This is a genomic window from Erythrobacter sp., from assembly GCF_035194505.1.
In the GTDB taxonomy this organism is placed as follows: Bacteria; Pseudomonadota; Alphaproteobacteria; order Sphingomonadales; family Sphingomonadaceae; genus Erythrobacter.
Genome location: NZ_CP136573.1, coordinates 2,650,818 through 2,708,488, shown reverse-complemented (window position 1 = coordinate 2,708,488; position 57,671 = coordinate 2,650,818). Strand labels below are relative to the sequence as shown.

Genomic DNA, 57,671 nt, shown 5'->3' with positions numbered 1-57,671 from the left:
ACCCAATCGGCGCCGATGTAGTTACGGATTTGTGCCGCGGTGTCTTCAAGCTTGGCGGTGCGCAGCTCGTCGGGCAGGCCCTGACGGCGGCGCGCGGTGCGATCGGTCAGCAGCCCGCGGCGGTCCATGCCGATGATCGGCGCGAACACGCTGTTGTTCACGAAGGTGCCGTTTTCGACCACGTCGGTCGCCGCCCCGCTGTTGGCAAAGCCGCGACGCCATGTCTCGGAGGTAAAATCGAGCCGCGTGCTCGCTCCCGGGGCGAGCGGCGTCGCGAAGCGGTAGATACGATAGGCAAAGCGCTTGTCATGGCTGGCAAGCTTTGCGCCTGCGATGTCGAGCCGGCTGAACGTGACGTTCTCGTCACCCTGCCGCACGTGCAGCTCGGTGATCGGCACCCCGCTGTCGTTGCGGAGCATGTAATTGCCCTTGGCGACCAGACGGCGCTCGGCAGGGAAGATTTCGACATCGAAGGCGACGTCGGTCACCACCGGGCGCGGCAGGTTCTCGTATTTGAGATAGGCGCGTTCGTAGGCAGCAAGGCGCTGCTCGCTCTCGTCTTCGGTTTCGTAGCGGTTGAGCACCTTGATGTTGTTGTGGACCACCACGCCGGTGCCGACCATGCCCGCCACCGCGGCGAGCGCGATACTGCCCGAGGCAAGGTTGATGCGCTTGCCCATGCCCTTGAGGCGCGGGAGCACCGCCACTACCGTGCCGCGCGGCCAGGCCCAGTGCGACAGCACCAGGAGCAGCACGCCGAAGCAGCCCCAGTAGCCACGCGCGATCAGCCCGCCGACCCAGAAGTCGCCGGTGCCGTTCATGTCACTCAGCGGCTCGCCCGGCCCGCCGCCGAACAGGTAGAGCATGTTGGAATAGCCGAGGTTCGACAGGAAGATGCGGCTCACGAACCACACCAGCATGATCCCCCAGCCGATATATTTGTTGGGGCTCAGAACCTGGAAGAACACCGCCAGCACAGCGATCAGCAGCAGATCGATGCTCTGCGGCAGGACGAAGGACACGAGGTAGAGACCGAAGTCGATATCCGGCGCGCCCTTGGCCAGCTGGTACAGCACCCCGGTGAACATCCCCGACAGCGACATGGCCAGCAGCACGGTGAAGATCGCGAGGATCTTGGGCACGAACATGGCCCATGCGGGAACCGGCGTGGCGCTGATGATCTCGCCGATCTTCACATCGCGCTCGCGCCACACCAGCTCGCCGCCATAGAACACCGCGACGATGAGGGTGAACAGGCTCATGGAGCCGATCACCGTGGTGATGACCCCGGCCGTGAGCGGATAGGACGCGGTGCCGTATGTCGTCTGCGAGAAGGCCAGGTTGAGGCCGGTGAAAGCGAGCGAAAGCAGCAGCAGCACGATGAGGCCGGGGCTCTTGAGCACCTGCAAAACCTCGGCCTTCAGACGCACGCCGAAGCTCGCCCAGGCATGGCCTGCGCCAAAGCTGCGCGCCACTGGCGCAGTGAGTGTGCGCGCCGGCACGCTGCCGGCCTTGGCTGTCTTGGCCGCCTGCTTGGCAAGACGGCGCAGGCGCCAGCGCGAGGGCGCACGCTCGGTCATGCTGAAGCGTGCCCAGGCGAAGGCCAGGAATACCGCCGAAAGGCCCAGCACGAAGATGCGGTTGAACAGCAGATTGCCTTCGAGCGGAATCGCCCGGCTGTTCATCTCCGCGGCCGTCCAATAGCGCGAAACCTCGCCGATCGCGCCCACGCCCAGCGGCTCGTAGCGCGCGACGGTGTCCTGCAACGAGGGATCGCTGGAGACAATGATGTTGATGGTGAGATAGCCCAGCACCAGCACCATCACCCCGATATAGCTCGCCAGCATCGAACGGGTCACCGTGGCAAGGCTGAACAGCAGCGCCGAGGAGAGGATGAGGTTGGGAACCGCGATCACCAGGAACGGCCAGGCGTAGGTCATGAAGCCGCCCGGCCCGACGGTTTCGGGATCGACCCACGGCATGGCCGATCCCACCGCAATCCCCAGCGGCACTGCGACATAGCCCAGAGTCGCGATCGCGAGGCCGCCGATGAACCGTCCGGCAAGGAAGTTCGTCCGTCCCACCGGGGTCGCCCGGATCATCGGGCCAAAGCCGGTGGCATCATCTCGCACCACAGCATTGGCGACGAAGGAGGTGATGACGAACAGGTAGAAGGTGGCGAACAGCCCCAGCGCGAAGGTCACCGTGAAGGGCGAATTCTCATGCACCGCCCCGGGCGAGCCGAAGCTGACATTGTCACTGGCGGCAAGGCCGAAGCCGAGCAGGAAGAAGATCGCGACGGACACCCAGAACACCGGGTTCCGCAATTGGTAGCGCAGCTCGAAGGCTGCGAGGCGAGCAGTCAGCATTGGCCCCTCCCCCTCAGGCTGCGGCTTGGGCGGGAACGGCGCGGCGGGTTTCGGCCAGCGTCGCGAAGTAGACGTCCTCCAGCCCGCCGCTGACCGGCGCGAATCCTTCGGGCTGGCTGTCGGCGAGCACGTGGACCACGATCTCGCCGGCAAAGAAGCGGTGCGAGATCACCTCGTATTGCGCCTGCATTTCGGCAAGCTGCGTGTGCGGCACGGTCTTCTGCCAGACGCGGCCCTTGGTCGAGGCGATGAGATCATGCGGCGCACCTTCAAGGCGTAGCTTGCCCCCCGCCAGCACTGCCATGCGCGGGCACAGATCGGCCACGTCATCGACGATGTGGGTGGACAGGATCACCACCACGTTCTCGCCAATGCCCGCCAGCAGGTTGAGGAAGCGGTTGCGCTCTTCCGGATCGAGGCCCGCGGTGGGTTCGTCGACGATGATCAGTTCGGGCTGGCCGATCAGCGCCTGCGCAATCCCGAAGCGCTGGCGCATCCCGCCCGAAAAGCCCGCGATCGCCTTGCCGCGCACGGCCCAAAGGTTGGTCTGGTTCAGCAGGTGCTCGACCATCGCCTTGCGCTCGGAGGCGTTCGACACGCCCTTGAGCACCGCCATGTGATCGAGCATCGCCTGCGCGGAGATGCGCGGATAGACCCCGAAATCCTGCGGCAGATAGCCCAGCGTGCGGCGCAGGCGATCAGGCTCGGCCAGCACGTCGATATCACCGAAGCGGATCGAGCCCGCCGTCGGCGCCTGCAGTGTGGCGATGGTGCGCATCAGCGTCGATTTGCCCGCGCCGTTGGGCCCCAGCAGGCCGAACATCCCTTTGGGGATCGACAAAGTCACATTGTCGAGCGCGTGGGTGCCGTTCGGATAGACATGGCTGACGCCGCTGAGTTCGAGCATGGTAATCCCCTGTTTTGACAGGCGCACACTAGCGGTTCCCGTCAGCAGGAAAAGCCACCTTCGGCGGCGCGGCCAAGCAGTTGATCGAGAGTGCCGCCGTTCGTCGATGCGAAACGGCGGTTGATGCTGTCAGACGAGCGCCTCGGCCAGCATCATAGCGCCGGTGATCCCCGCGTTCTCGCCCAGTGCCGGTGACTGCACGCGGTGGCGCGTGCCGCCGGGGAGATAGCCTGCCCCCAGCTGCGCCGTGCGGGCCGCGATCCGCTCGGCCAGCCCTGCGGTCTTGGCCACACCGCCGCCGATCACCACCCGCTCCACCGCGATAGTGGCGAAGAGTGTGTGGCAGGCCTGCGCGACATAGTCGGCGACAATCCCGTGGGCGGGGTGATCAGGCGCCAACTCGGAGAGCGACGCGCCCCAGCGGGCGATGATCGCAGGGCCGCTCGCCAGCCCTTCGAGGCAATCGCCATGATGCGGACAGATGCCGGCAAACTCGCGGGTCTCGGCAGCGCGGCGCGGGAAGATGTGGCCCATTTCGGGGTGAGCAATGCCGTGCACCGGCTGTCCGTCCAGCACCAGCCCGCCGCCGATCCCGGTGCCGATGGTGAGATAGGCCAGGCTGCGGCAGCCCTTGGGCGCTGCGGCGCGATACTCGGCGAGGGCTGCTGCATTGACGTCGGTATCGAAGCCCACCGGCACGCCCAGCGCCTTGCCGAAGAAGCCGGCGATGTCGCAGTCCGCCCAGCCGGCTTTCGGCGTGTTGGTGATGAAGCCCCAGCGGGGCGATGCGCGGTCTAGCTCCACCGGCCCGAAGCTGCCGATGCCGAGCGCGGTCAGTGTCCCTTGCGCGGCGAACCATTGCGCGGCCTCGGGCAGCGTCGTTTCCGGATCGCGGGTGGGAATGGTGTGGCGCACGGTGATTTCATGCGGCGACGGGCCGACTGCGAGCACGAACTTGGTGCCGCCTGCCTCGATCGCGCCCAGCATCAGGCTGCGCTCTCCGGCGCGCTAGCGCGGATGCTCGCCCGGTTGCCGTCAAGCTCCAGCTTGAGCAGCGGCGCGGGCACCCCGCCGAAGCTGCCATCGGGCAGCATGTCGACAAAGCTGCACACATTGAGATCGGCATCGACAAACCAGCTATAGGTCTGGAGCGGGCGATCGGCGGGATTGGCGAGCACCAGCCCGCTGCCGTTCAGAGGCTCCCACGGACCCTGCATCGATGTCGCCACCATCCCGTAAAGCCCCCCCGGCGCATGCCCGAGGCCTGGTGCGAAAGTGGCCGTCTGGGTCGACCAGAAGGCGTAGTAATGTTTCGCGTGAAACACCAGATGCGCGCGCTCAAGTTCGTTGTTAACCCCCTCTGCGTGGAGGCAAGGGGGGGTCAAGACCCAGTCTGGGCCGACCTTGCGCGCAAGGCCAAAGGCACCATTGAAAGCGCTCGCAGAGCCGGCAAGCGAGGCGGTGAAGGCGAGATGTTCGCTGCCATCGGCGGGATCGCGGAACCACGCCGGATCACGGAATGCCTTGATCTTTCCGGCCTCGCCCTCATGCGCATCGGCCGGCATATAGTAAGGCTCATAGCCTGCGATAAGCGCGCTAGGAGCCGACCAAGTGCCAGGCAAACCGTCCGATGAAACCGCTGCACTGGTCGCCCACAGCTCCTGCTGGTAGCCGCCTGCGCGCGCCGCAGTTCCGGCAGCGGTGAAAAACAGCGTCATCACCCCGTCGCGGTAGAGCGCCGAGCCGGCCCATTCGCGCTCGTAAGGCACCGCCATGTCAGGCAGCACCGGCCCGAGATCGAACCACGCGCCCGAACGCCGTTCGATCAGATGGATCTTGGCCTCGAAATGCCTGAGCGCCGGATCGCCGCGATCGGGCGCGGTCAGCGCCATCCACAATTCGCGCCCCCCCAGCGTCACGCCGTGGCCAGTCTCGTCCTGCACCGGCCACATGTCCCAATAGAGCCGTCCGGCATCGAGCTCGGACCGATCGGGCGAAATCACCGGCGGGATCAGGCTCCCCGCACCCGGCGACACCCGGCCCACGTGCTCGGCTCTCCAGACGCTTGTCATGACAGCAGTCGATCCCAGTTTGTGCGGCGTGAAAAAAGGCTGGCGGAAAAAATGGCTGGCCGCCGGGGGGAGTTGGCGGCCAGCCCTGATGTTCGGCAAGCGGTCCTTAGAAGTCGAACCGCACCGAAGCCAGCACCGTCCGGCCGGCAATCGAGCGCGCGCGCACGATGCCGTTGGCCGGGATCGAACCTTCTTCCGCCTCGGTGAAACCGGCGGCGTTGAACAGGTTCTGGGCGTTCAGCCCGACCTCGACCCGGTCGATAGGGCGGAACGCGAGGAAGGCGTTGACCTGCGCAAAGGCCGGCAGCTTCAGCTGGTTGCTGTCCTGGGTGAAGCTGTCGGTGGTGCCGACAATGTTGGCACCCAGCGTGAAGGCATCGGTGTCGTACTGCGCGGTCGCCTGATAGACGAGATCGGCCTGACGGCGCGGCTTGTTGCCGATGGTCGTCAGATCAAGCGCGTCCTTGATCTGCGCGTCGGTCCAGGTTGCCCCGCCCGAGAAGGTGAAGTTGCCGGTGCGATAGGCACCTTCAAGCTCGATCCCGAAAGCCTCGTACTCGGTGTCGAACAGCTCCAGCGGGGCGAGTTCGACATTGGTCTCGGCGGTCTTGGCGAAGAAGCCGGTGGCGTAGAGCGACAGGCCGTTCGACTGGTACTTCACGCCCGCTTCGAGCTGATCGACGCGCGCAACCACACCCGCATCGCCGCCCGGCAGGCTGCCGTCGGTGGTGCTGACGGCGGGCGAGAACAGGCTGCGGTCTGCCGTGTGGCGGCCGCCCTGGCTGTAACGCGCGAAGATGCCCAGATCATCGGTGAGGAGGTAGTTCGCACCCAGCGAGAAGCTGAAGTAATTGAACGAATAGTTCACCGGACGCGCCGAGCCGAGCGGCAGGACACCGGTTTGGGCTTCGGCGGTGCTGATCGTGCCGTTGTTGTTGAAGTCGAACCGGCCCACGCCGATGCCGAAGCCGCTGTCCGAACCGGTGATCGTGCCGCTGGCATCGCCGAAATCATAGCGGATGCTGGCGTCGAGCGTCAGGCGGTCAAGCTCGAAGGAGAGCGAGGCGAAGGGCGCATAGGTGCTGTAGGCCACATCATAGTTGCGGCGGCAGCAATTGCCGAAGAAGGTCGCGCCGAAGCCCACCGTGCCGTTCTGGGTGACCAGCTGGCCGGCCGCATTGCGGATATCCACCAGCACCGCCTGCCCGTCGCCCTGCACGGTCTGGACATGGCTGGTCCAAAGCCAGTCGGTGTTGATGTCCTGCCGCGACAGGTAGAAGCCGGTGGTGAAGTTGGCCGAACCGCCGCCCATGTCGAAGGTCTTGTTGACGCGGAAGTCGTTGGTGACGTTGTCGAGGCTGTTGAGGCGGGTGTTGAACACCACCACATTGGTCAGCAGGCCGTTGCCGCCGATGGTGGCCGCGTTGGCGGTCTGCCCGGCATTCGGGCCGCTGGCAAAGACGATGCTTGAACCCGCGCCGCCGATGCCGTTGGCGATGCCCTGCGCTGCGCCCGCGCTCGCCGGGAAGGGCGACTGGAAGCTGCCCGAATTGTCGGCAAAGCGGAAGCGGTTGGTCAGCGTCCAGCCGCTGCCGACGTCGATTTCGCTCTCGATCCCGAAGGCGAGGCTCTTGACCGAAAGGCCGTCACGGAAATCGTAGGAGGCCGGATTGTTGTTGCCGTCGAGCGTGACCTGCGGGGTCAGGAACGGGCTGTAAAGCGCGTCCGTGCGAGGGTTGAAGCCGGGGATGGCGTTGTAATCGGGGTTGGCGTTGGTGCCGCCCACGAACACCGGCTGGGGCAGGATCGTCGGGGTCTTGTCGTCGAGATACTTGGCCGACAGGCGCACATAGCCGCCATCGAAGCGCTTGGTGATGTTGGCCTTGATCTGGCCGCCGTCATAGCCGTTGTAGCCGATGTCGCGCGGGCCTTCGCCGGTGCGGTAGAAGCCGCCGATGTGGAAGCTGAGATCATCGCCGATCGGGGCGCCGTAATCGAAATCGAGGCGGTAGCTTTCGAAATCGAGGCCGACGCTGCCTTGGATGGCGCCGCCTTCGGTCTCGCCGGTCTTGGAGATGAAGTTGATCACCGCGCCCGGGGCGTTGGAGGCGAAGGTCGAGGCCGAACCGCCGCGCACCGCTTCGACGCGGGCGACCGAGCGATCGGCGCGCAGGAAGTTGTCGGCATTGCCGAAGATGATGTCGCCGAATTCGAGGATCGGCAGGCCGTCTTCCTGCAGCTGGATGTAGCGCGCGCCGCCGGTCGAGACGGGGATGCCGCGCACGGCGATGTTGGCGTTGCCTTCACCGCCCGATGCTTCCGAGCGGATGCCCGGGATCTGGCGGATGAGGTCGGCCGAGGACGGCGCGCCGAGATTGGTGATGGCGTCGGCCCCGATGGTGCTGACCGAAACCGAGCTTTCGATCCGGTTCTGGCCGCGGGCGACGGCGGTGACGATGATTTCGCTGCCTTCGGCCTCGGCCGCGGCGTCGGTTGCCACTTCATCCTGCGCCAGAGCCGGGCTTGCCAGGCTCCACAGGGCTACACTTGCGCAAAGCGCGGTCCGCAATTTCATGACTGACTCTCCCTCTAGGAATTCGCGCTTCTGTGGCGACGACGGGGCTTTGCGTAGCTTTCTTGCAAACGATTGCAACAGGAATCTTGCAATCGTTTGCAAATGGCGTGGAAACGTGTCACTTCTGCGCCACAGCATGGCTTAGACCATGATACGGGACAGGATTGCTGGAAGGGATAGCCCATGTCGCACAAGCCGCGACTTTCGCTGCTGCGAATCATCGAGATGAATATCGGCTTCTTCGGCCTGCAATTCTCCTTCGGATTGCAGCAGGCCAATATGGGGCCGATCTACGGCTTCCTCGGCGCGGACGAGGCGACCATGCCGCTCCTGTGGCTGGCCGGGCCGATGACGGGCCTCATCATCCAGCCGATCGTCGGCGCGATGAGTGATCGCACCAATACGAAGCTGGGCCGGCGCACCCCCTATTTCCTGATCGGCGCGGTGATCTGCACCCTCGCCTTATTCGCCATGCCCTATTCGAGCGCCCTGTGGATCGCCGCGAGCCTGCTGTGGATCCTCGATGCGGGCAACAACATCACGATGGAGCCCTACCGCGCCTATGTGGCGGACCGGCTCGCCCCCGAGCAGCGCTCGACCGGCTTTCTCACCCAGAGCGCCTTCACCGGCCTTGCGCAAACCCTGTCCTATCTCGCGCCCAGCCTGCTGACCGCTCTCGTCGCGCGCGATGCGCTGGATGCGAACGGCATTCCGGTGATCGTGCGGATTGCCTTCGTGATCGGCGCGATCCTGTCGATCTCCACCATCGTGTGGTCGGTGTGGCGGGTGCCGGAGCTGCCGCTGTCTGACGAGGAACAGGCCGAGCTCGCGGCAAAGCCGCTCACCGCGGCGGCGACCCTCGCCGAAATCAGCGCTGCGATCCGCGAGATGCCGCGCCCGATGAAGCAGCTCGCCGGCGCCATGCTGTGCCAGTGGTATGCGATGTTCGCCTATTGGCAGTACATCACCTATGCCGTGGGCCGCACGATGTACAACACCAGCGATGCGGGCAGCGCCGCCTTCCGCGCGGCGACCCTCACCACCCAGCAGGCGGGCGCGCTCTACAATTTCGTCGCCTTTCTGGGCGCGCTTGCGCTGATCCCGGTGGTGCGCCGCTTCGGCGCGCGCCAGACTCACGCGGTGTGCCTTGCCGCCTCGGGCATCGCCATGCTGCTGATCCCGGGCGCATCGACGCCTCTCGCGCTGTTCGCGCTGATGCTGGGGATCGGCATCGGCTGGGCGGGGATGATGGGCAACACCTATGTCATGCTCGCCGACTGCATTCCCCCGGCACGCAACGGCATCTACATGGGGATCTTCAACCTCTTCATCGTCATCCCGATGCTGATCCAGACGCTCACCATGCCGCTGATCTACCGCCCGCTGCTGGGCGGCGACCCGCGCCATGTGCTGATGCTGGGAGGTGTCTTGATGCTGGCGGGCGCTCTGGCTACGCTGATGGTGGACGCCGGACACAGGACACCGCGCGCCGAGGGGCTGGTGACGGGATAGCATGGCGACAGATGACGAGCGGACCACGCGCGGATCGGTGCGCACCATCACCGATCTGGCGCGGATTGCCGGCGTCTCGCCCGGCACGGTCAGCCGCGCGCTGGCGGGCAAGAGCCTCGTCAACACCAAGACCCGCGAGAAAATAGAGGCCATCGCCCGCGAACACGGCTTCCGTCCCAACCAGATGGCGAGCGGCCTGAGGCGCCAGAAGACCGGCGTCATCGGCATGGTCATCCCGCTCGGCCACGACGCGCGCCAGCAGATTTCCGACAGCTTCTTCATGACCCTGCTCGGCTTCCTTGCCGACGAGCTCACCAACGAAGGCTACGACCTGATGCTGCGCCGCGTGGTGCCGGAGGACGATGCCGACTGGCTCGACCGCTTCATCGGTTCGGGCATGATCGACGGGGTGATCGTGATCGGCCAGTCCGACCAGTTCGAACGGATCGAGGAGGTGGCCGACGGCTATCGCCCGATGGTGGTGTGGGGCAATCACACCGAAGGCCAGCGCCACTGCGTGGTCGGGACGGACAACCGCCTGGGCGGCCGCCTTGCCGCCGAGCGCCTGATCGCGGCGGGCGCCACCCGCCTTGCCTTCCTCGGCGATACCGGCCCGATGGAGTTTGCCGCGCGCTTTGCGGGGGCGCAGGATGTCGCCGTGCGCTTGGGCGTGCCGATCACTGCGCTGCCCACCCACCTTTCGCCAGACCGCGCCAGCGCCGAGATCGCGGGCCATCTTGGCCGGGTGGCGGGCAGCGTCGACGGGATCTTCGCCGCCACCGATACCCTCGCGGCCCTATGTCTCACCGAACTGCGCGCTCGCGGCCTCAGGGTGCCCGAGGACATCCGCCTCGTCGGCTTCGACGATCTGCCCATCGCCCGCCAGACCGTGCCCCCGCTCACCACTGTCCGGCAGGACATTGCCGGCGGCGCGCGCGGCCTCGTGCAACTGCTGCTGCGCCGGCTCGCAGGCGAGGAGACCGAGAGCCTTGTCATGCCCCCGCAACTGGTGATCCGCCACTCGGCCTGATCACTCCCCGATTGTTGCACCCTTTTCGCTTGTGCGCTGCGCGCCGCGCCCTCTAGGACAGGCGGTGATGAGAGCAACACAACAGGGGAGACGCTTCGTGATCCAAACGAAGTCGAAGGCGCAGTGGCTGACCAGCGTCGCCATTGCCGCCGCCATCGGGGGCACAGCCGTCCCCGCCGCCGCTCAGGAGCGTGCGATTGCCTTTACCGGCGCGCGCATCCTCACCATGGCGGGCGAGCCGATCGATAACGGCACGCTGGTGATCCAGAACGGCAAGATCCTCGCGGTCGGCAGCGATGTCGCCGTGCCCGCAGATGCGACACGGATCGAGGCCAAGGGCCGCGTGATCATGCCCGGCATCGTTGATACCCACTCGCATATCGGCCAGGTCGCAGGTGCGGACGGCTCCGGCCCGATCCAGCCCGAAGTGCGCGCGATGGATTCGATCGATCCGCTCGCCTCCAGCATCGGCAAGGCGCGCGCGGGCGGGGTCACTACGGTCAACATCATGCCGGGCTCCGGCCACCTGATGAGCGGGCAGACCTTCTACATGAAGCTGCGCCGCGGCCGCACGATCGAGGATATCGCCTTCGAGATGAAGAACGGCGCGGCGATCGGCGGCATGAAGATGGCCAACGGCACCAACCCGATGGGCCGCAGCGGCTTCCCCGGCACCCGCGCCAAATCGGCCTCGCTGGTGCGCGAGGTGTTCACCGAGGCCAAGGCCTATTGCGCGGGCGACAAGAAAAAGCGCGAGCTTTCCAAGGACGCGCTGTGCGAAGTGCTCTCGGGCGAGCGGCTGGTGCATTTCCACACCCACCGCGCCGACGACATCATGACGGTGCTGCGATTGAAGAAGGAGTTCGGCTTCGACGTGCTGATCCAGCACGGCACCGAGACCTACAAGGTCGCCGCCGAGCTCGCGGCGGCGGGCGTGCCGGTGTCCAACATCACGCTCGATGCACCCGGCGGCAAGCTGGAGACGATCGACCTGCGCATGGACAATGCCGGGATCCTCGAACGCGCGGGCGTGCTGGTGTCGATCCATTCCGACGACGCGATCGTCGATTCGCGCATGTTGCTGCGCGAGGCGGGGCTTGCCGTGCGCGGCGGGATGACCCGCGATGGAGCGCTGCGGGCGCTGACCATCAACGGGGCCAAGCAGCTGCGGCTCGACAAGCGGGTCGGCTCGCTCGAGGCAGGCAAGGATGCCGATTTCCTCGTGCTCGATGGCGATCCGCTGTCGGCCTATACCCATATTCTCGAAACCTGGGTCGAAGGCGACAAGCTGTTCGATCGCAGCCGCCCGGAAGACCTGATCATGGCGACCGGCGGCTATGGCGCCGGCAGCCCGATGGACGCCTCGCACCACCACTGGGAACTGGCCGAAGAAGAGGGGCTGGAATAATGCGCAAGACTGCAATGCTCCTCGCCGCCGCCAGCGCTGTTGTGCTTGGCTCCCCGGCCCACGCCCAGGACGTCGCGATCCGGGGCGAGACCGTGCACACCATGGCCGGCCCTGCCATCACCGACGGGGTGGTGGTGATCGACGATGGCAAGATCGTCGCGGTTGGCCCCGCCGCCAGCACGCCGATCCCGGCGGGCGTGACCGTGCTCACCGCCAAGGTGGTAACCCCGGGCCTGGTCGATGCGCGCAGCGTCGTCGGCCTTGCCGGCTACATGAACCAGCCGCACGATCAGGACCAGCTTGACGAAAGCGCGCCGGTCCAGCCGCAATTGCGCGCGATCGACGCCTACAACCCCAACGAGGTGCTGGTAGCGTGGCTGCGCGGCTTCGGGGTCACCACGATCCACACCGGGCATGGTCCGGGCGCGCTGGTTTCGGGCCAGACGCTGGTAGCCAAGACCGTCGGCACCACGGCCGAACAGGCGGTGATCGTGCCGCAGGCAATGGTCGCGGCCAATCTCGGTCCGGCAGCGCTGGCCGAGGGCGGCAAGGCCCCCGGCACCCGTGCCAAGCAGATGGCGATGCTGCGTCAGGCGCTGATCTCGGCCAAGGCGGAAGAGAAGCCGCCTGTGAAGAAGGGCGAGACTAAGGCCGGCCCCGACAAGCCGCCGAGCCTTGAAGTGCAGACCATGCGCGATGTGCTCGCGCGCAAGCTGCCGCTGATGATCACCGCCAACCACGCGCAGGACATCATGAGCGCGCTGCGGCTGGGGCAGGAATTCGGCATCGATCTGGTGCTCGACGGCGCGGCGGAAGCCTATCTCCTGACCGACCAGATCAAGGCGGCAGGCGTGAAGGTGATCCTCCACCCGCCGATGACGCGGCAATATGGCGAATATGAAAACGCCAGCTTCACCACCGGCGCGGTGCTGAAGGCGGCGGGGATTCCCTTCGCCTACCAGTCGGGCTTTGAAGGCTACGTCCCCAAGACCCGCGTGGTGCTGTTCGAGGCCGCCGTGGCCGCGGCCAACGGCCTTGCCTGGAACGACGCGCTCGCCAGCATCACCATCGATGCGGCCAAGGTGATCGGCATGGACAGCCGCGTCGGCTCGCTCGAAGTCGGCAAGGACGGGGATGTCGCGCTGTTTGACGGCGATCCCTTCGAATTTGCCTCGCACGCCGTGGGCGTGGTGATCGACGGCAAGCCGGTGAGCACCGCCGCGCAATAACAGGCCGAGCAAGGCGGCCCGGTTTTTTCCGCGAGGGTTTTGCGGAAAACCGGGCCAGGTTTGCGTATATGGACGTCATGGACCCGATGTTTCTGTCCCGTCGCCGGCTGATGCTCGGCGCTGGTGCCGCTTCGGCACTGGCGGCCATGCCCGCCTGGGCGCAGGGCCACAGCCTCCACCGCGGCCGCAAGCATGGTGGCGCGCCCATCCGCGCCGGTTTTGACGAGGTTTCGGGCGAGGTGATCGATCTCGTGGTCGGCGAAGGGCCGCGCGTCGTGCAGGGCCGCAAGAGCCACGGGATTGCGGTCAACGGCTCTGTGCCGGGGCCGCTGATCCGGCTGCGCCAGGGCCAGAACGTCCGCCTCAATGTCACCAACACCCTCGCCGAAGACACCTCGATCCACTGGCACGGGCTGCTACTGCCGTTCCACATGGACGGGGTGCCGGGGATCAGCTTTCCGGGCATCAAGCCGGGGCAGACCTTCGCTTACGAATTCCCGATCCGCCAGAGCGGCACCTATTGGTATCACTCGCATTCCGGCCTGCAGGAACAGCAGGGGCATTACGGCCCGCTGATTATCGAGCCCGATGGCCCCGAAGTGGCCGAATATGACCGCGACTATGTGCTGCTGCTGAGCGATTACACCCCGCTCCATCCGCACGCGATCATGAACCGGCTGCGCAAGGGCGAGGGCTACTTCAACTACCAGCAGACCAGCTGGAGCGATGATTACAAGCTGTCTGCCGCAGATCGCCGGATGTGGGCCGAAATGCGCATGCCCGCGACCGACATCGCTGATGTGACGGGCTCCACCTACACCTACCTCGCCAATGGACGCGGGCCGGAAGAGGGGCTGGAATTCCTGTTCCGCGCCGGCGAGCGCATCCGCCTGCGCATCATCAACGGCTCGGCGATGACCTTCTTCAACCTGCGCATCCCCGGCCTGCCGATGACGGTGATCGCGGCCGATGGGCAGAACGTGAAGCCGGTCGAAGTCGACGAATTCCAGATCGCGGCGGCCGAAATCTACGATGTGCTCGTAGAGCCGCGCGCCGAAGCGGCCTATGCCATCGTCGCGGAGAGCATGGACCGTTCCGGCATGGCGCTGGCGATGCTGGCGAGCGCGCCGGGCGCCCGCGCGCCTGTCCCCGCACTGCGCCCGCCACCGCTGCTCGACACGGGCGACATGGGGATGAACCACGGCGATGGCGGTCACGGCGGCCACAGCATGGACGGCATGAAGATGCGCGACACCCTGCTGCTGCCCCCAGACGTGACAACCGGCCCGGGCATCGACATGGTTTCGATGGCTCCGGTCGACAAGCTCGGCGATCCCGGCATCGGCCTGCGCGATGTGCCGCACCGCGTGCTGAATTACCGGATGCTCAGCGCGTTGGAGCCCAATGCCGACACCCGCAAGCCCTCGCGACTGCTGGAATTGCACCTCACCGGCAATATGGAACGCTACATGTGGTCGTTCGACGGCCAGATGTATTCCGCGGTTCATGACGTGCCGATCCGCTTTGCGTGGAACGAGCGGGTGCGCGTCAAGCTCGTCAACAACACCATGATGGCGCACCCGATCCATCTTCACGGGATGTTCTTCGAGCTGGTCAATGGCGAGGATGCCGCCCACCAGCCGCGCAAGAACGTGGTGATCGTGCAGCCGGGTGCGAGCGCACAGTTCGATCTCACCGCCAACGAGCCGGGCGACTGGGCCTTCCACTGCCACCTGCTCTATCACATGCACGGCGGGATGATGCAGACCGTGACGGTGATGGGGCCGGAGGCGGGCAAGTGAGGCACGCCATCGGCCTGATCGCGCTGCTGGCGGCATCGCAGGTCGCGGCGCAGAGCCACGAGGGGCACCAGCACCACGATCCCGCGCCGACGCAGGACCCGCACGCCGGACACACCATGCCCGCGCAGCCCAAGACGGATTCCCCCGGCCCGACCATGGAAACCCCGCCACCGCCACCGCCATCGGTCGGCAGCGGCCCGCCGCGCGCGGCAGACGCGATCTGGGGCGCCGAAGCCATGGCCGCCTCACGCGAGGACCTGCGCAAGACCCACGGCGATTTTCCGGTCTTCTGGTTTCAGGGCGACCGGATGGAGGCACAGGTGCGGCAGGGCACGGATGCCTATCTATGGGATATCCAGGGCTATTACGGCGGGCCGACCGAGCGCCTGTGGTTCAAGAGCGAGGGTGAAGGCGAATGGGGCGCTGCGCCCGACGACGCCGAGGTGCAGGCGCTCTATGCCAAGGCGTTTGCGCCCTTCTGGGACCTTCAGGTAGGCCTGCGTCACGATATCGCAGGGCCGGACACCACCCACCTCGCGCTCGGCGTGCAGGGCCTTGCGCCCTATATGTTCGAAGTCGACGCGGCCCTGTTCGTCTCGCACAGGGGCGATATCACCGCCCGTATCGAGGCCGAGGTCGACCAGCGCATCACCCAGCGCCTGATCCTCCAACCGCGCATCGAGGCCAATCTCTCGGCGCAGGACATCCCCCTGCTTGGCGTTGGCGCAGGGTTGGACCAGATCGAGGTGGGCGCACGCCTGCGCTACGAGTTGAAACGCGAATTCGCGCCCTATATCGGCGTCGAGCAATCATGGCGCACCGGCCAAGGCGCCACCTTCGCCCGCGCACGCGGCGAGGATCCTTCGGTGACGAGCTTCGTTGCCGGTGTGCGTTTCTGGTTCTGACACGGAGAGTTCTTCGCCCATGCGTATCCCTGCCCTGCTTGCCGCCGCCCTTCTTGCCCTTGGAGCGCCCGCCGCGCTTTCGGCGCATGTGTCGGTCGCGTCCTCGGCTCCGGCGGAAGGCAGCACCGTCAAGGCCCCAAAGACCGTCTCGATCGCTTTCAATACCCCGGTCGATCAGGCCAGCGCCGCCGTCAGCATCGTCATGACCGCGATGCCGGGCATGCCGAACCATGGCGAAATGCTGATGCGCAATTACACCACCAGCTGGTCGCAAGACCGGCAGACCATGACCCTGAAGCTCGCGGGCGCCCTGCCCAAAGGCACCTATGAAGTGCGCTGGAAGGCGACCGGTCAGGATGGCCACGCGGTGAGCGGCGTGGTCAATTTCAAGGTCGCCTGACCGCTCCCGCCTAGCCCTTGGCGGGCGCGGCGTTGACGATCATGTCGGCAGCCAAGGTACGGCCCGCCAGCAGATAGTGCAGCGCCGCCCAGCCATAGCCGCCGGCGAAGATCACGATCGACCATTGCAGCCCCTGCGCCTCGGCTCCGGCGCAGGCCTTGAGGCTCGCCAGCGCCTCTCCGGCAAGCGCCGCCTTGGCGTCAGGCGCGAGCGCCATCAGCGGCTTGCACGCCTCCAGCGTCAGGCCCAGCGCCATGTTTTCAAGGAACATCGCCTTCAGCACGGTCGAGAGGATGCCGATCACCAGCGGGCCAAGGCCGTATCCGAGCAGGTTCACCACGAACAGCGTGATCGCCACCGCGGTCGCGCGCATCCGGCTGTCGACCACCCCGCCCGAGACCGCATACATCGGCCCCAGATAGAAATAGTGGATCATCGCCGCGATCATCAGCGCAGGCATGGCGAGCCACAGGCTGTCTGCCAGAAAGCCGAAGGCATAAAGCGGCACCGAGGCCCCCATCCCCACTGCGGGCAGCCATGACAAGGCGCCCGGCCAGCGGCGCGACAGGCGATCCGACAGCCAGCCCGAGGCAAACACGCCGAGCGCTGCCATCACCCCCAGAATGATCCCGTTCAGCAGCGAAGCGTCACCAATGGCGAGCTTGTGGGTGCGCATCATGAAGGATGTGGTGAACTGGCCGATGCCGTAACCCGCAAAGGACGCGACTGTCGCGCCGATCACCACCTGGCGATAGGCAGGCTTGCGGATCAGCACGCCCAGTGCTTCGCCGAAACTTGCCCGCTCCAGCCCCTGCAATGCGGCCGGATCGGTGTAGCCGCGCGGCGGCTCGGCGATGGTGCGCCACACCAGCAGCCCCAGCAGCATCCCGGGTACGCCGACCACCACAAAGGCGACGCGCCAGCCTTCGACCGTGCTCCAGTCGAGACTGCCGAACATCCAGCCCAGCCCGATGCGGCCGAGCCATGCTCCGAAAGCCGCCCCGTCGAGGCCCGCCAGCTGCCCGCCGAAGACCGAAGCCAGCATCCCGCCCAAAGGCACGCCCAGCGCATAGATCGACACCGCGGTGGCGCGCTTTGAGGGCACGAAATAGTCCGAGATCAGCGATTGCGCAGGCGGCGTGCAGCCCGCCTCGCCGATGCTTACCCCGATGCGGAAGAGGAACAGCATGAGGAAGCTTGCCGCAAAGCCGCACAGCGCGGTGAACAGGCTCCACACGGCGACCGATCCCGCGATGATCAGCACGCGGTTGCGGCGCTCGGCCAGCCGCGCGATCGGGATGCCGAGGAAGGTGTAGAGCACCGCGAAGGCCGGCCCGCCAAGCAGGCCCATCTGCCAGTCCTCCAGCCCGAAGCTCTGCTTGATCGGTTCGGTCAGGATGTTGACGATGGTGCGGTCGATGAAATTGAACACATAGACGATCAGCAGCGCGCCCAGCACATAGGCGCGGTATCCGGGCGAGCCGAAGCCTGCGGCTGCCGCCGTATCGGTGTTTGTCATGTGATCCCTTCCCGTGGCTGCTTGCACAGCCTCCCGGTCTCTCAACTCTCTCTGGTGCGCATCATTGAGGCAAATCGCGCGGGCGTAAAGCCGCTGGCTGCAAAAGTAGGAGTTGCCCACTGCCCCGTTGCTGCGGCAGCCTTGGAGAAAGGGCCGCGTCACAAGGCCCGCGAGGGGATGGAATGGATCCGTATATCTATGTCGTGATCGTCAGCGCGCTGGCGCTGCTGGCCTATTACTTCACCCTGCTCAAGGCTGGCCTTGCGCGGATAAAGTTCAAGGTGCCCGCGCCCTCGCATGAAGGGCCGGAGGAATATATCCGCCACGTGCGCGCGCATCTCAACACGCTCGAACATCTGGTGCTGTTCCTGCCCGGCTTGTGGCTGTTCGCCTACGCGGTGAGCCCCTATTGGGCGGCGGGGATCGGCATCATCTGGCCACCGATGCGGGTGCTTTATGCACTCGGCTATTACAAGGCGGCCGACAAGCGGCGGCTCCCGCTCTATATCTCGATGCCGGTCATCTATATCTTCGTGCTCGGCTCGCTCATTGGCGGGATCGTGAAACTGGTTCAGGGAGCCTGAGGCATGGCGGCAGAATATGATCTGGTGATCCGCGGCGGCACGATTGCCGACGGCACGGGCGGCGATCTGATCGCGGGCGATGTTGCGATTGCCGGCGGCCGCATTGCGGCTATCGGCGCAGTCAGCGGTTCAGGCGCCGAGGAGATCGACGCCAAGGGCAAGATCGTCACCCCCGGCTTCATCGACGTGCACACCCATTATGATGGCCAGTGCATCTGGGCCGAGGAACTCTCCCCTTCCTCCTCGCACGGCGTCACGACGGCGGTGATGGGCAATTGCGGGGTCGGCTTTGCGCCGTGCCGCAAGAGCGATCACGAGATGCTGATCAACGTCATGGAAGGCGTGGAAGACATCCCCGGCGTGGTGATGACCGAGGGACTGGACTGGGACTGGGAGACCTTCCCCGAATATCTCGACAAGGTCGCCGCCGGAAAGCGCGACATCGACATTGCGGCCTATCTCCCGCACTCGCCCTTGCGGGTCTATGCCATGGGAGAACGCGGCGCGGCGCGCGAAGTCGCTACGCAAGATGATCTTGCGCTGATGCGCCGCCTCACGGCCGAGGCCATGCGGGCTGGCGCGCTGGGCTTTGCGACCTCGCGCCTGTCGATCCACAAGACGGCAGATGGCCAGGCGATCCCGACCTTCGACACCGACATTGCCGAATTGGAAGCGATAACCAGCGGCATGAAGGATGCGGGCGCGGGCACGTTCCAGGTGGTGCTCGATGCCTTCGTGGGGTGGGACAAGGAATATCAGGTAATCGAGCGGGTGATCGCCGCCTCCGGCCGCCCGGCGACCTTCACGCTAGCCTCCGGCAATGACGCGCCGCCGCGCTGGCGGCGGGTGCTGGAGATGCTGGAGCGCACAAATGCGAGCGGCGGCATCGCCAATGCGCAGGTCATGCCGCGCCCGATCGGCCTCATCGCCGGGCTGGAGCTGACAGTGCATCCCTTCGTGCTGTGCCCCTCGTGGAGCAAGATCGCCCACCTTTCGATTCCCGAACAAATCGCCGCGATGCGCGATCCGGCCCTGCGTGAAGCGCTCCTCACCGAGGATTTCACCCCGGGCCATCCCTTCAACGAGCTGGCGCGCAACTGGCGCTGGCTGTTCCCGCTCGACAATCCGCCCGATTACGCCCCGCCCGCGCACATGAGCATGGCAGGGCAAGCCGCCGCGCGCGGCTGCACGCCGCAGGAGGTCGCTTATGACCGGCTGCTGGCGACCGAGGGACGCGGGCTGTTCCTCGCCGCGCTCGGCAATTACGAGAACGCCACCCTCGACAGCGCGCATGAGATGCTGCGTCACCCCTATTGCGTCCCCGGCCTCGGCGATGGCGGGGCGCATTACGGAGCGATCTGCGATGCCAGCTATTCGACCTACCTCCTGACCCAGTTCGTCCAGAAGCAGGGCCCCTTGCAGCTCGGCCTGTCGGAGGCGGTGCACATGCTCGGCCAGAAGGCGGCGCGCGCGGTGGGCTTTGCCGATCGCGGGACGCTGACTGTGGGCGGGCGGGCCGATGTCAATGTGATCGACCTCGACAATCTCACCTTGCACCTGCCTGAAGTCGTGCACGATCTGCCCGCAGGCGGTCGCCGCTTGCACCAGCGCGCCAGCGGCTATGAGGCGACGATTGTGGCAGGCGAGGTGATCCGCCGCTTCGACCAGTCCACCGGAGCACGCCCCGGCAAGCTGGTGCGCGGGAGCGGGTATCGCGCTACGGCCTAGAAGGTCGAGGTGCCGATCCCGCCGTCGACCACCAGCGACTGCCCGGTGACGTAACTCGCTTGGGCCGAGCAGAACATCGCCACCAGCACGCCAAGGTCCTCGGCATCGCCGAAGCGCCCAGCGGGCAGGCGCACGGCCTTGACGAAGGCATCGACCTCCTCGTCATAGGTCCGGCCATTGGCTGCCGCGCGCGGGCCGAGCACATCCTCGATCCCCGGCGTGTGGTGCATCCCCGGCAGCACCGAATTGATCGTGACGTTGTGCGGGGCGAGTTCCTTGGAAATCGCGTGGCAATAGTTGGCGAGTGCGGCGCGCGGCGGGCCGGAAAGCACGCGCATCGCGGCGGGATATTTAGCCGCGCCGGTGCTGATATTGACGATCCTCCCCCACTTGCGCTCGACCATCGGGCCGGTCACCGCCTTGATGTAGTCGATCGGGCTCAGAAGCGCGGTCGCCACGGATTTCTCGAATTCCTCGCGCGATACTGTCCGGAAATCGCCGGTGAAGGGCGGCGGGGCGCAGGTGGCGACGAAGATGTCGGGATCAGGGATCGCCGAAAGGATCGCGGCGCGCCCTTCGTCCGAGGCGTGATCGGCCACGAGCGGGTGCACTTTCGCGCCGGTCTCGGCAGCGATGGCGCGGCAGGTTTCCTCCAGCCGCTGGCTCCCGCGCGCGGAGATGAACACCTCGCACCCCTCGCGCGCCAAGGCCAGCGCCGCGCCGCGCCCCATGCCCGCAGAGCCGCCATTGACCAGCGCCCGCCTGCCCCTGATGCCCAGATCCATCGCCAGCCTCCTCTTATCTGCCGCCGGTCACATAAAGGCACTGGCCCGTCACCCAGCTTGACGCGGGCGAGGCCATGAACACCACCGCGGCGGCAATATCCTCGGGCTCGCCATAGCGGCCCATCGGAATACCGATCATCGCCAGCAGCTTCTCGCGCTTCTCGTCGGTATCGGTGCCCATGCATTCGTCGAAATTCTCGGTCGGCACCGGGCCGGGAGCCACGGCATTGACGCGGATCTTCGGCGCGAGTTCGACCGAAAGCGTGCTCGTCAGGCTGTTTACCGCCGCCTTGGCCGCGCCATAGGGGCCGTTCTTGACCTGCGGGCCGAAAGCCGCGCGCGAGGAGATGTTGATGATCGCCCCGCCGCCCTCGCCCATGTGGCGCGAAGCGACGCTCGCCCCCATCCACACCGCCTTCAGATTGAGCGCGATCTGCGCGTCGAAATTGGCCTCGGGCGTGCGGGTGAGATAGCGCGGGGTGGCATCGGGAATGCCGCCCGCATTGTTGACCCAGATGCTGAGCTTCCCGAGCTGGCTGACGGTTTGCGCGGCCAGATATTCGAGCGCGTCAGGATCGGTCGCATCGGTCGCCAGCGGCAGGGCGCGGCGGCCCAGCGCGGTGATCTCGGCCGCGACCGCATCGAGATCGGCCTGCGTGCGGGACGCCAGCGCCACGTCCGCGCCTGCCTCGGCCAGCGCGATCGCGATCGCCCGCCCGATGCCCTTGCCCGCGCCTGTCACCACCGCCACTTCACCGTCGAGCCGGAACCGGTCGAGAATCCCCATCGCCTTGCCTCCATGGCCATCATGGCCCTGGCGCCAACCCTAGGGCGGCGAGGCGCGAGCGACACTGGCGCTTCCAATAGGCGTGATCAGCTTGCGGGCGTGATCCGGAAGAGCCTGCCGCTGCCGCTATTCGGCACCTCCACGAAGCCTTCGGGCACGGTGTAACGTTCGGGCCGGTAGCCGACGATCCAGACATGGGTGAAGGCATTGCGCGGCAGCTTGGTGAGGGTCTTGCTGACCGGAGGCAGCACCGATGGCCCGCAGGCATCGCTCAGCACCAGATGCGAGGGGTCCTTCACGAAGCGCCCGCCTTGCGCGTAGTGCACCCGCATCGGGTTGACCCCGGGCTGCTGCCACTGATCATTGACGAAGGCATTGCGCCGCGCCAGCGCCGCGCCGGCGGCATGATCGAGCACGGGAAGGGTCCAGCGCACCTGACACGGCTTGATCACGAAGAAGGCAACCCGCGCGCCCTTGGGCATATTGTCGAGCGCCGGCAGCGCGGCGGCGAAGGCGCGGTCCTGCACCACAAACCCCGCGCTGGTCACTGCCATGCGCACCCCGAAGAAGACGAGCGCGATCATGCCTGCAATCTTCAGTTCGCGCGCGCCCACTCGCGCGGTGCTGATCGCCACCAATCCCAGAGCGATGCCATAGGGCAGCAGGCGCATGTCGGCGAAGGCCGAGCCGAACACCCAGCTCGGCAGGATCAGGAAAAAGGCCCCACACAGTGCCGCCGCAATGCCGACCCCGGGATCGAACCGCGCCGTCTTGCTCAACCGCACCCAGTAAATCAGCCCCGCCACAATCGCGAGCGCGCCGATATCGAGCACCTTCCACACGCTGCGGAAGGGCGAATAGGCCCAGATCAGCTTGAATGGCAGCGACCAGCCCCCCAGCCCCGCGCCCGAGCTTTCCGCGCGCCAGATCACCATCGGCACCACCGGCAGCAGCAACGGGCAGCAAGCGCCCAGAATGCGGGCAACCGCGCGCACGGGATGCATCCTTGCCGCCCAGACCTCGGCCAGCATGGTCGATCCGGTCAGCAGGCCGAGGAAAGCCCAGCCATAGGTGTGGCACACCCATATCGCCGCGCCTGCCACCAGCAGCCACAGGCGCGCCAGTCCCTCGCGCCCCGTCCGGTGCATCCGCAGCCACGCGACATAGGCCAGCAGCGCGAGGCCCATCGACAGCGAGTAATTGATGAAGCCGTAGTTGAAGGGATAGCCGTAAAGCAGCGGGATCGCCGCCAGCGCAAAGGGCGTGACGCGGCCATGGATCTCGCGGCTCACCAGCATCAGCCCCAGCGCGCCGAGCAACTGGGTGAGGATCACCACCGCATGGACCGATCGCTCCAGCCCCAGCAAGGGGTGGAGCACCTCGACCAGGATGTCACCGCCCAGATTGCCGATCAGCTTCCACTCATAGGAATAGAACGGCTGGAGCTCGGGCCGCTGGGCCAGCTCGGTCTGCACCGCAAAGCGCCCCAAATGGCCGTAGAGATCAACCAGCGGCGGGAAATCGACCAGCAGCAGAGGCAGGATCGCGATGAGGCACACGACCAGCATCGCCGGCCAGCGATCGAGCCAGCCGAACGCCTGTGGCGTGCCACCGGAGGGCACGGGGGTGAAAAGGGCAGCGTTGGTCATTCCGGGGTGGAGGCTTTGAACACGAAGAGCTGCGAGAGGACGAAGAAGATCACGATATAGGCGGCCAGCGCCGGCAACTGCGCCAGCGGGCTATCCGCGCCCAGCACGGGCTGCACCGCCCTTAGCACCGCGACATTGGCCCCGTAAGCCACAGCAAAGGCAGCAAGGAACTTCGCCACCTCGCGCCCGCGCACCGCGCCGGTCACGCCGAACACGAAGCGGCGGTTTAGGGTGAAGGACAAGACCAGCCCCACCGCATAGCCCGCGGCATTGGCGGCCAGCCCGCTCATCCCCGCCCACAGCCCGCCGAAGATCACCGCCCAGCCCACGGCCGAATTGGCAAGGCCGGTCAGCCCGAAGCGGAACAGGCGTGCCAGCATCGGATCAGCGCGCGACGAGGCAGTATTGCGCGCCGAGCGGCAGCCAGCCGAGCGCACGCTCCAGCGGCCGCAGCGCGCTGAGGAAGCCAGGGAAGAACAGCATCCAGCGCAGGCTCACATCGGTAAAGCCCGCAGCACGGAACCGGCGCTGCATTTCGGGCGCGGAAATCAGCACGGCATTGGCATCAAACGGGCAGGTGCGCACCGCGTGCTGGGTCGCCGGGTTCCACGGATTGTGCTCGAACAGCATGAAGCGGCCTGCGGGCGTGAGTGTCCGGCGGATTTCCGAGAGCAGGCGGATGTGATCGGCTTCCGGAATGTGGTGGAACACGCAGGCCGTGAAGACGAGATCGAAGCTCGCGTCCGCAAACGGCAGGGTCTGCCCGTCGTAGCACACCGTCTCCAGCGGACGCACAGCGCGCGCGGCGCAGTGGGTGAGCGAGCGGGCTGATACGTCGAGCGCGGTGACCTGCGCCTCGGGGAACTCGGTTTGCAGGTGCGGGATGCAATTGCCCCGCCCCGCGCCGAAATCCATGATCCGCTGCGGCGCAAGCCCGCTCGCGGCCATCGCGCGGGCGGCTTCGCGGGCCTTGTAGGCGGCGAAGAAATCGGGGTCCTCGCCGCTCAGCTTTACCGAAGCTGCGTGCTGGGCATCATATTCATCGACATAGGCGTCGAACTCAGCTTGCGACACGGATCACCTCGCTCGGCTCGGCGGCAGCGGTGGCGACCGGATGGCGGCGCACTTCGGCGATGATGAACAGCGGGCGGTGCTTGCCCTCCATGTACATCCGGCCGAGATATTCGCCGAACACGCCCAGCACCAGCAGCTGGACCGAGCCCATGATCAGGATCAGCGCGGCAAGGCTCGCCCAGCCCTGAACCGTGCCGCCCTGCAGCCACACGGCCACGATCAGGCCGAGCGAAACCAGTCCGGCCAGCCCGAACAGCATGCCCAGGTGCGAGGCAAACCGCAGCGGCACCACCGAGAAGCTCGTCACCGCGTCGATTGCCAGGGCCACCATCTTGCGCAGCGGATAGTTGGTCTCTCCGGCAAAGCGCGCATCGCGCTCGTAGGGGTAAGGCACCTGGCTGAAGCCGATGAAGCTGACGAGACCGCGGATGAAGCGGTAACGCTCGGGCATGGCATTCAACTGCTCGACCACGCGGCGCGTCATCAAGCGGAAATCGCCGGTGTCGGGCGGAATGTGGGTGTCCACCATTTTGCCCAGCATGCGGTAGAACAGCGCCGCCGTGCCGCGCTTGAAGGCGGTCTCGCCATGGCGCTTGATGCGCTGGCCATAGACCACGTCATGCCCCTCCCGCAGTTTGGCGAGCATCGGGCCGAGCAGCTCGGGCGGGTCCTGCAAGTCGGCATCGAGCACGAAGATGAGCTCGCCGCGAACGTGATTGAGGCCGGCGGTCAGCGCCAGCTGGTGGCCGTGATTGCGCGCCAGATTGATCGCGACGATGCGCGGATCACGCTCGGCATGGGCACAGATCCGCGCCCAGCTGGCATCCTTCGAGCCGTCATTGACGAGGATGAATTCATAATCCTCGGCGAAGATTTCGCGCGCAGCCGCGCTCACCCGGGCGACCAGCGCGTCGAGCCCGGCATCCTCGTTATAGACCGGGATCACCACCGACAACGCGCACGAGCCGGATGCTGTCTGCACAAACTGCGACATTCTGCGCCTCCTGAAACCTCGCCAAATCGTAGCCAAGAATGGTCAATACCCGGTTACCGGGCGCCCCATGCCTGCCGCGCTTACCAGTGCGCGGCAAATGCTGCACCTGCGTTATTCGAACGGGCGGCGCTATCAACAGGAAAGATGCATCCGGCCCGGAAAACCCCCGGAATGTTCCACGTGAAACATTGCGCTCGGCCCGCCCATGGCGGGGTCATCTCGGGGTAATCGGCACCCCAAATGCAGCAATGGAGAGGCTGGCAACCCGCTCCGGGCGCCAGCCTCCCCCGTCATCCCGAAGTGGGGGGAAGGGATGACGGATTACGCGGGCACCGCTGCCACGGCCCAACCCTCGCCGATCCGCACGCTCCCAGCGCCGAGCATTGCGCCCAATGTGCGACGGGGGGACGCGGAGGCAGTCTGGCGGTTGCGCATCTGCATACGGCGCTTCTCGTTCTCGCGCTGGCGTTCGCGCTGGAGCCGCTCGACCTGATCGATCCGTCCGGCAAGGCCTGCGCCATTGATGTTCTGGATCTCCAGCCCCGGGAAAGCATTGCATTCGAGCACCTGCGCGCCGCGGGTGGCATCGATCACGATATCGACCCCGACATAGCCGAGGCCCAGCGCGCCCGAGCAGCGCCGCGCCGCGTCGACCGCTTCCTGCCAGTGCGGGATCCGCTCGCCGATCAGCGGCAGGCCGGTCGAGGGGTGCTCCCACACCTCTTCCTGCCCCGTCACCGCGCGGAAAATCGCGCCATCGCGGAAGTCGATCGCCGCGCCGACCGCGCCCTGGTGCAGGTTGGCGCGGCCGCGCGATTCCACCGTCGGCAGGCGGGTCATCGCCATCAGCGGCACGTCGCCCAGGCAGATGATGCGGATATCGGGCAGGCCATAGGGCACCAGCCGCGCAAAGCCCGCATGGGTGCGGATCAGCGGCTCGAACAGGGCCGCATCGGTGTTGCTGCCTTCCAGCGACAATTCCCCGGGCAATGATGCGGGTGAGATGGGCGCGCAAGGCGGGCACCGTCAGCGCCTCGCCATTGAGCTGGCGCCAGCTGCCGTCTTCATTGAGCCCGTCGACCAGGATCACCCCCTCGCCGCGGCGCCCGCGATTGGGCTTGACCGCAAAGGCATGGGGCAGGCTGGCGAAATCGAAGCTGGCGGCCTCGGCTTCGCTGGAAATCAGCGCGAGGGTCGGGGGAACCGGCACGCCTGCCTCTGCCAGCCGCTGCTTGGTCTCGAACTTCTGGTTGACCCCCTTGATCGCTTCACGCGGGTTGAGGCGGGCAATCAGGGCATTGCGGCGGTTCATTCCGAGCACAGGCATCGTCAGTTTCCTTTGGCAGCCGCGGCAAAGCGCGACATTTCGGAGAGGCGCAGGCCGTTGTAGCGGCCCAACAGGATGGTCAGCACGATGGCGCTGGCCGGGATTGCCAGCGGATGCAGGCTGGAGACGTCGACGATCAGCGGCGAGGCCACCAGCGCCTGGATCATCAGCGCCACGGCCAGCGTGGTCGCGGTCATCTTCATGGCCTGCTTCGGCCCATCGGATTCCCACGCATTCCACCAGCGTTCGACCACCAGTGCCGTCACCACCACCGGGAAGGCGCTGATCAGCACCAGCCGGTCAAGCTGCAGCGCCAATGCGCCCAGCGCGGTGACCACGATAGCGATCAGCGTGCCGAGGAACGCCACCCGCGACAGGCCCAGCTGGCGCAGGGCAGGCGCGGCGGCCATGCCGACCAGAATGGCTGCGGTCGAAATCGTCGGTCCGGCAATCGGGCCCGACTGGAGATAGGCCAGCGCCAGCAGCATCGGCGTGAACAGGCCGAAGGTCTTCCAGCCCAGCACCGAACGCACGAACACCACAATCACGGCCCCCATCGGCAGCGCCAGCAGCAGGTGCAGCTGCGGCAGGTCCCAGGGCCGCGAGGGATCGCCGAACACCGCATGGACGGCCTTGCTGACCAGCGTATCGGCGGTGTCCGTCGTCAGAACATTCGACACAACACGGGGCGTAAATTAGCGGAGTGCGGGCCTCGTCCGGGGGTTGATGTTACGCGGCGAGGTTGCGGTGTTGCAAGCGCCGATGTTCGATGGTCTGTCGCTTGATCCTTTCACGCTGTTTGATGATGGCTGGGGCCCTGCCGAAGTAGGCGTCGGCGGGTGTCACGTTGGACAGCGCTTCGTGATAACGCTGGTGGTTATAGTGCTCGACGAAGGCCTCGATCTGGGCCTCGAGGTCGCCGGGCAGGAAGTAGTTCTCCAGCAGGATGCGGTTTTTCAGGGTCTGGTGCCAGCGCTCGATCTTGCCCTGGGTTTGCGGGTGCATCGGGGCGCCGCGCACGTGGCTCATCTTGTTGGCCTCGATGTATTCCGCCAGTTCTCCCGCGATGTAACTGGGACCATTATCGCTGAGCAGCCTTGGCTTGTGCAGCACCGTGGCGCTGTCGCAGCCGGAAGCTGCCAGGGCGAGGTCCAGCGTGTCGGTCACATCCTCGGCCCGCATGTTGGTGCACAGCTTCCAGGCGATGATATAGCGCGAGAAGTCGTCGAGCACGGTGGAGAGATACATCCAGCCCCACCCGATGATCTTGAAGTAGGTAAAATCGGTCTGCCACATCTCGTTTGGCCGGGTGGTCTTGGTATGGAACGCATCAGCCGCTTTCACCACGACATAGGCCGGGCTGGTGATTAGGTCGTGTGCTTTCAGCAGGCGGTAAACCGTGGCTTCGGACACAAAGTATTGGCGTTCATCGGTAAATCGCACGGCCAGTTCGCGTGGGGACAGCTCGCTGTAATCCAGCGCGAGTCCGACGATCTGATCCTGCACCTCAGGCGCGATGCGGTTCCACACCCGGCTCGGCGCGGAGGGCGATCTTCCAGCGCCTCCGGCCCGCCCTCGAGATAGCGGTCATACCAGCGGTAGAAGGTCCGACGGGCGATGCCCAGCTTGTCGAGCGTCCGCTTGGCGGGCAGGTGGGACTGCTCGACGACCCTGATGATCTCAAGCTTCTCGGATGCGGGATACCTCATTCTTCGCCCTCCCCATCCGCGATCATGCTTTTTTTCAGCAGACGGTTTTCGAGCGTCAGGTCCGCAACGCATTCTTTGAGGGCACGGGCCTCGCGGCGCAGATCCTGCACTTCGCCGGTGGTTGCGGCACGAGCAGTATCACCGGCAAGTCGGCGCTTGCCCGCTTCCATGAACTCCTTCGACCAGGTGTAATACAAGCTCTGGGCGATGCCTTCCTTGCGGCAGAGCTCGGCGATGCTGTCTTCACCGCGTAGCCCATCGAGCACGATCCGGATCTTGTCTTCAGCCGAGAAATGACGACGGGTCTGCCGCCGGATGTCCTTCACAACCCGCTCAGCGGGGGGCTTTTTGGGTGCCGATTTTTTCAAGGAGGATTGGGTCTTCATCTTCGTTCCTTCGTCACTACGACGAAGCCCCAACCCTCCTTAAATCACAACCTCAAATCTGTGCCATTGGTGCTGACGGGGGACACCGGTGACGATGATTTCCTGACCGGCAACCGGCTCGGCTTCATCAGCGGCCGCGGGAGCCGGATCGCTGGCCTGTGCCAAAGCGGCGGCGGGCAACAGCGCCGTCAACGAGACTCCGGCCGCAGCCAGTGCGAGAAACTGCTTCATTGATCCTCTCCTCACCTGAGCCCCTTGTCAGGGCTTCGTGGGAGGGGACGTATCAGTGCCGTGCGATCAATACAACCCATTATGAGTTTTAAAAGAGTGGTTATGTTGCCCGTTTGCATCAATTCTGCAATTAGAGGGCCATGATGACCCCGTCCGTCAGCGACATTTTCCAGCGGCCGTCCGAGAGCGAAGCGTCCATTCTCAGCTACGTTCTGCGCAATCAGGGGACGATCCAGCCTGAGATCGCGCGCGATTGCGGATTGTCGCAGCAGACGGTCTCGCGGCTGGTCAACGAGCTGGTCGATCGCGGCGCGCTGGCGCTGGGGCAGCGCAAGGCGAGTGGCCGGCGCGGCCAGCCCAGCGTCTCGCTATCGGTCGCGCCCGAATATGCCTATTCGCTCGGCGTCGCGCTGATGACCGATGCGATGTCGGTGCTGCTGATGGATTTCGCCGGCAACGTGGTCGATTACGAATATATCGCCATGCCGGTGATGACCCGCCGCGCGGTGTTCGAACGCTTTGGCGAGGTGCGCGCGCGCTTCATGGAGGAAACCCCGGCCGCGCGCGAGCGATTGACGGGCGTCGGGATCGGGATCTCGGGATACTGCCTCGACGGCAAGTCGCGCTACAACCCGCCGCGTTCGCTCGACGACTGGGCGATGGTACCGATCGACGAGCTGTTCAGCGATGCGCTGGGCCTGCCCGCATGGGTCGAGAACGACGCCAACGCTGCAGCCATCGGCGAGAGCTTTCTGGGCGCGGGGCGCGATCATGCCGATTTCGTTTATGTCTTCATGGCAGCAGGGCTTGGCGGCGGGGTGGTGATCAATCACCGGCTGATGCGCGGCAAGCACGGCAATGGCGGCGAGCTCGGCCTGATCCTGCCGTGGCGACTGTTCCAGCTGCCGACGCTCGAAACCCTGCTCCAGTCGATCCGCAAGGCGGGGGTGAACGTCGATGGCATCTCGCAGATGCTATCCCAGTTCGATCCCGATTGGCCGGGGGTGGACGCGTGGATCGAACAGAGCCGCGATCCGCTCTCGCTGATCGCATCGGCAATTGCCGCGCTGCTCGATCCAGATGTGATCGTGCTTGGCGGACGCCTGCCGCGCTCGCTGGCGCACAAGATCATCCCCGCGATCGAGCTGTTCGACGATGCCCGCCGTCAGGAACCGCGCCCCTTGCCCAAGCTGATGGTGTCGCAGACGCAGGTCGATGCCTGCGCGATCGGCGCGGCGATCCTGCCGCTGGAAAAGACCTTCTTCACCAGCATCATCTGACGCGCGGCGCAGATCAGGCCACCAGAGCCAGCTCGGTCGCCTGCTTGATCGCCTGCTTGGCATCGAGCTCGGCCGCTTCATAGGCCCCGCCAATCAGCACCGGGTTCGCGCCCTTGGCCACCAGTTCGTCATGCAGCGCGCGGGCCGGGAGTTGTCCGGCGCACACGATGATCGTATCGATTTCGAGCACCTGCGGCTCGCCCTCGATCCTGATGTGCAGGCCGGCATCATCGATGCGGTCATACTCGACCCCGGCGACCATCTTCACCCCGCGCCGCTGGAGCGTGAGCCGGTGGGTCCAGCCGGTCGTCCGGCCCAGCCCCTTGCCGACCGAGCTGGTCTTGCGCTGGAGCAACCACACCTCGCGCCCGCTCGATTGCACCACCGGGGTGACCCCGGTGACACCGCCGCGCGGGTGGTTCTTGAAGTCGATGCCCCACTCTTTCGCAAACACCTCGACATCGAGCGCGCCCGAGGGGCCGGCGTGGGTGACGAGTTCGGCGACGTCGAAGCCGATCCCGCCCGCCCCCATGATCGCGACCCGCTGGCCGACGCTCGCCGTGCCTCGGATCACATCAATGTAGCGCACCACCTTGGGGTGATCGATGCCGGGGATTGCCGGCCTGCGCGGCTCGATCCCGGTGGCGATGATGATCTCGTCATAGCCGCCCACCAACAGATCGTCCGCCGACACACGGGTATTGAGGCGCAGGTCCACCCCGTGCTTTTCGATCATCCGCCCGAAATAGCGCAGGGTCTCGTAGAATTCCTCCTTGCCGGGAATGCGCTTGGCGAGGTTGAACTGCCCGCCGATCTCGCCTGCGGCATCGAACAGGGTCACGCTGTGACCTCGCTCGGCAGCGAGGGTGGCATAGGCGAGCCCCGCAGGCCCGGCGCCGACCACGGCGATGCGCTTGGCCGCCTTCGCAGGCGCCAGCGTCAGCTCGGTCTCGCGGCATGCGCGGGCGTTGACGAGGCAGGAGGTCTCGCGCCCCGTAAAGGTGTGATCAAGGCAGGCCTGATTGCAGCCGATGCAGGTGTTGATCTCGTCCTCGCGGCCTTCGAGGGCCTTCTTCACCAGCTCGGCATCGGCCAGCATCGGGCGCGCCATCGAGACGAGATCGGCATCACCGCGCGCCAGCACCGCCTCGGCAACATCGGGCATGTTGATGCGGTTGGAGGTGATGACCGGAACCGAGACTTCCTTGCGCAGCCGCCCTGTCACCTGCGCAAAGGCGGCGCGCGGGACCATGGTGGCGATGGTCGGCACAAAGCTTTCATGCCAGCAGAAATGGGTGGAGATGACGTCCACGCCTGCCGCTTCCAGCGCGCGGGCGAGGCTCGCGACCTCCTCCCACGCAAGGCCGCCTTCGAGCATGTCCATCGCCGAGATGCGGAAGATCAGCACGAAATCCGGGCCGACCGCCGCGCGGGTGCGGCGCACCACCTCGAGCGGGAAGCGCATCCGGTTTTCCCACGATCCGCCCCATTGATCGGTGCGCAGGTTGGTCTTTTCGACGAGGAAGGTGGAGATGAGATAACCCGCCGAACCAATGATCTCGACCCCGTCATAGCCAGCTTCCTGCGCCAGCGCGGCGCAGCGGGCGAAGGCGTCGATCTGCTCCTCGATCCCCGCCTCGTCGAGCTCGTTTGGGGCATAGCGGCCGATGCGCGATTTCACCGCCGAGGGCGCAACCGCATCGGCCACGCCGGCGAGCGGGCCGGAATGGAGGATCTGCATGCAGATCTTCACATCAGGGTCGGCAGCGTGGACTGCCTCGGTCACCTCGCGGTGCATCGCAACTTCGGCAGGCCCGGTCAGCTTTGCGCCATAGCCGCCAGTGGGGTGCGGCGAGATGCCGCCGGTGATGATCATGCCGACGCCGCCCTTCACCCGCTCCACGAAATAGGCGGAAAGGCGCTTGGCGGGTTCAGGCCCATCCTCGAGGCCGGTATGCATCGAGCCCATGATGATGCGGTTCTTCACCACCTGGCTGCCGATTGTGAGGGGCGAGAAGATGTGCGGATACTTCGGGTGGGTCATGGTCGGTTCCGGCCTTCAGTCAGGAATGTAATCGGGGGCGCGCTTTTCGAGGAAGGCGCGCATGCCTTCGGCGAAATTGGGGCTGGCGGCGGTCATCACCTGGTTGCGGTTCTCGATCGCCATCGCCGCTTCGAGGCTGGCGGCATCGACTACCATGTTGAGGCCTTCCTTGGTCATCCGAAGACCCATCGGCGAGGCGAGGAGCATATCGTCGACATAGCTCTGCGCGGTGGCTTCGAGCTGATCATCGGCCACCACCTCGCTCACCAGCCCGCTCGCCAGCGCGCGCGGGGCAGTGATGAAGCGCCCGGTCAGCATCAGTTCCGAGGCGAGCGAAGCCCCCACGAGCCGCGGCAGGAAATAGCTCACCCCCATGTCGCAGGCGGACAGGCCGAGGCGGATGAAAGCGGCGTTCATCCGCGCGCTCTCCCCGGCGATGCGGATGTCGGCGGCGAGCGCAAATGCAAAACCTCCGCCGCAGGCTGCCCCTTGGACAGCGGCGATGATCGGCTGCGGGCAGCGGCGCATCCTGATGTAGACATCGGCCAGCAGGCCCTGAAAGCCGAACCCCCCGCCAAACGGCACTTGCGCCGGATCGCGCATGCCATGATCCTTGATGTCGAGCCCCGCGCAGAAGGCCCGCCCCGCCCCGCGCATCACCACGATGCGGGTGGTGCGATCATGGTAGAGCGCGCCGAAATAGTCATTGAGCTCGCGCGCCATTTCGGTGGTGATCGCATTGAGCGCATCGGGACGATCGAGCGTCAGCCAGTCGGTTGCCCCGCGCTTTTCCACCCTGATCGTCTGGTACTGCCCTGTCATCGCGCTCTCCGTCACCGCGTCTGCCCTCGCGGCCACTTTGCCGATGCTTCTAGCGGTCGCAAAGGACTTGTTGCTCTAGCAATTCGCGCAGGTGCATTTTGCCCGCTAAGGCGTCTTAGACAATACCGGCTCCGCCGCCGCAAAAGGGATCACGGGATATGACGATCAGCACCGAAGCGCTCGAAATGGCAGCGAAAGTCGAAGCTTTCGTGCGCGAGAAAATCATGCCCTACGAGCAGGACCCGCGCCGCGACCACCACGGCGCGCCGACTGACGAACTGGTGATGGAAATGCGCGAACTGGCGCGCGCGGCGGGGGTGCTTACCCCGCATATCCGCCCTGATGGCAGCCACTTCAACCAGCGCGAAACCGCGGTGATCCTGATCAAATCCGGCCTCACCCCGCTCGGCATGCTCGCCTGCAACACCCAGGCGCCCGACGAGGGCAACATGTACCTGATCGGCAAGGTCGGCAGCGCGGACCTCAAGCAGCGCTTCCTCACCCCGCTGGTCTCGGGCCATGCGCGCTCTGCCTTTTTCATGACCGAACCGGCCGAGTTGAACGGCGCGGGCGCGGACCCTTCGATGATGATCACCACCTGCCGAAAGGACGGCAACCACTGGGTGATCAACGGCAAGAAGTGCTTCATCACCGGGGCCGAGGGTGCGAAGGTCGGGATCGTGATGGCCAAGTCCGAAGACCCCGACAGCCACGGCGGGGCCTGCATGTTCCTGGTCGATCTGCCCGATCCCGCGATCCAGATCACGGGCGTTCCCAACACCATCGACAGCTCGATGCCCGGCAGCCATGCCGAGATCACCATCGACAATCTGCGCGTGCCGGCCGACCAGATGCTCGGCGATGCGGGCGAGGGGTTCAAATATGCCCAGATCCGCCTCAGCCCGGCGCGCCTGTCGCACTGCATGCGCTGGCTGGGCGGCTGCATCCGCGCGCAGGAGATCGCGACCGACTATGCCAACCGCCGCATGGCCTTCGGCAAAGCCCTGATCGACCACGAGGGCGTGGGCTTCATGCTCGCGGAAAACATGATCGACCTGAAGCAATGCGAGCTGATGATCGACTGGTGCGCCAGCGTGCTCGACACCGGATCACTGGGCACGGTCGAAAGCAGCATGACCAAGGTCGCCGTGTCCGAGGCGCTGATGCGGGTCGCCGACAAATGCGTGCAGGTGATGGGCGGCACGGGCGTGACCGACAAGACCATCGTCGAGACGATGTTCCGGGAAATCCGTGCCTTCCGCATCTATGACGGCCCCACGGAGGTTCACAAGTGGAGCCTCGCCAAGAAGCTGCGCCGCGACTGGAAGGCGGCGCAGTAAGGCAATCTGCACGGTTTACGGGCTGGCCAGCCACCGGCACCCAACTGAAGGCTTGCGCTTTGCCGCGTCCCGTTGGATGCTGGCGCAACATAAACTCTGGAATACCGCGCTTTGACACTCAATCCGATGGCCGACAGGCAGACTGCCGGCGACACGCCCCCTGCGCTCGAACCCCGCAAACTGGTCTATGAACTCAGGCCCTTCATCAAGGCCCATGCAGGGCGGAGCGCATGGGAACTGGCGATCACGCTTATCCCGTTCTTCGGGGTGTTGGTGGCGGCGCTGTGGGCCGTGAGCGCGGGTTATCACCTCGCGCTGGGGCTGGTGCCGGTTGCAGGGCTGCTGCTGCTGCGGACTTTCATCATCCAGCATGATTGCGGCCACGGCGCCTTCCTCAACAAGCGCACCAGCAACGACCGGCTCGGCCGGGCCCTGGGCGTGCTGACCTTCACCCCCTATGATTGCTGGCGCCGCTCGCACACGCTGCACCATGCCTCGACCGGCAATCTGGATTCGCGCGGCGTGGGCGATGTCGACACGCTGACCGTTCGCGAGTTCCGCTCGCGCAGCCGCCTCGGCCGTCTGGCCTATCGCGCCTACCGCCACCCGGTGGTGATGCTGGGCGTTGGCCCGGCCTACCTGTTCCTCCTGCGGCACCGCCTGCCGATCGGGTTGATGAAGGAAGGCGCGCAATACTGGGTCAGCGCGCTGGCAACCAACCTTGCGACCGCCGGCTTTCTGGCAGCGCTGATGGCTGCCTTCGGGATTGGCACCACCTTGCTGGTCGTCATTCCGACCGTGCTGGTCGCAGCAACCATGGGGGTCTGGCTGTTCTACGTGCAGCACCAGTTCGAAGAGGCCCACTGGGACCGGCGCGAGGATTGGGAGTTCCACGAGGCGGCCCTGAAGGGCAGCTCCTACCTCGATCTGCCGCAGCCGCTGCGCTGGTTCACCGGCAATATCGGCATGCACCACGTGCACCACCTGGCCAGCCGCATCCCGTTCTACCGCCTGCCGAGCGTGCTCAAAGCCTACCCGCAGCTTCGCGAGCTCAACCGCCTCACTGTGCCGCAGACCTTCAGGCCGCTCATCCTGACGCTGTGGGACGAGGAGCAGCGGCGGCTCGTCTCGTTCCGGGAAGCTGCTGTCAGGGCGGCGTGACTCCGGCATAGGGATTTCCTTTGGGACGCGCGCGATAGGGTGATAGGGGCGCGCCCATGCTTACCATTGACGGCATCACTGTGCGGCTTGGCGGCCGGGCCATTCTCGAACGCGCCAGCGCAACCGTGCCGGTGGGCGCGCGGGTCGGCCTGATCGGCCGCAACGGCGCGGGCAAATCGACGCTGATGAAGGCGCTGATCGGCGAGATCGAGCCGGACGACGGCGAAATCAGCAAGCCCGCCCGCGCCCGCATCGGCTATATCGCGCAGGAAGCCCCGAGCGGCAGCATGACGCCCGAAGAGGTGGTGCTCGCCGCCGCGACCGAGCGGGCGGAGCTGCTGGCAGAGCTGGAAACCTGCACCGACATGGACCGCATGGGCGATGTCCACGAACGCCTGCTGGCGATCGACGCCTATTCCGCCCCCGCACGCGCGGCCAAGATTTTGAATGGCCTCGGCTTCGACGAGGAGATGCAGCAACGCCCGGTCGACAGTTTCTCGGGCGGGTGGAAGATGCGCATTGCCCTTGGCGCACTGTTGTTTTCCGAGCCGGACATCCTGCTGCTCGACGAGCCCAGCAACCACCTCGATCTCGAAGCAACGCTGTGGCTGGAGAACTTCCTCAAGTCCTATCCGGCGACCCTGCTGGTGATCAGCCACGAACGCGACCTGCTCAACAAGGTGGTCGATCACATCCTGCACCTGCAAGGCGGGCAGCTGACGCTCTATCCGGGCGGTTATGATGCCTTCGAGAAGCAGCGGGCCGAGCGTGCGGCGCAGCTTACTGCTGCCAAGGCCTCGCAGGACGCGCAGGCGGCGCGGCTGCGCGACTATGTCGCCCGCAATTCGGCGCGCGCCTCGACCGCCAAGCAGGCCCAGTCGCGCGCCAAGATGCTAGCCAAGATGCAGCCGATCGCCGCGCTGATGGAAGACCCGACGCTGAGCTTCGATTTCCCCGATCCGGCCCAGCTGAAGTCCCCGATGATCACGCTGGAGCACGCCGCCGTCGGCTATGGCGAGGCGCCGCCGATCCTCAAGCGGCTGAACTTCCGCATCGAGGCTGATGACCGGATCGCGCTCCTGGGCCGAAACGGCAACGGCAAGACCACGCTCGCGCGCCTGCTCGCCTCGCAGCTCACCCCTGCCGAAGGCGAAGTGAACGCGCCGGGCAAATTGAAGGTCGGCTATTTCACGCAATATCAGGTCGAGGAACTGGCGGGCGAGGACACGCCGCTCGATCTGATGACCCGCGCGATGGAGGGGCAATCGCCTGCCGCGGTGCGGGCGCAGCTCGGGCGGTTCGGTTTTTCCGGCCCTCGCGCGCAGACCCGGGTGGAGAAGCTCTCGGGCGGAGAACGCGCGCGCCTGGCGCTGGCGCTGATCACGCGGGATGCGCCGCATCTGCTGATCCTCGACGAGCCGACCAACCACCTTGATGTCGACGCGCGCGAGGCGCTGATCCAGGCGCTCAACGGCTATTCGGGGGCGGTGATCCTGATCAGCCACGATCGCCACATGGTCGAGCTGACATCGGACCGGCTGGTGCTGGTCGATGGCGGCACCGCGCGCGAATATGACGGCAGCATGGATGACTACATCGACTTCATCTTGGGCCGCAACCAGCCCAAAGGCGAGCGGGGCGGCAAGGCTGGCGGCCAGCGCAAGTCCGACGCGGTCTCGGCGGCAGACCGGCGCGCGGCGCAATCGGCCTTCACCAAGGCGGAGACCGCGCTCACCCGCCACGCCGCCGAGGTCGAGCGGCTGGATCAGGCGATCCTCGCAGCCAGCAACCAGCCGGGCGCAAACATGCAGGCGCTGCTGACCGAGCGGGCGCTGGCCGCCACCGCCCTTGCCGAAGCCGAAGAGGTGTGGCTTGCCGCCGGAGCCGCGCTGGAGGCGTGAGTCTCGCAGGGTCCATCATCATTCCCGCTTGAGCTTTGGCGGCACTTGCCCGAACAACAGGTCTCGTCCGGAGGCCTCTGCGGCACCGGCCATGAACGGGGAGCCGATGATGATGACGCGACGCCTGCGCCTTGGCGCAATTCTGCTGGCCTGCACGCTCCCGCTCGCGCCGCTTGCCGCGCAGACTGGCCCGGTCGAGATCACCGCGCCCGCTGGCGAGACCGGGCTCATTCCGGTCCGCACCGAGGCCGCCAAGGGCCGCATCCTCCTCACCCTGCCCGCGCCGGCCGAGGATGGCGTCGCGCTGCGGGTGCTCTACGCCACCGCGATGCGCACTGGCCTCGGCTCGGCCCCGCTGGCGCTTGATCGCGGCAAGATCGGCAACACCCAGCTGCTCGCCTTCCGCCGCATCGCCGGCAAAATCGCGGTGCAGTTCGAAAACCCGCGCTTCCGCAACACCACCGGCAGTGCCGACCGGCAGAAGGCGGTGGCGAGCGATTTCGGCATTTCCACCGTCTGGCTCACCGACATTGCCGAGACCCTGCCCGACGGGCGCATCGTGATCGACATCGCGCCATTCCTCGCCATGGACACGCTGGGGATCGCGGCCTCGCTCAATGCCGAACTGGATTCGCTCGGCGTGGGCGCGGCGACGTCACTGGGCGGCAAGGGTTTCCGGCTGGAGGACAAGCTGAGCCTTGCCGATCCCGCCTCGGTCAAGGTGTTCCCCGACAATATCGAGGTGGATGCGGTGCAGACCTTCGTCTCGGACAATCCGGGCGTCGAGGTCGAGAACATCGTGCCCGATCCCAAGAAGGTGACCTTGAGCGTCCACCACAGCTTCGTGCGCCTGCCGGCGCCGGGCTTCAAGCCCCTGCCCCTCGATCCGCGCCTCGGCGGCTTTTCGACACAGGTGGTAGACTTCGGCGCCCCGCTCGGCGCTGCCGTCGTAAAGGATCTCGCCAACCGCTTCCGGCTGGAGAAGCTGGACCCTGCCGCCCCGCGCTCGGCGGTGAAAAAGCCGATCACCTTCTACATTGATCGCAACACCCCGGATCAGATTCGCCCGGCCCTGCTCGAAGGGATCGGCTGGTGGGCAGATGCCTTCGATGCGGCAGGCTTCATCGACGCCTTCAAGGTCGAGCTGCTGCCCGAAGGCGCCGATCCGCTCGACGTGCGCTACAACATGGTCAACTGGGTCGACCGGGCGACGCGCGGCTGGGCCTATGGCCAGCAGATCGTCGACCCGCGCACCGGCGAAATCGTCAAGGGCATGGTGGTGCTGGGATCGCTGCGCGCGCGGCAGGATATCCAGATATTCATGGGCCTGGTGGGCGCGGGCGAGGTGGGCAGCGGCGGGCCGAACGATCCGGTCAAGGTCGCGCTCGACCGGCTGGCGCAGCTGGGCGCGCACGAGGTCGGCCACACGCTGGGCTTCGCGCACAACTTCGCCGCCAGCACGCAAGACCGCGCCTCGGTGATGGACTACCCGCCGCCGCGTATCGGCCTTGTGGACGGCAAGCCCGATCTCTCCGACGCCTATGCCAAGGGGATCGGCAGCTGGGACACGGCCACGGTCCGCTGGCTCTACGGCGAGGCGGGCGAGGCCGAGGTGGCCCAGTCTGCCGCCGCCTACCGCTTCGTGCAGGACGACAACGCCCGCTCGCCCGACAGCGCCTATGCTTGGGGCGGGCTGTGGGACGACGGAGCCGATCCGACGGCGGAACTCACCCGCATGATGGAGGTGCGCGCCGCTGCCCTCGCCCGCTTCGGGCTTGGCACACTGGCACCGGGCGAGCCGGTCGCGAACCTGCGCCGCCGCTTCGTGCCCTTGTGGCTGCTGCACCGCTACCAGCTGGTCACCGCGGCCAAGCAGGTGGGCGGCATGGACTTCACCTATGCGATCAACGGCAGCGGGCGCGAAGCCGCGCAGCCGGTCACCCCGGCGCAGCAGCGCGCGGCGCTCGGTGCGATCCTCGCCGCGATCAGCCCCGCAGCGCTGCGCGTGCCGCCCGCACTCCTGCCGCTGCTTTCGGCCGCGCAGAACGGCTCGGGTGACAGGCAATATGACACCGAGATCTTCGCCACGGCGGGCGGCCCTGTGTTCGATCCGCTGGTCGCCGCCGATGTCGCTGCGCAGTTCACCGTGCAGACCCTCGTCGCCCCGCGCCGTCTGGCGCGGCTGGTGGCGCAGCAGCAGAGCGATCCCTCGGCGCTCGGCCTTGGCGAAGTGCTCGACCGCCTGACCGGCACGGTCCTCGGCGCGACGGGCGATGATCTCGGCCGCCGCATTGCCTATCGCACGCTGGTGACCATGGCGCAGGTCGCGCGCCGCCCGGACGCCACGCCCGAAGTCGCCGCCGCGCTCGATCAGGCGCTGGTGGATGTCGGCCAGCGTCTCGCGAAAGAGCGTACCATCGGGGCGCAGCGGGCATGGGCGCTCAGCCTGTCGCGCCGCCTGATTGATGCCGAACAGCGCGAGAAACTCGCCGCGAGCCTGCCGCGCATGGTGACTGTGCCACCGGGCGATCCGATCGGCGAGGATGACTCGATGGACCTTGCCAGCCTGCTGAACCCGAGCGAATGACGATCTGACAGTAGGGGATGATGACGATGAACCGACCGCTCACCGCGCTGGCGCTCTCGCTTGCGCTGCTGGTGCCCGCAGGCGCCGCGAACGCAGCCGACCGGGTGCCCGTCACCGCGCAGGAACAGCTCGCGCTGGATATCTACCGCGACATTATCGCCATCCGCACCGCGCGCGGGCAGGCCAGGACGCCCGAGATGGTCGCCTATCTCGTCAGCCGTCTCAAAGCCGCCGGCTTTGCCGATGCCGACATCATGGTCAGCGACTACGACAGCACGGGCGAGCCGGTGCAGGGCCTGATCGTGCGCTTTGCCGCCGCCAAGCCCGACGGCCGCAAGCCGATCGTGATGCTGGGCCACATGGACGTGGTCGACGCGCTGGATAAGGACTGGGTGCTCCCGCCCTTCACCCTGACCGAGAAGGACGGCTATTTCTTCGGCCGCGGCACGATCGACAACAAATACGGCATCACCAACCTCGTCCACGCCTTCATCCGGCTGAAACAGGAAGGCTGGAGCCCGCGCCGCGATCTCTACCTCGTGTTCTCGGGTGACGAGGAGACCGGCATGGTCTCGACCCGCGCGCAAGCCGCCTATGTCGCGCGCAATATCGATCCGGCCTATGTCCTCAATTCCGATGCGGGCGGGATCACGCTGGCACCGGACAACCGCCCCTTGGCGATGGCGGTGCAGGCGGCGGAGAAGACTTCGGTCAGCTTCGAGATCACCCTCACCAACCCGGGCGGCCATTCCTCGCGTCCGCGCGCCGACAATGCGATCTACGAACTGGCCGATGCCTTGAAGAAGGTTGCCGCCTATCGCTTCCCGGTGCGGGCGACCCCGCTCACCCGTTCCTTCCTCGGCGCGCTCGGCCAGATGACGCCGGGCGAGACGGGTGCGGCGATGCGCGCCTTCGCTGCCGATCCGGCGGACGAAGCCGCCGTCGCGGTGCTGCGCGCCAATCCCGAAACGGTCGGCACACTCGGCACCACCTGTGTTGCCACCATGCTACGGGGCGGGCACGCCGCAAACGCCCTGCCGCAATCGGCCACCGCCACCATCAATTGCCGGATCTTTCCCGGCGACAGCGCAACCGCAACCGAGGCGGCGCTCAAGCAGGTGATCGCCAACGACAAGGTGCAGTTCAAGACGCTGGGTGACGTCACCGAAAGCCCCGAATCCGCTGTGCCGGCAGAAGTTTCGGCGGCGCTGCGCAAGGTGATCGACACGCGCTATCCCGGCCTGCCGATCCAGCCCTACATGGAATCGGGTGGCACTGACGGGCGGCATTACCGCGCGCTGGGCTATGCCACCGTGGCGATCTCAGGCGCGGCAACCCGCCCGCAGGACATGTTCGCCCACGGCCTCAACGAGCGGCTGTCGGTCGATGCCTTCTATGACGGGCTCGACCACTGGTATCTCCTGCTGAAGGACCTTGCGCAGTAGGCACGCAGGCGCGGCCGGTCGTTGGGCGCGTATGCGTCATTTGCCCCATGCTGCAGTGCGACAATTCGCTTGGAGATGAAGGCGGCGAGCCTATTCTGCGCGCCGATGAATACGCTTGCTCCGCTCGCCCTTGCGCTCCCGGCGCTGCTGATCGCCGGTGCGGCTGCCGGCTTCGCTGGCGGCCTGTTCGGGATCGGCGGAGGCTTCGTGGTCGTCCCGGCGCTGATGTTCCTGCTGCCGGTGCTCGGAGTCGCGCCCGATCACACCGCGCATGTCGCTGTCGGCACCTCGCTTGCATCGATCATCTTTACCTCGATCCGTTCGACCAGCAGCCATGCGCGGCGCGGGGCGGTGGATTTTGACCTGCTGAGAAGCTGGGCGGTCTGGGTGGTGCTGGGAACGGCGGTCGGCACGGTCTTTGCCGACCATGTTTCGGGGGCCTATCTGGCGCTGGTCTTCGGGGTCGGAGTCCTCGCCTTTGCGGTCTATTTCCTGCTTCCCGCGCGCCAGGGCGATCCGCTGTTTGCCGCTCTGCCTTCGGGCTTGCCGCGCGTCGGCATTGCCAGCGCGCTGGGTGCGTTTTCAACCCTGCTGGGGATCGGCGGCGGAACGCTGACGACCTTGACGATGACGGTCTGCGGCACGCCGATCCACCGCGCCATCGGCACTGCGGCCGGCATGGGCGCGGTCATTGCGGTTCCGGCGACTCTCGGATTTGTCCTGATCGGCCTTGGCGAGAGCGGCCTTGGCTGGGGAGCGCTCGGCTATGTTCATCTGCCCGCTGCCGCGGTTCTGATAGCCATGTCGGTGGCCTTCGCGCCGATGGGCGTTGCGACCGCACACATGCTTTCGCCTGCGCTCCTGCGCCGGGTTTTCGGCCTCTACCTGACGTTCATCGGCGTCTTGATGATCGCCAAGTTCTAGGTTCTAACCACTTGCCATGCTGACCAGAAGGAATTGACCATGCCGACCAGCCGCCGCTCCTTTCTTGCAGGTGCCAGTCTTGCAGGCGGGCTCGGCGCCCTGCCGGTCTCCGGACTTGGTGCCAGCATCACCGCTGCTGCTGCCGCCGCGCCCGACTTCGGACCGAAGGCGGGTCAGGCCCTGCTGAGCCGCAATGAAAATCCCTATGGCCCGGCACCCTCGGCACTGCGCGCGATCGCCGACACCGCGAAGATGGGCTGCTATTACACCGAACGCGGGGTCGAACGCCTGACCGCGATGATCGCGGAACGGCATGGCGTTCTCCCCTCGCAAGTCGTGGTCGGCGAAGGATCGACCGAGATCCTCTGCGCCATTGCGCTCGCTTGGGGACGCAAGGGCGCGATCCTGTGTCCCGACCTGTTCTGGGATTTCACGGTGCTCTATGGCGAGCGGCAGGGCATCACCGCGCTCCGCGTGCCTCTGGCTGCGGACATGAGCGTCGATCTCGGCGGCATGGCCGCCAGGGCCGGGGACGGCGTGGCTCTGGTGCAGATCTGCAACCCCAACAATCCCACCGGCATCCTGATCCCGTCTGCAGCGCTGCGCAGCTTTGCGGCGAAGGTCACCCCGCAGGCGACCCTGCTGGTGGACGAGGCCTATAACGAACTGACCGACCGGCCCGAGGACAACTCGATGATCGATCTGGTGCGCAACGGCGCTGATGTGATCGTGTGCCGCACCTTCTCCAAGATCTACGGCATGGCAGGGATGCGCGTCGGCTATGCCATCACCAGCGAAGCGAACGCCCAGCGCATCAGATCGCATCTGATGAGCTTCGGCGGCAATCTCTCTGGCCTCGCCGCCGCCATCGCGAGCTATAACGACACGCCGTTCCTCGACCAGTCGCGCGCAGCCGTGCTGGAAGGGCGTGCGATGATCCTCGATGCCGTGGCCAAGGCAGGAATGACCGCGCTGCCATCCCAGACCAATTTCGTGTTCGTGCAAGTGCCAGACGCCAATGCCCTGCGCGACGCCATGGCCGAGCGCGGCATCGCCATCAGGGGCGCTTACGGGCGCTGGTCGGGCTATTCCCGGGTCAGCACGGGAAAGCTCGAGGATGTGGCGCGCTATGCCGCGGCCCTTCCAGAAATGACGAAGAGGCTGTGGGCCTGAGGGCGGACATTCTCTGCGCCCGAAGCCGATCGTCCGAATTACCGACAATCGTGAAAGGTGAGATTGCACACCCAATCTCACCTTCCATATGGCCACGAACAGGCTGGCGACCGCTTTTCAGTGGGCCGCTGGGTTAGGCTCCAGTTGCGCCTGTGAGGGCGTGGGAGAACAGGGCGCGGTGCACTGGGTTCTGGAGCATGCGCAGGACCTGCACATCCTTGCCCGTTGCGATCAGCCTTCTGCCGACTTCGCGCGCCGTTTCCCGCTCTCCCCTTGCGACGGCAGCAATACACAATCCCGCCGCGCTGAAGGGATAGTCGGGATCCTGCACATAGGCTTCGAACAATAGCTCGTAGGCCTTGTCCATCTGTCCTTCGAGCAGGTACGACAGGCCGATCCCGCCAATCGCATAGGCCCGCACCGCCCAAACCGGCGTGATTTCCAGCCCGCGCGCCAATCGCTCCCGCGCGCGCTCCGGCCTGCCGCTGATCAGATCGACCCAACCTCCCCAGAACAAGGTGGAGGAATGATCGGGCAGCAAGGTCAGGGCGCGTTCGATCAGCTTGTCGGCAATCTGCATGCTGCCACCCACGGCCACCAGCGTGCCGGCGGCGTAGCCGAGCACTTGCACATTATCGTGGTCGAGCCGCAAGGCGTTCTGATAATGCGCCAGCGCGAGATCATGCGCGAGGGCGGGGTCCGCGGCCCAGCCATTGGCATAGGCCGTCGCGTTGCAGAATGCCGACATCGCATAGGCCCAGGCACTTTCCGGGTTCGTGTGGACCAGTTCCCGCGCAATCGTAACCGCCTCGTTGGAGGAGGTTTCGTCGAGCTTGCGGAACAGCGCGTCCGCACGCCAGTAGAGCTCATAGCTCGATCGCGATTTCAGCGGCATGGCGCGGCTTTTGTGTCGTTCGTTGATATCGATATTGGTCCAGACCTGCGGGATGATCGAGGCTGCAATGCGCTCTTGCAGCGCGAAGATATTGTCGCTGTCTTCGGTGAAGTTGGCCGACCAGACCTGGGTCAGTATCGGCGCTTCGACCAGCCGGACCCGCGCCTGGCTTTTTCCGCCATTTGTCCGTCGTCAGAACATTCGGCACAACACGGGGCGTAAATTAGCGGAGTGCGGGCCTCGTCCGGGGGTTGATGTTACGCGGCGAGGTTGCGGTGTTGCAAGCGCCGATGTTCGATGGTCTGTCGCTTGATCCTTTCACGCTGTTTGATGATGGCTGGGGCCCTGCCGAAGTAGGCGTCGGCGGGTGTCACGTTGGACAGCGCTTCGTGATAACGCTGGTGGTTATAGTGCTCGACGAAGGCCTCGATCTGGGCCTCGAGGTCGCCGGGCAGGAAGTAGTTCTCCAGCAGGATGCGGTTTTTCAGGGTCTGGTGCCAGCGCTCGATCTTGCCCTGGGTTTGCGGGTGCATCGGGGCGCCGCGCACGTGGCTCATCTTGTTGGCCTCGATGTATTCCGCCAGTTCTCCCGCGATGTAACTGGGACCATTATCGCTGAGCAGCCTTGGCTTGTGCAGCACCGTGGCGCTGTCGCAGCCGGAAGCTGCCAGGGCGAGGTCCAGCGTGTCGGTCACATCCTCGGCCCGCATGTTGGTGCACAGCTTCCAGGCGATGATATAGCGCGAGAAGTCGTCGAGCACGGTGGAGAGATACATCCAGCCCCACCCGATGATCTTGAAGTAGGTAAAATCGGTCTGCCACATCTCGTTTGGCCGGGTGGTCTTGGTATGGAACGCATCAGCCGCTTTCACCACGACATAGGCCGGGCTGGTGATTAGGTCGTGTGCTTTCAGCAGGCGGTAAACCGTGGCTTCGGACACAAAGTATTGGCGTTCATCGGTAAATCGCACGGCCAGTTCGCGTGGGGACAGCTCGCTGTAATCCAGCGCGAGTCCGACGATCTGATCCTGCACCTCAGGCGCGATGCGGTTCCACACCCGGCTCGGCGCGGAGGGCGATCTTCCAGCGCCTCCGGCCCGCCCTCGAGATAGCGGTCATACCAGCGGTAGAAGGTCCGACGGGCGATGCCCAGCTTGTCGAGCGTCCGCTTGGCGGGCAGGTGGGACTGCTCGACGACCCTGATGATCTCAAGCTTCTCGGATGCGGGATACCTCATTCTTCGCCCTCCCCATCCGCGATCATGCTTTTTTTCAGCAGACGGTTTTCGAGCGTCAGGTCCGCAACGCATTCTTTGAGGGCACGGGCCTCGCGGCGCAGATCCTGCACTTCGCCGGTGGTTGCGGCACGAGCAGTATCACCGGCAAGTCGGCGCTTGCCCGCTTCCATGAACTCCTTCGACCAGGTGTAATACAAGCTCTGGGCGATGCCTTCCTTGCGGCAGAGCTCGGCGATGCTGTCTTCACCGCGTAGCCCATCGAGCACGATCCGGATCTTGTCTTCAGCCGAGAAATGACGACGGGTCTGCCGCCGGATGTCCTTCACAACCCGCTCAGCGGGGGGCTTTTTGGGTGCCGATTTTTTCAAGGAGGATTGGGTCTTCATCTTCGTTCCTTCGTCACTACGACGAAGCCCCAACCCTCCTTAAATCACAACCTCAAATCTGTGCCATTGGTGCTGACGGGGGACAGCACCTGACCGGCACGCACCTTGTCGCCGCGCCCCACCAGCACCCGGGCAATGACGCCATCAGCAGCCGCCACCAACTCGCGCGCCTCGTCGAGACTGTCGATCCGCCCGACTGCGGTCGCCACATAGGGCGAGGCGGCCTGCGGCACGCCCTGGCCTTGTGCGGAGCCGCAGGCGGCAAGCGCCAGCGTGGCGGGAAGGGCAAGCCAGCGGATCATGTGCGAAACACCGCTTCGGGGCCGAATTGCCGCACCGCGCTGCGCGCACCGACAATCGCCACGCCGAGCGATGCCAGCACCGCCAGCGCCGGGATCAGCGCATCGGCGGGAACAAAGAACACCCAGGGAAACAGCGGCCGGGCGACTGCGATCATCAGCGGGGTCAGCAGCATCATCGCGGTGAGGGTCACCCCGGCCACCACCAGTGCGATCCCGCCTGCCACCAGCCACACTTCGCGCTCGCCACCGCCATGCCCCAGCATCGAGAGCAGATCCTGCGAATAGCGCTGAAGGAACCGCGAAACGCCATTGGCCAGCAGGATCATCATCAGCAGGCTGGCGAGCACCGCCGCCAGCAGGATCGCACTGCCCGCGCCGGTCTTGCGCTGCCAGTAGCGCGACGAGCTCTGCGCGAACTGGGCCTGACTGCTGAGCAGGAGTTCGGGATAGCGCGCCCGCGCCTCATCCAGCGCCGCATCGAGCAGGGGCGCGGATTGCGTCTGATTGTCGAGCACCAGAAAGGCGGTCGATCCCGGTTCCATCCGCAGGATCGTGCGCGCCTGTTCGAAGCCCGTGACGACATAGGGCGCGCCAAGGAAGGTGGGCAGCCGGTCGGTGGTGCCACCCAGCATCATGGTCTGTCCGCCAAGAGTAGCGACTTCGCCCGTCGCGCCCGACAGATCGAGCCGGGCCAGATCCGATGCTTCGGCGACGAAGGTCTTGTCGGCCAGCGGGGTGCCGTCATCGGCCGTGGCTCCGTCGAGCCCGATCACGGCGACATTGCCGCGATTGCCCGTGGGCGAGGTCCATTCGGCAAACCCAAAGGCCACCCGGCGCACCCGCGCATCGGGGAAATGGCGCGCCAGCAATCCCGCATAGTCTTCGCCGATGATGCCGGGAAAATCGAAACACTCGATCGATCCGGCCCCGACCCAGACCGTGCCGCCGATATAGCTCGGCCCCACCGCGCCGGCGCGCACGAAGGAGGTGTAGACCTGATACTGGAACGCCGTGACCACCGCGGCGACCGCGCAGGTGACGAGCGTGACGAGCAGGGAGCGCCAGTCGCGCAGCACCACGGCGCGGACCAGCGCCAGCGGGGCGGCCAGACCATGGGCGCTTCCTGCGCGCGGCTGCACGGGCTCAGCCCCCGCCGCACGGACATCACCGGCAGGCACAGGCCCGCACAGCACATCCGGCCCGAGGCGGCCCATATTGATTGTCTTGCCCATGCCACTTTCCCCAACAGCAGCCCGTGCGTAGGGAGCGCGCGTCCCTCGACCGTGAAAACAGCGTTCGCGAAACGTGAAAAATGCAGGCGGGCGGGTATTGGGAGATGGATGGGGAAAATCGAAGCTTTCAAGACGATCAGCCGGAAGCCTCCGGTAACGACGCAGGACGATCTTGATAATCTGGCGGGCCGAGAACATCAGGACAGCCCCACCGACCGGCGTGCACTCACACATGCACAGATCCGCGCCGTCTCACTCTGCCCTGAAGCGACGTCATTCGGTTCGCGGAAACCATTCGCAATTTTGCGGTTGCTCGCCATCAACAATGCTCTCACCGCCACGCGAATGATGCACCACGAGTGTTTCTCGGGGAACGAGCCCTTGGGCGACAGGTGCATCGCGACCTACGAGCTGGAACGCCGGAATCGAGGCGATCTACGTGCCTCTCTTGACCCGGTCTGACGCTACCGTCCTGCAAATCGAATTAGTGCCTATCCGCGGCCTCGCGTGGATACGGCAGCGCCGCGGAGACCGGTCCGTTCAGAAGGACTGGCGCAGCAGCCGATCTGACCGCGACCTGTGTCCAATCGCCGGTTGCGGCAGATTAGAGCAGGTAATGAAAACCACGGCGCGCATCCCTTGCGGCGCGCCGCGATCGAGAAGACCGTCGATCAGATCGACATAGCCTCGCTTGCCCGGCGACATCTGCCCCGAGCAATGCCCCGCCATTCGATGGGTGACGCTGGCGCGCCGACGAATGGGCGTTGTGCTCGCTGACGGGGGAGTTCTATCAATACAGCAGCTTCGAACTCTTTCGGGTTCGATCCATTCAGGGGGCGGCCGATCGCAAAAGGGTTCTCACGCAGGCTGCCGCAGTCGAACGACGCGGATAAGCCCCGCGCATTGGCACGGCGACTAGTGCTCGGCATCGTGGTTCTCGCCGCTTCCGGTTGCGCGGTCCCCCGTGCTGATCTTCCGGCCATGGCCACCGTCCAGGCGATCCCTAGCCAATGGGTTCTTGCCGCACCCGTCGGAGCCGAGGTGCCGCTGGATCGCTATTGGCTTCTGCTGGGCGATCCGCTGGTCGATGAGTTCGTCTCCCGCGCGCGGACGGAAAACCTTGATCTGGCGCAGGCCGTTACCCGTCTGAGGGCAGCACGCGCAGGCCTCAGGCAGGCGCGTGCCGCAGGAGTGCCGACCATCAACGGCAGTGGCGGCGCGCGGCGTGATGTCGGGGATCTGGCGAGCGATGACGTGCAGGTTTCGCTTGGCGTGGATGCCGCGTGGGAAGCTGATCTGTTCGGCCGGATCGATGCGTCGGTCGATGCCGCACGGGGCAATTTGCGCGCGGCGGGCTATTCGCTCGGCGATCTGGAGCGGGTCATCGTCGCACAGGTGGCAAGCCAGACTGTGACCGCTCGTTCGCTTGCCGCGCAGCTCGCGATTGCGCGTGAGACGCTCGCCAATCAGGAAGACAACCTCCAGATTGCCCGCTGGCGCAATCAGGCAGGGCTGGTTTCCAGTCTCGATGTCGAACAGGCCCGCACCCAACGCGCGCAGACTGCGGCCAGTATCCCGCAGCTCGAAAGCAATCTTGTCGCTGTGGCCAATGCCATCTCGACCTTGATCGGGGAGCCGCCGGGCCGTGTCTATCGCGCCTTGACTGAGGGACCACGGGCTGTCCCTGCACCGCCTGAGGACGTCGCATTGGCCGCCCCCGCCGACATGCTCCGGCGGCGGCCGGATGTGAGCGCCGCCGAGGCCCGGCTGGCCGCCGATCTTGACCGCGTCGGCGTTGCGCGTGCGCAGCTTTATCCGCTCGCGCGACTGTCCGGCACCATCGGCACCAGCGCGACCGATGTCGGGAGCCTGTTCGATCTGGTCACGGGCAACATCTTCGCCAGCCTGTCCCAGTTGATCTTCGATGGTGGCCGCGCGCGCGGGCAGATTGAGGGGGCGCAGGCCGTCGCCGACGGATCTCTGGCGGACTGGCGCAAGAGCATTCTGGTCGCGCTCGAGGAAGTCGAAAGCTCGGCGATCGAACTCGACACCAGTGCAGTGCAGGTGACAGAGCTGATCGAGGCGAGCGAGGGTGCGCAGAACGCGGCGCTGCTTGCGCGCAGCCAGTATCAGGCCGGGCTGATCGATTTCCAGCGGCTGCTGGTGACCGAAAGCCAGCTGCTCGGAGCACGCAATGCCCAGGTCAATGCCGAAGCCGCCCGGGCGCTGGCCTTCATTAGTCTGGCGCGCGCGCTCGGCGGTGGCTGGTCGGTGCCGGACAGAGCGGAACTTGAAATTCTCGCCGCTAAGGAGCCTGCCAAGTGAACGACACAAGCACACCGGCGGACCAGCCGAGCGTGGATGAATTCCTCGGCACCAAGCCCGTCCCGGCCTGGCGGCGGACCATGAAATACTGGCTGCCCGGTATCGCATTAGTACTGCTGATCCTCGTCATCGCGAAGTGTACCGCAGAGCCGCCGCCACCAGATTACATCACCGAACCGGTCGCGCAGGAATCGCTCGCCCTGTCGGTCACGGCGACCGGCAACCTGCGTCCGACCAATCAGGTCGAAGTTGGCGCAGAAGTGACCGGACCGGTCGATAGCGTGGCGGTGGACGTGAACGACCGCGTGACCAAGGGTCAGGTGATCGCGGTGATCAACACCGAGATCATCGACCAGCAGATCGCCCAGTCCCGCGCCAATCTTGGTGCCGCGCGTGCGGCGCTCGGACAGGCGCAGGCGACGCTCGATATCGACAAGGTGCAGCTCGCCAGACTGGAGGAAGTGCGCCGCCTGTCAGGTGGGCGCGTGCCGTCCGAAATCGAACTGGAACAGGCCAAGGCCGCAGTCGAGCGCGACAAGGCGGCCGTCGCTTCGGCCCGCGCCAATATCGAGGCGGCTCTGGCATCGCTCAATGGCAATCTCACGACGCGCAGCCGTGCGGTGATCCGGGCGCCGGTCAATGGCGTGGTGCTCGCCCGTCGGATCGAACCAGGGCAAACCGTGGTTGCCGCATTCAACACCGTGACGCTGTTCGTGATCGCCGAAGACCTGTCGCAGATGCAGCTGCGCGTTTCGATCGACGAGGCGGATGTCGGCCAGGTCAGGGCAGGACAGCAAGCGACCTTTACCGTCGATGCCTATCCCGGCCGCCGCTTCCCCGCGCGGCTCCAGCGGATCGATCTGGCCTCGGCCAACACCGTCGCAGCCCAGACGGGCACATCAACGCCGGCGGCGGGTGGATCGGTGGTGAGTTACGAAGCGCGGCTAGAGGTGCAGAACCCCGATGGCCTGCTACGCCCCGGGATGACTGCGACCGCGACGATCGCCACCCAGAACACCGGTAGCGCACTGCTGGTGCCGAATGCCGCCCTGCGGTTCCGCCCTGATGCCAAGAACGAAGACGGCGGCGGCGGGGTCTTCCAGCCGCAGATCGGACTGGAAGACCAGAAGCAGCAGGCCACGATCGGCGAAGGCAGTCGCCAGCAGGTGCAAGTGCTGCAAACCGATGGCACGCTGAAAGCAATCACGGTGGTCACCGGCCGCAGCGACGGTCGGCGCACGGCGGTGACATCAAACGAGCTTAAGGCCGGAATGAAAGTCGTCACCGGCATCAAGGCCGCGGCGCAATGACAGGCGAGCCGCTGATCCAGCTTGAAGGCATCACCAAGACCTTCGGCGAAGGGCCGGCGGCGTTTCAGGCATTGAAGGGCGTCGATCTCACCATCGAACGGGGCGAATTTGTCGCGATCATGGGGCCGTCGGGCTCGGGCAAGTCGACGACGATGAACATCCTCGGCTGCCTCGACGTGCCGACCGGCGGCGTGTTCCGGTTTCGCGGAGTCGAGGTGCAGAAGCTCGACCGCGACCAGCGCAGCCTGCTGCGGCGCCGCTATCTCGGCTTCGTGTTCCAGGGCTTCAACCTGCTCGCCCGCACCACCGCGCTGGAGAATGTCGAACTTCCGCTGGTCTATCGCGGGGAAAGCAAGGCGCAGCGGCGCGAAGCGGCAATGCGCGCGCTCGATCAAGTCGGCCTCGTGCCCTGGGCCGATCATACGCCCGCCGAACTGTCCGGCGGACAGCAGCAGCGTGTCGCTATCGCCCGCGCGCTGGTGACGCAGCCCGACGTGCTGCTGGCGGACGAGCCTACCGGTAACCTCGACAGCGAACGTTCGGTCGAGATCATGCAATTGCTGCGGCATCTGAACAGCGAAGGCATTACCATTCTGATGGTGACGCATGAGGAAGAGATGGCTGCCTATGCTGGGACCATCATCCGTTTCCGCGATGGTCTGGTAGAGCGGATCGATCGCCGGGCACTCGCGGCAGAAGGAAGCCCCAGCTGATGCTCGGGACAACCATCCTCCTCGCCCTGCGGGAAATCCGGCGACATATCCTGCGCTCGATCCTCACGACGCTTGGCATCATCATCGGCGTGGCGGCAGTGGTGACGATGGTGACGCTCGGCAATGGTGTGACGGCTTCGGTGCAGGAGGAGATCTCCTCGCTTGGCGCGAGCAACTTCATCGTTTTCCCGGTGCGCACCACCCGCGGTACGATCCGTCCCTTCGACGAGGCCGACGTTCGCGCAGTGGAGCAGCAGCTCGCCGGGGTGACGCTGACGGCGGGCAGCGCCGGCTCTAGCACCACCGCTTTCTATAACGGACAGGACTGGGACACGCGGGTGCAGGGCGTCAACAACGTCTTCTTCCAGGCCCAGTCGATCAACATCGAGAACGGCCGCGCCTTTACCGCCGACGAGGAAGCGGGGGGCAAGAATGTCTGCCTGCTCGGGACCAAGGTGCGCGAGGCGATCTTCCTGCCCAACGCCAGCCCGGTCGGCGCGCAGATGCGGCTCGGCGAAGTGTCGTGTCAGGTCATCGGTCTGGTCGAGGAACGCGGCCAGGGCGGCGGCGGATCGGATGACGATGATGCGGTCTATATGCCGCTCAAGACCGTGCAGCGCCGGTTCCGGGGCAATGAAAATCTCGATTACTTCGTGGTCAAGTACGATGCCGCCTATGCCGCCTCGGTGATCCAGGATTCGCTGGTCGACCTGCTACGTGAGCGGCGCCTGCTGCAGGGTGATGAGCCCAATGACTTCAACGTGATCGATACCGCGCAGGTCAATCAGGCGCTGGGCGCGGCGACCGGCGCGCTGACCGCTATGGTGGCGGTGATCGCCTCGATCAGTCTGCTGGTGGGCGGGATCGGGATCATGAACATCATGCTCGTCTCGGTTACCGAGCGCACCCGCGAGATCGGGATCCGCCTCGCTATCGGCGCGCTCGCACGCGAGGTGCGCTTGCAGTTCCTGACCGAAGCGGTCGTGTTGTGCGCGCTGGGCGGGCTGGTCGGGATCGCCCTCGGCTTTGTTGCGTCAATCGGTCTGGCTGCCCTGATCGACGTGCCCTTCGCCTTCGATCCCGTCATCAACCTCGTCAGCTTCCTGTTTGCAGCGGGAATGGGGATCGTGTTCGGATACTACCCCGCCAGCCGGGCTTCAAAGCTCGACCCGATCGACGCGCTACGGCACGAATAGCAGCCCCCCCCGAGCAGATCCGACGACCGCCCTCGCCGCCGGCTGGCTTCATGCATGGGAACAAATCCGCCAGGCTGCCGCTGACACCTGAACGAAAACTTCCGTCCATTAGTCAGCGCAGGCTGGACTCTGTCCCGACCCGGATTGCCGCGTCCCGCCCGTAAATGTCGGACAGCACCGTGACCCCTCGCTCGCCATCGCTTACAGCGGTGAAGTAGGCGACGTAGACCGGGATCGGGTGCGCGAGCCGCACCGTCGTTGTCTTGCCGGAGGCGACGATCGCGTCGACTTCTTCTTGCGTTCTGGCGCCTTCAAGCAGGGTCGCCGCGTAGCCGATCGCGTCATCGGTGCGGATGCAGCCATGGCTGTATGCGCGCACCTCCTCGTCGAAAAGCTTCTTGGACGGCGTGTCGTGCATGTAGACGGAAAAGGGATTGGGCATCACCAGCTTCATCAGGCCCAGGGCATTATTGGCCCCCGGACGCTGGCGGTATTTCCCGCCCGACCAGACATAACCCCGCTGCCGTGCAAGCGCGGGATTGCGCCGGACAAGTGCGCCCACGCTTTCGCGCACGATGCTTGACGGGATTTCCCACCAGGGATTGAGGATCACGCCATCGATGGTCGCGCCGAACACTGGCGTGGGTGTGGATTGCTTGCCGACGATCACCCGCCACACTCCGGCGCGCGCTCCCTTGCGCCACAGGACGGCCTCGAAGCGGGCGGCATTGACCAGCACATAGTCCTCGCCGAGCGTGCGCGGCATCCAGCGCCATCGCTCCATGTTGCGCGCGATGGTGAGGCGCCGCGCCTCGTCGCTCTCCTGCGCATAGGCCTGCCGCAAGGCGCCATATTCGCGATCCGCCGGGCGCTGGAGGGCGAAGAAGGTGTCGAGCGTGCCGCTTGCCAAGGCCTGTTCCAGCATCAGGGCGAGCGCGATCTCGCCATCCGGATCGACGATCCGCCACCCTGCCCGCTCGGTTGGCGTTGCGCTGCCCAGCAAATGCATGCGCGCAAGGCGCAGGGCGAGCGCGGTCGCCTCGGCATCGATGCGTTGCGGCGAGGCTGCCGCCAGCGCCGTATCGAGCGCCGCGGTGTGCAGGCGGGGAAGCGCATCATCAGGCGCAGCCTCGATCCATCTTCGCAGGCTCGCGAGGTCGGCTGCCGACCATGCAGGCTGTGCGGAGGCGCGCTCCTGCCCTGCGGCGGGCGCGGTCAGGACCATGACAAGGATCATCGCAATCAGGCCACGTCTCATCGCCAATACCTCGCGGCTCCCTTGCGTCCCTTCGCCAAGACCCGATGTTGACGCAGAATAGCACAAACAACCGGATCGCACATGAACATCCATCGCCGCCATTTTCTTGGCGCCGGGCTGATCGCCGGCGCGGGCCTGATAGCGCCTACGACACTCGCCAACCCGATCCTGCACAGCCCATCGCCGCCGCATCCGGCCAGTTCCGGAAATGCCGACGTGCCGGTTGCGCTGCGCCGGGCGCTGGCGGCGCTTGATCGTCATTCGGGACGCATCACCCACCGCGACCGCATCGCCCTTGCCGATTACTCGCTGCCCTCAAGGGACATGCGCTTCATGCTGGTCGATGTCGCCGGCGGCCGGATCGAGAAATCCTACCTTGTATCCCATGGTCGCGGATCGGACCCGGCCAATAGCGGTTTTGTCCAGCGTTTCTCCAACCTGCCCGGTTCGAATGCCTCCTCGCGCGGGAGTTTCCTTACCGGCGACACCTATTTCGGCAAGCACGGCAGGTCGCGCCGCCTTCACGGTCTGGAAGAGGAGAACGACATGGCCCTGGCCCGGGCGATCGTGATCCACGGCGCCGATTATGTCGATCGCGACATGGCGCGCGATCAGGGCAAGGTGGGCCGCAGCCTCGGCTGCTTTGCCGTCGAGCGCGCCGAGATCGGGGATGTGCTGGAACGCCTTGGCCCCGGACGGCTGCTGTTCGCGGCAGGTTAGTTGAGGAAATCGCAGGCCAACTCACGCCGGTTTGACGCGGCACCGACCGATCTTGGCTATTCTCCGCTGGATCGGCGGGGCGGCTGGCGGAGCGGGAGGGAACTTCTGCAAGCTCTCCATCTGTCGGAACCCGAGCATCCTTGGTGATAGCCCCGGGTGATCCATGGCGCCCTTCCCGGCCGAAGCACTTCGGTAATCACTTCGGCGTAAGATGACCTGAGACGGCACGCGCTGTCGGCCGACACTATTTGACAGCAAATCTGAGTATATGAGACTTTCATGATCCGTGCCGTCGACCTTGCCCTGTTCCAGTCGGCCAATGCACTGGTGGACCGGAGTTTCACACTTGATGCGCTGATGGCGCTGGCGCTCGATCGTGTCGTGCTGAAAGGCGGGCCGATTGCCGCCTGCTTCCTGTTTGCCTGGTGGCACGGCACCCCGGGACAGCGGCAATCCTCGAACCGCAAGACGCTACTCCTGACGCTGTGCGCCCTTTTCGTTGTCGCACCGGTGATGAAGCTTGTCTCGACGACCATGCCGCTGTCCCCGCGGCCGCTTGTGACCGCCGAGAATGTCTACGTCCTCGACCACGGAGCAATGGTGGCACGCGGCATGACGGATTACCGGGTGCCTGCAACGGGCCTCGCCGCCGACCTCTCCCAAAAGGCGGCTGAAGGCACCATCGCCGGTAACGACCTCGCCTCCTTTCCGAGCGACCACGCGGCCCTTTTTGCCGCTTTTGCCGGAGGAATCTTGCTCGCCATGCGCGCCGCCGGGCTAGCTGCCTCCATCTGGGCCATAATCGGCGTTTTCCTGCCGCGCGTGGTCACCGGTCTGCACTGGCCGTCCGACATGATCGCGGGCGCGCTGGCGGGACTGGTGGTCCTTGCCCTTGTCCTGACCGCGGGCCGCAGGCTGTTTGATCGGCCGCTCACATGGCTGCTTACGTTGGCCGAGCGCCACCCGGCTTGGTCTCAGGCGATTATCCTGCTCGCACTGTTCGAAGCCGCAGGTGCGATGAGCACGCTCAGCCGGATTGCCGAGCTCGCCAAAGGGGCCATCGGCCTATGAAGCGGCTCCTACTTCTCGCTGCGAGCCTGTTGGCAGGCTGCTCCTCTGCGGAGGACAGGGCCGCAGCCGTGCTCTACGATCCCGGCTACACGATCGAGATCGTGCTCGACAATGCAGACGGCATCACCTCTCCCGATGGGCTCTGGTGGCACGACAACGCGCTCTACATCGCCGATGAGGGCGGCTCTGCCATTCGCCGCTGGGACGGCAAGGCGGTGGAAACTCTGGCTGACGGCACCTCGGGAATTGCCTCTCCGGAGGATATCGTGGTCGACGCGAAAGGGCAGGTCTGGTTCACCGATGACACGTCGGGTGGCCTCTGGCTGGTCACTTCGAAGGGGGGGCAGCTGGCCCCCGGCTCACAGGCGATCGCCGAAAGCGAAGGCATAGCTGTGCTCGCGGACGGGGGCGTGTGGGTCGGCGACGGCAAGCGCTCTGCGGTGGCGACCTTCGCGCCCGGCGGCTCCGGGCCGATTGCTGTCGCCGCCGACTGGCAGGTCGCCAAGCCCGAAAGCATGGCACGCATGCCGGACAAAACGATCTGGCTCGCTAACAACCGCGAGGATCGTCTGCTCCGGATTGGTGCTGACGGGAGCGCGCGCGATTGGCTTGTCCCCGACGACCTCTCGCCCGAGAGTCTCGCCGCTGACGGGAACACCCTGTGGATCACCGACAGTCACAACGGACGGCTCTATCGCCTTGGCCCGACCGGCAAGACGGAAATCGTCGCGCTGTTTCTGGCCGATTTCGTCAATATCAACGGTGTGACCGTCGATCCGGCGGGCTCCGTCTACATCTCCATCCAGTCCGATCTCGACGCGGGCAAGGGATACATCGTCCGCCTCGCTCCAAAGCCGGCAAGCAAGGTGTCGCAGTGATCCCGGTGCGCGCAGCTTCCGACCATCAGGCAGCAGCACCGGTGCTGGTCTTTGGGGACGACACCAGTGCGTTCCTTGGTGCCGTCCGCTCGCTCGGACGCAAGGGCCTCGCCGTGCACGGAGCCGGCTCGGGGTTCGAGACCCCCGCCCATGCCTCGCGCTACCTGACCACGCAGCACACGGTCCCGGTCTACCGCGGTGATGGCGCGGAGTGGCTAGCAAGGGTCCAGTCGCTCATACGTGAGCACGGATTTGCACTGCTGGTTCCGACCAGCGATGCATCCCTCCTCCAGCTGGCTGCGCACCGGCAGGCGCTGCTGCCTGCGCGCTGCGCGATCCCCTCGGACGAGGCGCTTGCCCTCTTCACAGACAAGTGGGCGACGCGTGAAGCCGCTAGCTCACTGGGCGTTCCGGTTGCCGAGGGCATGCTGATTCCGGCGGATTGTTCCGCCGACGAAATCATCGACCGGCTCGGCCTGCCGCTCATCC

At 65.8% G+C, this 57,671-nt stretch carries 46 protein-coding genes and 3 pseudogenes (2 of these 49 cut by a window edge); 25 read left to right on the top strand and 24 right to left on the bottom strand.

The window, feature by feature from the left end; genetic code table 11:
* The 5 genes from RSE14_RS13260 to RSE14_RS13240 all read right to left on the bottom strand — a co-directional run.
* A protein-coding gene (locus RSE14_RS13260; RefSeq protein WP_324074391.1) for an ABC transporter permease/M1 family aminopeptidase crosses the window boundary here: on the bottom strand, nt 1-2,369 show its 5' portion. It extends 1,228 nt beyond the left edge of the window; only the first 2,369 of its 3,597 coding nucleotides appear in the window; the start codon lies at nt 2,367-2,369; its stop codon lies beyond the left edge, outside the window.
* A 13-nt stretch (nt 2,370-2,382) separates the two neighbouring features.
* Nucleotides 2,383-3,276 (bottom strand): ABC transporter ATP-binding protein, encoded by an 894-nt coding sequence (locus RSE14_RS13255; RefSeq protein ID WP_324074389.1) that lies wholly within the window; start codon nt 3,274-3,276, stop codon nt 2,383-2,385.
* Nucleotides 3,277-3,405: 129 nt separating this feature from the next.
* Complete coding sequence (locus RSE14_RS13250) at nt 3,406-4,263, bottom strand: ROK family protein (protein WP_324074387.1); 858 nt, start codon at nt 4,261-4,263, stop codon at nt 3,406-3,408.
* Nucleotides 4,263-5,348 (bottom strand): glycoside hydrolase family 68 protein, encoded by a 1,086-nt coding sequence (locus tag RSE14_RS13245; protein ID WP_324074385.1) that lies wholly within the window; start codon nt 5,346-5,348, stop codon nt 4,263-4,265. Before RSE14_RS13245 ends, RSE14_RS13250 begins: the two co-directional genes overlap by 1 nt.
* Nucleotides 5,349-5,454: 106 nt before the next feature.
* Entirely contained in the window at nt 5,455-7,923 is a 2,469-nt protein-coding gene (locus RSE14_RS13240; protein ID WP_324074384.1) for a TonB-dependent receptor domain-containing protein, read from the bottom strand.
* 183 nt (nt 7,924-8,106) lie between these two features.
* Between RSE14_RS13240 and RSE14_RS13235 the strand changes: the two genes are divergently transcribed.
* From RSE14_RS13235 to RSE14_RS13205, 7 genes are all read left to right on the top strand, one after another.
* Entirely contained in the window at nt 8,107-9,435 is a 1,329-nt protein-coding gene (locus tag RSE14_RS13235; protein ID WP_324074382.1) for an MFS transporter, read from the top strand.
* A 1-nt stretch (nt 9,436) separates the two neighbouring features.
* On the top strand, nt 9,437-10,465 hold the full coding sequence (locus RSE14_RS13230) for a LacI family DNA-binding transcriptional regulator (protein WP_324074376.1): 1,029 nt from the start codon (nt 9,437-9,439) through the stop codon (nt 10,463-10,465).
* A 97-nt stretch (nt 10,466-10,562) separates the two neighbouring features.
* Nucleotides 10,563-11,873 (top strand): amidohydrolase family protein, encoded by a 1,311-nt coding sequence (locus RSE14_RS13225; RefSeq protein ID WP_324074374.1) that lies wholly within the window; start codon nt 10,563-10,565, stop codon nt 11,871-11,873.
* Entirely contained in the window at nt 11,873-13,102 is a 1,230-nt protein-coding gene (locus tag RSE14_RS13220) for an amidohydrolase family protein (RefSeq protein ID WP_324074372.1), read from the top strand. Before RSE14_RS13225 ends, RSE14_RS13220 begins: the two co-directional genes overlap by 1 nt.
* Nucleotides 13,103-13,188: 86 nt before the next feature.
* A complete protein-coding gene (locus RSE14_RS13215; protein ID WP_324076926.1) occupies nt 13,189-14,904 on the top strand; it encodes a copper resistance system multicopper oxidase in 1,716 nt (571 codons plus the stop codon).
* Nucleotides 14,901-15,809, top strand: a complete 909-nt coding sequence (locus RSE14_RS13210) for a copper resistance protein B (protein ID WP_324074370.1) — start codon at nt 14,901-14,903, stop codon at nt 15,807-15,809. Before RSE14_RS13215 ends, RSE14_RS13210 begins: the two co-directional genes overlap by 4 nt.
* A 19-nt stretch (nt 15,810-15,828) precedes the next feature.
* A complete protein-coding gene (locus tag RSE14_RS13205; protein WP_324074368.1) occupies nt 15,829-16,209 on the top strand; it encodes a copper resistance protein CopC in 381 nt (126 codons plus the stop codon).
* A gap of 10 nt (nt 16,210-16,219) precedes the next feature.
* Here the strand turns inward: RSE14_RS13205 and RSE14_RS13200 are convergent, their stop codons facing one another.
* Nucleotides 16,220-17,728 carry a spinster family MFS transporter gene (locus tag RSE14_RS13200; protein WP_324074365.1) on the bottom strand — a complete coding sequence of 503 codons (1,509 nt, stop codon included), beginning with the start codon at nt 17,726-17,728 and terminating at the stop codon, nt 16,220-16,222.
* 182 nt (nt 17,729-17,910) lie between these two features.
* Here RSE14_RS13200 and RSE14_RS13195 point away from each other — a divergent pair, with 182 nt between their 5' ends.
* On the top strand, nt 17,911-18,312 hold the full coding sequence (locus tag RSE14_RS13195; RefSeq protein WP_324074363.1) for an MAPEG family protein: 402 nt from the start codon (nt 17,911-17,913) through the stop codon (nt 18,310-18,312).
* Nucleotides 18,313-18,315: 3 nt separating this feature from the next.
* Nucleotides 18,316-20,040, top strand: coding sequence for an N-acyl-D-amino-acid deacylase family protein (locus tag RSE14_RS13190; protein ID WP_324074361.1), 1,725 nt, complete (start codon nt 18,316-18,318; stop codon nt 20,038-20,040).
* Here RSE14_RS13190 and RSE14_RS13185 read toward each other — a convergent pair.
* The 11 genes and pseudogenes from RSE14_RS13185 to RSE14_RS13140 all read right to left on the bottom strand — a co-directional run bounded on the left by RSE14_RS13185 (nt 20,037) and on the right by RSE14_RS13140 (nt 28,982).
* Nucleotides 20,037-20,825 carry an SDR family oxidoreductase gene (locus RSE14_RS13185; protein WP_324074358.1) on the bottom strand — a complete coding sequence of 263 codons (789 nt, stop codon included), beginning with the start codon at nt 20,823-20,825 and terminating at the stop codon, nt 20,037-20,039. The genes RSE14_RS13190 and RSE14_RS13185 overlap by 4 nt on opposite strands.
* 13 nt (nt 20,826-20,838) lie before the next feature.
* Nucleotides 20,839-21,612, bottom strand: coding sequence for an SDR family NAD(P)-dependent oxidoreductase (locus RSE14_RS13180; RefSeq protein WP_324074355.1), 774 nt, complete (start codon nt 21,610-21,612; stop codon nt 20,839-20,841).
* 86 nt (nt 21,613-21,698) lie between these two features.
* On the bottom strand, nt 21,699-23,261 hold the full coding sequence (locus tag RSE14_RS13175; RefSeq protein ID WP_324074353.1) for a hypothetical protein: 1,563 nt from the start codon (nt 23,259-23,261) through the stop codon (nt 21,699-21,701).
* A complete protein-coding gene (locus RSE14_RS13170; RefSeq protein ID WP_324074351.1) occupies nt 23,258-23,641 on the bottom strand; it encodes a GtrA family protein in 384 nt (127 codons plus the stop codon). Before RSE14_RS13170 ends, RSE14_RS13175 begins: the two co-directional genes overlap by 4 nt.
* A gap of 4 nt (nt 23,642-23,645) precedes the next feature.
* The gene (locus RSE14_RS13165) at nt 23,646-24,335 is read right to left on the bottom strand and encodes a class I SAM-dependent methyltransferase (protein WP_324074349.1); all 690 of its coding nucleotides are present in this window, start codon (nt 24,333-24,335) and stop codon (nt 23,646-23,648) included.
* Nucleotides 24,322-25,329 carry a glycosyltransferase family 2 protein gene (locus RSE14_RS13160; protein ID WP_324074347.1) on the bottom strand — a complete coding sequence of 336 codons (1,008 nt, stop codon included), beginning with the start codon at nt 25,327-25,329 and terminating at the stop codon, nt 24,322-24,324. The genes RSE14_RS13165 and RSE14_RS13160 overlap by 14 nt, the downstream gene beginning before the upstream one ends.
* Nucleotides 25,330-25,650: 321 nt before the next feature.
* On the bottom strand, nt 25,651-26,307 hold the full coding sequence (locus tag RSE14_RS13155) for a sugar-transfer associated ATP-grasp domain-containing protein (RefSeq protein ID WP_324074345.1): 657 nt from the start codon (nt 26,305-26,307) through the stop codon (nt 25,651-25,653).
* A 31-nt stretch (nt 26,308-26,338) separates the two neighbouring features.
* Nucleotides 26,339-26,641, bottom strand: a pseudogene (locus tag RSE14_RS14855) (sugar-transfer associated ATP-grasp domain-containing protein); the annotation flags it as partial.
* 17 nt (nt 26,642-26,658) lie between these two features.
* Complete coding sequence (locus tag RSE14_RS13150) at nt 26,659-27,336, bottom strand: 7TM domain-containing protein (RefSeq protein WP_324074344.1); 678 nt, start codon at nt 27,334-27,336, stop codon at nt 26,659-26,661.
* A gap of 49 nt (nt 27,337-27,385) precedes the next feature.
* Nucleotides 27,386-28,751, bottom strand: a pseudogene (locus RSE14_RS13145) (IS3 family transposase).
* 39 nt (nt 28,752-28,790) lie between these two features.
* Nucleotides 28,791-28,982 carry a hypothetical protein gene (locus RSE14_RS13140; RefSeq protein ID WP_324074342.1) on the bottom strand — a complete coding sequence of 64 codons (192 nt, stop codon included), beginning with the start codon at nt 28,980-28,982 and terminating at the stop codon, nt 28,791-28,793.
* 140 nt (nt 28,983-29,122) lie between these two features.
* Between RSE14_RS13140 and RSE14_RS13135 the strand changes: the two genes are divergently transcribed.
* On the top strand, nt 29,123-30,262 hold the full coding sequence (locus RSE14_RS13135; protein WP_324074340.1) for an ROK family transcriptional regulator: 1,140 nt from the start codon (nt 29,123-29,125) through the stop codon (nt 30,260-30,262).
* Nucleotides 30,263-30,275: 13 nt separating this feature from the next.
* Here the strand turns inward: RSE14_RS13135 and RSE14_RS13130 are convergent, their stop codons facing one another.
* Together RSE14_RS13130 and RSE14_RS13125 are read right to left on the bottom strand one after the other, a co-directional pair.
* Complete coding sequence (locus RSE14_RS13130; protein WP_324074338.1) at nt 30,276-32,306, bottom strand: oxidoreductase; 2,031 nt, start codon at nt 32,304-32,306, stop codon at nt 30,276-30,278.
* A 15-nt stretch (nt 32,307-32,321) separates the two neighbouring features.
* Nucleotides 32,322-33,128 (bottom strand): enoyl-CoA hydratase/isomerase family protein, encoded by an 807-nt coding sequence (locus tag RSE14_RS13125; RefSeq protein WP_324076925.1) that lies wholly within the window; start codon nt 33,126-33,128, stop codon nt 32,322-32,324.
* Between the two features lie 158 nt (nt 33,129-33,286).
* On the opposite strand from RSE14_RS13125, the gene RSE14_RS13120 reads away from it, so the two are divergent.
* The 7 genes from RSE14_RS13120 to RSE14_RS13090 all read left to right on the top strand — a co-directional run bounded on the left by RSE14_RS13120 (nt 33,287) and on the right by RSE14_RS13090 (nt 43,659).
* On the top strand, nt 33,287-34,468 hold the full coding sequence (locus tag RSE14_RS13120) for an acyl-CoA dehydrogenase family protein (protein ID WP_324074336.1): 1,182 nt from the start codon (nt 33,287-33,289) through the stop codon (nt 34,466-34,468).
* Nucleotides 34,469-34,594: 126 nt separating this feature from the next.
* Complete coding sequence (locus RSE14_RS13115) at nt 34,595-35,629, top strand: fatty acid desaturase (RefSeq protein WP_324074334.1); 1,035 nt, start codon at nt 34,595-34,597, stop codon at nt 35,627-35,629.
* 56 nt (nt 35,630-35,685) lie between these two features.
* On the top strand, nt 35,686-37,530 hold the full coding sequence (locus tag RSE14_RS13110) for an ABC-F family ATP-binding cassette domain-containing protein (RefSeq protein ID WP_324074332.1): 1,845 nt from the start codon (nt 35,686-35,688) through the stop codon (nt 37,528-37,530).
* Between the two features lie 106 nt (nt 37,531-37,636).
* On the top strand, nt 37,637-40,117 hold the full coding sequence (locus RSE14_RS13105) for a zinc-dependent metalloprotease (protein WP_324074331.1): 2,481 nt from the start codon (nt 37,637-37,639) through the stop codon (nt 40,115-40,117).
* 26 nt (nt 40,118-40,143) lie between these two features.
* Nucleotides 40,144-41,562, top strand: a complete 1,419-nt coding sequence (locus tag RSE14_RS13100) for a M20/M25/M40 family metallo-hydrolase (protein ID WP_324074329.1) — start codon at nt 40,144-40,146, stop codon at nt 41,560-41,562.
* Nucleotides 41,563-41,667: 105 nt separating this feature from the next.
* Complete coding sequence (locus tag RSE14_RS13095) at nt 41,668-42,486, top strand: sulfite exporter TauE/SafE family protein (protein ID WP_324074327.1); 819 nt, start codon at nt 41,668-41,670, stop codon at nt 42,484-42,486.
* A 39-nt stretch (nt 42,487-42,525) separates the two neighbouring features.
* Nucleotides 42,526-43,659, top strand: a complete 1,134-nt coding sequence (locus RSE14_RS13090; protein ID WP_324074325.1) for a pyridoxal phosphate-dependent aminotransferase — start codon at nt 42,526-42,528, stop codon at nt 43,657-43,659.
* A gap of 133 nt (nt 43,660-43,792) precedes the next feature.
* Here RSE14_RS13090 and RSE14_RS13085 read toward each other — a convergent pair whose 3' ends face one another.
* From RSE14_RS13085 to RSE14_RS13070, 4 genes and pseudogenes are all read right to left on the bottom strand, one after another.
* Entirely contained in the window at nt 43,793-44,554 is a 762-nt protein-coding gene (locus RSE14_RS13085; protein WP_324074323.1) for a tetratricopeptide repeat protein, read from the bottom strand.
* A 257-nt stretch (nt 44,555-44,811) separates the two neighbouring features.
* Nucleotides 44,812-46,177, bottom strand: a pseudogene (locus tag RSE14_RS13080) (IS3 family transposase).
* A 44-nt stretch (nt 46,178-46,221) separates the two neighbouring features.
* Nucleotides 46,222-46,479 carry a hypothetical protein gene (locus RSE14_RS13075; RefSeq protein ID WP_324074321.1) on the bottom strand — a complete coding sequence of 86 codons (258 nt, stop codon included), beginning with the start codon at nt 46,477-46,479 and terminating at the stop codon, nt 46,222-46,224.
* Nucleotides 46,476-47,711 (bottom strand): hypothetical protein, encoded by a 1,236-nt coding sequence (locus tag RSE14_RS13070; RefSeq protein WP_324074318.1) that lies wholly within the window; start codon nt 47,709-47,711, stop codon nt 46,476-46,478. The genes RSE14_RS13075 and RSE14_RS13070 overlap by 4 nt, the downstream gene beginning before the upstream one ends.
* A 918-nt stretch (nt 47,712-48,629) precedes the next feature.
* On the opposite strand from RSE14_RS13070, the gene RSE14_RS13065 reads away from it, so the two are divergent.
* From RSE14_RS13065 to RSE14_RS13050, 4 genes are read left to right on the top strand one after another with little or no spacing between them, the layout of a single operon-like run.
* The gene (locus tag RSE14_RS13065) at nt 48,630-50,036 is read left to right on the top strand and encodes an efflux transporter outer membrane subunit (protein WP_324076924.1); all 1,407 of its coding nucleotides are present in this window, start codon (nt 48,630-48,632) and stop codon (nt 50,034-50,036) included.
* Entirely contained in the window at nt 50,033-51,346 is a 1,314-nt protein-coding gene (locus tag RSE14_RS13060; protein ID WP_324074316.1) for an efflux RND transporter periplasmic adaptor subunit, read from the top strand. The genes RSE14_RS13065 and RSE14_RS13060 overlap by 4 nt, the downstream gene beginning before the upstream one ends.
* Nucleotides 51,343-52,059: an ABC transporter ATP-binding protein gene (locus RSE14_RS13055; RefSeq protein ID WP_324074315.1), complete on the top strand. Its 717-nt coding sequence runs from the start codon at nt 51,343-51,345 to the stop codon at nt 52,057-52,059. Before RSE14_RS13060 ends, RSE14_RS13055 begins: the two co-directional genes overlap by 4 nt.
* A complete protein-coding gene (locus RSE14_RS13050) occupies nt 52,059-53,255 on the top strand; it encodes an ABC transporter permease (protein ID WP_324074312.1) in 1,197 nt (398 codons plus the stop codon). The genes RSE14_RS13055 and RSE14_RS13050 overlap by 1 nt, the downstream gene beginning before the upstream one ends.
* A gap of 112 nt (nt 53,256-53,367) precedes the next feature.
* Here the strand turns inward: RSE14_RS13050 and RSE14_RS13045 are convergent, their stop codons facing one another.
* Nucleotides 53,368-54,513: a L,D-transpeptidase family protein gene (locus RSE14_RS13045; RefSeq protein WP_324074310.1), complete on the bottom strand. Its 1,146-nt coding sequence runs from the start codon at nt 54,511-54,513 to the stop codon at nt 53,368-53,370.
* Between the two features lie 81 nt (nt 54,514-54,594).
* On the opposite strand from RSE14_RS13045, the gene RSE14_RS13040 reads away from it, so the two are divergent.
* From RSE14_RS13040 to RSE14_RS13025, 4 genes are all read left to right on the top strand, one after another.
* Nucleotides 54,595-55,233 carry a murein L,D-transpeptidase catalytic domain family protein gene (locus RSE14_RS13040; RefSeq protein ID WP_324074308.1) on the top strand — a complete coding sequence of 213 codons (639 nt, stop codon included), beginning with the start codon at nt 54,595-54,597 and terminating at the stop codon, nt 55,231-55,233.
* 279 nt (nt 55,234-55,512) lie between these two features.
* Nucleotides 55,513-56,304, top strand: a complete 792-nt coding sequence (locus RSE14_RS13035; protein ID WP_324074306.1) for a phosphatase PAP2 family protein — start codon at nt 55,513-55,515, stop codon at nt 56,302-56,304.
* Nucleotides 56,301-57,182, top strand: coding sequence for a Vgb family protein (locus RSE14_RS13030; protein ID WP_324074304.1), 882 nt, complete (start codon nt 56,301-56,303; stop codon nt 57,180-57,182). The genes RSE14_RS13035 and RSE14_RS13030 overlap by 4 nt, the downstream gene beginning before the upstream one ends.
* A protein-coding gene (locus RSE14_RS13025) for a carboxylate--amine ligase (protein WP_324074302.1) crosses the window boundary here: on the top strand, nt 57,179-57,671 show its start. The gene runs 752 nt beyond the window's last position; only the first 493 of its 1,245 coding nucleotides appear in the window; the start codon lies at nt 57,179-57,181; the stop codon falls past the right edge of the window. Before RSE14_RS13030 ends, RSE14_RS13025 begins: the two co-directional genes overlap by 4 nt.

Coding starts and splice junctions, on each gene's coding strand:
- RSE14_RS13070 (WP_324074318.1), bottom strand. CDS start 47,711: ATGGGCAAGACAATCAATATGGGCCGCCTCGGGCCGGATGTGCTGTGC.
- RSE14_RS13130 (WP_324074338.1), bottom strand. CDS start 32,306: ATGACCCACCCGAAGTATCCGCACATCTTCTCGCCCCTCACAATCGGC.
- RSE14_RS13110 (WP_324074332.1), top strand. CDS start 35,686: ATGCTTACCATTGACGGCATCACTGTGCGGCTTGGCGGCCGGGCCATT.
- RSE14_RS13230 (WP_324074376.1), top strand. CDS start 9,437: ATGGCGACAGATGACGAGCGGACCACGCGCGGATCGGTGCGCACCATC.
- RSE14_RS13140 (WP_324074342.1), bottom strand. CDS start 28,982: ATGAAGCAGTTTCTCGCACTGGCTGCGGCCGGAGTCTCGTTGACGGCG.
- RSE14_RS13205 (WP_324074368.1), top strand. CDS start 15,829: ATGCGTATCCCTGCCCTGCTTGCCGCCGCCCTTCTTGCCCTTGGAGCG.
- RSE14_RS13120 (WP_324074336.1), top strand. CDS start 33,287: ATGACGATCAGCACCGAAGCGCTCGAAATGGCAGCGAAAGTCGAAGCT.
- RSE14_RS13170 (WP_324074351.1), bottom strand. CDS start 23,641: ATGCTGGCACGCCTGTTCCGCTTCGGGCTGACCGGCCTTGCCAATTCG.
- RSE14_RS13095 (WP_324074327.1), top strand. CDS start 41,668: ATGAATACGCTTGCTCCGCTCGCCCTTGCGCTCCCGGCGCTGCTGATC.
- RSE14_RS13175 (WP_324074353.1), bottom strand. CDS start 23,261: ATGACCAACGCTGCCCTTTTCACCCCCGTGCCCTCCGGTGGCACGCCA.
- RSE14_RS13245 (WP_324074385.1), bottom strand. CDS start 5,348: ATGACAAGCGTCTGGAGAGCCGAGCACGTGGGCCGGGTGTCGCCGGGT.
- RSE14_RS13105 (WP_324074331.1), top strand. CDS start 37,637: ATGATGATGACGCGACGCCTGCGCCTTGGCGCAATTCTGCTGGCCTGC.
- RSE14_RS13180 (WP_324074355.1), bottom strand. CDS start 21,612: ATGGGGATTCTCGACCGGTTCCGGCTCGACGGTGAAGTGGCGGTGGTG.
- RSE14_RS13215 (WP_324076926.1), top strand. CDS start 13,189: ATGTTTCTGTCCCGTCGCCGGCTGATGCTCGGCGCTGGTGCCGCTTCG.
- RSE14_RS13035 (WP_324074306.1), top strand. CDS start 55,513: ATGATCCGTGCCGTCGACCTTGCCCTGTTCCAGTCGGCCAATGCACTG.
- RSE14_RS13235 (WP_324074382.1), top strand. CDS start 8,107: ATGTCGCACAAGCCGCGACTTTCGCTGCTGCGAATCATCGAGATGAAT.
- RSE14_RS13055 (WP_324074315.1), top strand. CDS start 51,343: ATGACAGGCGAGCCGCTGATCCAGCTTGAAGGCATCACCAAGACCTTC.
- RSE14_RS13255 (WP_324074389.1), bottom strand. CDS start 3,276: ATGCTCGAACTCAGCGGCGTCAGCCATGTCTATCCGAACGGCACCCAC.
- RSE14_RS13160 (WP_324074347.1), bottom strand. CDS start 25,329: ATGTCGCAGTTTGTGCAGACAGCATCCGGCTCGTGCGCGTTGTCGGTG.
- RSE14_RS13240 (WP_324074384.1), bottom strand. CDS start 7,923: ATGAAATTGCGGACCGCGCTTTGCGCAAGTGTAGCCCTGTGGAGCCTG.
- RSE14_RS13075 (WP_324074321.1), bottom strand. CDS start 46,479: ATGATCCGCTGGCTTGCCCTTCCCGCCACGCTGGCGCTTGCCGCCTGC.
- RSE14_RS13125 (WP_324076925.1), bottom strand. CDS start 33,128: ATGACAGGGCAGTACCAGACGATCAGGGTGGAAAAGCGCGGGGCAACC.
- RSE14_RS13250 (WP_324074387.1), bottom strand. CDS start 4,263: ATGCTGGGCGCGATCGAGGCAGGCGGCACCAAGTTCGTGCTCGCAGTC.
- RSE14_RS13185 (WP_324074358.1), bottom strand. CDS start 20,825: ATGGATCTGGGCATCAGGGGCAGGCGGGCGCTGGTCAATGGCGGCTCT.
- RSE14_RS13090 (WP_324074325.1), top strand. CDS start 42,526: ATGCCGACCAGCCGCCGCTCCTTTCTTGCAGGTGCCAGTCTTGCAGGC.
- RSE14_RS13045 (WP_324074310.1), bottom strand. CDS start 54,513: ATGAGACGTGGCCTGATTGCGATGATCCTTGTCATGGTCCTGACCGCG.
- RSE14_RS13050 (WP_324074312.1), top strand. CDS start 52,059: ATGCTCGGGACAACCATCCTCCTCGCCCTGCGGGAAATCCGGCGACAT.
- RSE14_RS13115 (WP_324074334.1), top strand. CDS start 34,595: ATGGCCGACAGGCAGACTGCCGGCGACACGCCCCCTGCGCTCGAACCC.
- RSE14_RS13200 (WP_324074365.1), bottom strand. CDS start 17,728: ATGACAAACACCGATACGGCGGCAGCCGCAGGCTTCGGCTCGCCCGGA.
- RSE14_RS13100 (WP_324074329.1), top strand. CDS start 40,144: ATGAACCGACCGCTCACCGCGCTGGCGCTCTCGCTTGCGCTGCTGGTG.
- RSE14_RS13085 (WP_324074323.1), bottom strand. CDS start 44,554: ATGCCGCTGAAATCGCGATCGAGCTATGAGCTCTACTGGCGTGCGGAC.
- RSE14_RS13030 (WP_324074304.1), top strand. CDS start 56,301: ATGAAGCGGCTCCTACTTCTCGCTGCGAGCCTGTTGGCAGGCTGCTCC.
- RSE14_RS13135 (WP_324074340.1), top strand. CDS start 29,123: ATGATGACCCCGTCCGTCAGCGACATTTTCCAGCGGCCGTCCGAGAGC.
- RSE14_RS13040 (WP_324074308.1), top strand. CDS start 54,595: ATGAACATCCATCGCCGCCATTTTCTTGGCGCCGGGCTGATCGCCGGC.
- RSE14_RS13190 (WP_324074361.1), top strand. CDS start 18,316: ATGGCGGCAGAATATGATCTGGTGATCCGCGGCGGCACGATTGCCGAC.
- RSE14_RS13195 (WP_324074363.1), top strand. CDS start 17,911: ATGGATCCGTATATCTATGTCGTGATCGTCAGCGCGCTGGCGCTGCTG.
- RSE14_RS13220 (WP_324074372.1), top strand. CDS start 11,873: ATGCGCAAGACTGCAATGCTCCTCGCCGCCGCCAGCGCTGTTGTGCTT.